The organism is Methylobacterium sp. 001424705 (genome assembly GCF_059816145.1).
In genome coordinates, this window is sequence record NZ_JCBANU010000017.1 from 55,978 (window position 1) to 112,350 (window position 56,373).

Sequence of the window (56,373 nt, forward strand, 5' to 3'; positions counted from 1 at the left end):
GACGCGGGGCTCTCGCATGACATACGTGTGGAACCGGATCGTGCCGTCCGGATCGACGTCGCGGAACACGCCCTGGATCTCGGCCTCGAAGCCCGGGAACAGGTTCGCGGAGCGCTCGAACATCTTGAAATAGTCCAGCATGGGTTTGGCCCGCTCGTCCAATCGCTCGCCCGGCAGCACCGTGCCGATGCCCGGCGGGTAGACCAGAAGCAAGGTCGTCGCCACGCGGCCCTCGGCTTCGGCGATCGGCACGTAATCGACGTTGTTGCGGGTGAGCTGCTGGACCGCCTCCTTCGGCGTCATCACCATCTCGGGCAGGTGCCCCGGCTCGAACTGCTTGCGCTGGAGCGTGCTGGTGCCGTGCTCGCGATGGAAGGCGTGGAAGTCGGCGCACAGGTCGCGCAGGCGCACGCCCTTGTAGCGGTTGGGCCGGCGCCGGACGAATTCGGGCATCGCCTCCTCCAACGGCACGTTGTCGTCGTGCAGGCGCTTGAAGGCGACCAGCCCCGAGATCAGCGTGCCGGCCTTCGAGGATTCGACGCCCGGCGTCAGTAGGAAGAGCAGCGAGTTGAGGTCGTTCTTCTCCGGCACGATGCGGTTTTCCCGCAGGTACTGCGCCACGATCGGCGCCGGCACCCCGTGCGCGGCATATTCCCCGGTGTGCCGGTTGAAACCCGGGGTCAGCACGGTGAGCTTGTTGGGGTCGGTCATGGCGTAGTCGGGCGCCACATGGGTGAAGCCGTGCCAGTCGGCGCCGGGTGTCAGTTCCCAGTACTTCACGTTGCCGGCGAGTTCGTCCGTCGACAGGCTTTCCCACGGCACCTTGCCGTCCGGTGCCTCGACCGTGTCCGGCACGAAGGGATCGAAGAACCAGCGCTTGAGCGGATCGCCCTCCTTCTCCTCGAACTCGCGGCGGATGGCGCGGACCTTCTTGCGCCACTCGATGCCGAGGCGGATCGTGTCGTCCCACAGGACGACGCCGGAGCGCCCCTTCATCATCTGCGCGCCGACGTCGAGGGAGGCGAACAGGGGGTAGAACGGCGAGGTCGAGGCGTGGACCAGGAAGGTCTCGTTGAAGCGCCGGTGCTCGATGCGCCGGGTCTGGCCGCGGATATGGCTGTCCTTGGTGTGGATCTGCGAGGCCTGCGAGAAGCTCGCCAATTGCTTGTGGGTCGATTGCGTGGCGATGATGCCCGGCGAGGTCTCGTCGAGGCCCTTCAAGCCCATCGCGAAGCGGCCGGCGAAGAGCGGGTGGAACTTCATGAAGCCCGCCCAGGCCTCGTCGAAGAGGATGTAGTCGCAGAGATGCCCGATCTTATCGAGGATCATCTGTGCGTTGTAGATCGTGCCGTCATAGGTGCACTGCTCGACCACCGCGACGCGGAACGGCCGCTCGCGCCGCCAGGCCTCCGTGTCGGTGATCAGCGGGTTGGTGCGGATCTTCTCGCGGATGCGCGTCTCGTCCAGGGCCTCGTGGTACATCGGGCCGATCAGGCCGTAGGCGTTGCGGTCGGTCTCCAGGAAGACCGGGATCGCACCGCCGAGGAACAGCGCGCCGTGATGCGCGGCCTTGTGGTTGTTGCGGTCGAACAGCACGAGGTCGCCCTCGGCGACCAGGGCCGAGAGCACGATCTTGTTGGAGGCCGAGGTGCCATTGAGGACGAAGTAGGTCTTCTCCGCCCCGAAGATGACGGCCGCCTCCTTCTGCGCCTTCAGGGCCGGGCCCTCGTGGACGAGGAGATCGCCGAGATCGAGCACCGAGTTGTCGAGGTCGTCGCGGAACACCGCCTCGCCGAGATGCTCGACGAAGATGCGTCCGATCGGGGAGCGGTTGTAGAAGATGCCGCCGTTGTGGCCCGGGCAGGTCCAGAGCTGGTTGCCCTGCTCGGCGTAATCCACCAGCGCGCCGAAGAACGGCGTCTTCAGGGTCTCGGCATACTGCTTCACGCGGCTCACCAGGCCGCGGGCGATGTAGTCCGGGGTTTCTTCCGCCAGGAAGATATAGCCGTCGATGAAGTCCAGCACCTCGACGGGGATGTCCTCCAGGCGCTTGCGGCGGACCATGATGACGATGGGCATCTCCAGCCCGCGCTTGCGCATCAGGTTGATGAGGGCCGCCGCCTTGCCGTCGAGGCCGCGCTTGCCCCAGTCCACCACCATGCAGCCGATGGCCGAATCGGTCTGGACCGCGATGGCCGCATCCTCGACGCGGCGGGCCCGCACCACCTCGAAGCCGAGCTTCTCCACGGAGCCGATGATCTGCTGGACGCGCACGCCCTCGAGATCGTCCGGGTCGAAGTTCGGCGCACACATCAGGACGGTGAAGCGGCGAAAGAAGTCCATGCGGAAAAGGCTCCCAGGGGCGTTTGGCGCACCGTTCGCGACGGGACGTGACGCTTCGATGACGATCTTGCGGCGGTCGCGGTGTTTTCAGGCGCCGCGCGGCGCGACAGGGAGCCGGCTTACGATCCGCCGCGCCGTTTGACGAGCCCGAGCCGGTGGATCACGCCGTGGATCGCCGGCGCCGCGAGGCCGCAGATCGCGAGGGCGCGGAGCAAGCCGTTCTCGATTTCGCCGATGAACAGCCCCTCGATGGTCAGGCCGAACTTGCCGGTGCCCCGGGTCGGCGGCAGCACCCGCGCGGTGCGGATCGACAGGGTGACGAGCGGGCGCTTGGTCTCGGCGGCGTTTCACCCGGCGATCTCGTCCCGCGGCAGGCGCGAGCGCCCGGAGAGGACCGGCCGGGCGCGGCGGAGGGAGTGGAGGCGCGGAACCACGCGGGCGGCCCTGTCTCCGGCAATCCTTCCCCGCCGGCGCCGGGAGACAGCGCCATTTCACCCGCGACAAACGCCCCGGCATCGGGCTTGCTCCGCGCAAGGCAGAACAGCGGGGCGGCATGGTCGAGAAGCTTTTTCACGCAGGGATGAGCCTCGCCCTGCTGCTGGCCGTGGCCGTGCTGTTCTCCACCAACCGGCGGGCGATCTCGCCCCGCGTGGTCCTCTCGGCCCTGGCGCTGCAGGTGGCGGTGGGGGCCCTGGTGCTGTTCATCCCGGCGGGCCGGACGGGCCTCGCGGCGGCGGCGGGCTTCGTCCAGACCGTGCTGAACTACGGCGACCGGGGCACCGCGTTCCTGTTCGGCGGCCTCGTCGAGCCGCGGATGGTCGAGCTGTTCGGCGGCAGCGGCTTCATCCTGGCCCTGCGCATCCTGCCGCAGATCCTCTACGTCTCGGCGCTGATCGCGGTGCTCTACCATTTCGGGGTGATGCAGGCGGCCGCGCGCGGCATCGGCGCGGCGCTGCAGCGGGTGATCGGCACCTCGCGGATCGAGACCTTCTCGGCGGTGATCACCATCGCCATCGGCCAGAGCGAGATCGCCATCGCGCTGCGGCCATTCCTGCTGGCGCTGACCTCGGCCGAACTGTTCGCCGTGATGTCGAGCGGGGCCGCCTCCACAGCGGGCACGATTCTGGCCGGCTACGCGGCTTTGGGCGTTCCGATGGAGTATCTGCTCGCGGCGAGCGTCATGGCGGTGCCGGGCGGGCTGCTCTACGCCAAGATCCTGGTGCCGACGACGGAGCCGAGCCGGGTCACCTCCACGCGGGTCACCTTCGCGGAGACGCGGGCGGTCAACGTGATCGAGGCGGCGGCCGACGGCACCCAGAAGGGGCTCGCCGTGGCGGTCTCGGTGGGGGCGATGCTGATCGCGTTCACGGGGCTGATCGCCCTGCTGAACGGGTTCATGGGCTGGGCCGGTGGCCTCGCGGGCTATCCCGCCCTGAGCCTGGAGGGCCTCCTCGGCGCGGTGTTCGCGCCGCTGGCCTGGCTGATGGGCGTGCCCTGGGACCAGGCCGGCCTCGTCGGCGGGGCGCTCGGTCAGAAGATCGCCTTCAACGAGTTCCTGGCCTACGCGCAGCTCTCGCCGGTCCTGAAGGCGGGCAGCCTCGATCCGCGCACGGCCGCGATCCTGTGCTTCGCGCTCTGCGGCTTCGCCAACCTGACCTCGGTGGCGATCCAGCTCGCGAGCCTCGCCAGCCTCGCGCCCGAGCGCAGGGCGGAGATCGCCCGCTTCGGCCTGCGCGCGATCCTGGCCGGCACCCTGTCCAACCTGACGAGCGCGACGCTCGCCGGGTTGTTCATCGGGGCCTGACGGCTGTGCCGGCCGGGATGCTTGCGCGGAGGGTCATGCGGCGGCGAGTTTCGCCGCCTTGACCTTTGCGGGGCCGGCCTTGGCGACGGCCGTGAGCGGCAGCTCGATATCGATGTCGAGGGTCGACATGTCCTGGCCGCGGTCGAGGCGGATCTGGACCTTGTCGCTGTTGACCTCGACGTGCTTGGCGATGACCGCGAGGATCTCCTCACGCAGCACCATCACGAGATCGGAGCCGCCGACCCCCGCCCGTTCATGGGCGAGGATGAGTTGCAGGCGGTCGCGGGCGACCGGCGCCGAACCGCGCCGGTTGAACATGTTGAGGAGGCTCATGCTGCCCTCCGGGTGAAGAGTTTGTCGAGGAAGGACTTCTTGTCGGTGGGGACCGACATCGGGACCGCATCGCCGTTGAGGCGGCGTACGGCGTCGGTGTAGGCGCGGGCCGGGGCGCAGAGCGGGTTGTTCAGGGTCACCGGGCAACCGACGTTGGAGGCGCGCAGGACTTCCATGCTCTCCGGAATGATGGCGAGCAGCGGGATCGAGAGGATCTCGAGCACGTCCTCGATCTTGAGCATGTCGCCGCGATCGGCCCGGGCAGGGTCGTAGCGGGTGAGGATCAGGTGCTTCTCCATGGTCTCGCCGCGCTCGGCCTTGAGGGTCTTGGAGTCGAGCAGGCCGATGATCCGGTCGGAGTCGCGCACCGAGGAGACCTCGGGGTTGGTGACCACCACCGCCACATCCGCGTGGCGCATGGCCAGCGTGGCGCCGCGCTCGATGCCGGCCGGGGAGTCGCAGATCACCCAGTCGAACTTCTCGCGCAGCTCGTCCATGACGCGGGCGACGCCCTCGTCGGTGAGCGCATCCTTGTCGCGGGTCTGCGAGGCGGGCAGCAGGTGGAGCTTGTCCAGGCGCTTGTCGCGGATGAGGGCCTGGTTGAGCTTGGCGTCGCCGTTGACCACGTTGATGAGGTCGTAGACGACGCGCCGCTCGGCGCCCATCACGAGGTCGAGGTTGCGCAGGCCGACATCGAAGTCGACCACCGCCACGCTCTTGCCGGCCTGCGCGAGCGCCGCGCCGAGGGCCGCCGTCGTCGTCGTCTTGCCGACGCCGCCCTTGCCTGATGTCACGACCAGAATTTTGGCCATATGAGCTGTCTCCTCAATCCAAGGATGCGAATTTGATGGCGCCGCCATCGAGCCAGATTTGCACGGCCTTGCCGCGCAAGTGGTTGCCCATCTCCTCGGCCGTACGGACGAGGCGGTCGATGCCGAGAAGCTCGGGCTCGAACTTGCGGCAGCAGATGCGGGCGCGGGGGTTGCGGGCGGCGCCGGCGATGGCCCGGCCGCGCAGCGCGCCGTAGACGTGGATGGAGCCGCCGGCGAGGATCTCCGCGCCGGAGGAGACCGACCCCATGACGGTGACGTCGCCGGTGGGGTGGACGATGGATTGCCCGGACCGGACCGAGCCCTCGATGGTGAGGGACGTCGTGGCCGGCTCGGGCGGTGCCGGCGGCATCGCGGGCTCCGGCTCCGGCTGGGCCGGAATCTCGATCGTGTTCGAGGGCCGTCCCTGGACGAGGAGCGGCGGGCGCCCCGGTCCGAGGAGAGACACGTCCGTACCCTCGATGCCGAGGATGCGGATCTGCCGGCTGCCGAGTTCGGCGAGCAGGCTGTCGAGGTCCGGCGCGGCGGGCGCCAGCGCCGCCACGTCGAGGATCAGGGCGCGCCCGTCGAACAGGGTCGGCGAGCGCTGGAGCGCCTCGTCCAGATCGGCGAACCAATCGGGAAGCGGTGTCTCCGGGGCCAGCACCAAGGACTTGAAGGCGCGGCCACGAAGCTGAACGGGTCTGCGGGGAGGGCTTGTGTCAGTCACGGGCTCTCGCGATTCCTTACCAGACCATTGATGCCCGGTATGGTTACCGCTTCGTTAACAACCCGTGTTCAAAGGATTAAGGGCGCGCATTTTCCTCTGATCCGATGATCCAGGGATGGGGCACGCGAACAAGCATCGGCCCCGGACGGCGCGCGCGACGGCCTGGGGCCTGTCGCACGCCCCCTCCGGGGCCGGGTCCGTATGTGAGGGTCATCGCCCGAGCGACGCCCGCCGTCACCGCGTGGTGGGCAGCAGCCAGTTCGGCAGCCACATGGCGATGCCGGGGACGAGGCAGAGGATCAGGATCGCCACCGCCATCAGGATGACGAAGGGCAGCGTGCCCCAGATGATGTCCTTCAGCGGGATGTCGGGGGCGATGTTCTTGATGACGAAGATGTTCAGGCCCACGGGCGGGTGGATCAGGCCCATCTCCATGGTGATGGTCATCACGACGCCGAACCAGACGAGGTCGAACCCGGCCGCCTTCAGGGGCGGCAGGATGATCGGCGCCGTCATCAGGATGATCGAGACCGGGGGCAGGAAGAAGCCGAGCAGGATCACGAGGCCGAGGATCGTCACCAGCAGCACCCAGGGGGAGAGCTGCATCGCCACGATCGCGGCCGCAGCCGACTGCGAGATGTGCAGGTAGCTCATCACGTAGGCGTAGAGGAGCGACATGCCGATGATCAGCATGAGCATGGTCGATTCCCGCAGGGTCGCGGTGAGGATCGGGCTGACGTCGCGCGGGCGCCAGACGCCGTAGATGACGGCGATCAGGCCCAGCGCCAGGAGGCCGCCGAGGCCCGCCGTCTCGGACGGGGTGGCGTAGCCGCCGTAGAGCGCCACCATCACGCCCGTGAGCAGGATCACGAAGGGCAGCACCCGCGGCAGCGTCGAGAAGCGCTGACGCATGCTGTAGGTGTCCTCCGCGAGGATCGCCGAAGCGGTGCCGTTCCGTTCGTAGGCGACCTTCGCGGCGGCGTATTCCGCGCGGAACCGGTAGACCGACCAGGCCGCGAACAGGCCGACCAGGAGCAGGCCCGGTCCGATGCCGGCGAGGAACAGGCGTCCCAGCGACTGCTCGGCCGCCACCGCGTAGAGGATCATGGTGATCGAGGGCGGCAGCAGGATGCCGAGGGTACCGCCCGCCGCGATGATGCCGGCAGCGAAGCCCGGCGAGTAGCCGCGCTTGCGCATCTCCGGGATGCCGGCCGAGCCGATGGCCGAGCAGGTGGCCGGGCTCGACCCCGCCATGGCGGCGAAGAGCGCACAGGCGAACACATTGGCGATGCCGAGGCCGCCGGGGATGCGGTGCATCCAGGCGTGCATGGCCGAATAGAGGTCCTGGCCGGCCTTGGACCGCCCGATCGCCGCGCCCTTCAGAATAAAGAGCGGGATCGACAGCAGGGTGATCGAGGCCATCTCCTCGTAGACGTTCTGCGCCACCGTATCGAGGGAGGCGCCCGGCATGAAGACATACATGAAGGCCAGGGCGACGAAGCCCAGGGCGAAGGCGATGGGGATGCCGGCGAGCATCGCGCTCAGGGTGGCCCCCGCATAGAGGAAGCCGATGGCCGCGACGCTCATGGATGCCTCCCGGTGACCTTCGTGTCCGGCACGGTGTTGGCGAGGGGATCGCCGAGGGGCCGCGTGCCCGTCGGTGTGGCGCCGGACTGCCCCGCTGCATCGCGGTTGAGATCGGCCCCAAGGCCGATCTTGGGGTTCGCCCAGCCCGCCTTCTCGGCGCCGTAGAGGATCTCCTCGGCGATCTGCAGGGCGAACTGGAGGCCCAGCAGGGTCATGCCGATCGCCATCAGGATGTAGGGGATCCAGAGCGGCGGCCCCCAGCTCGACTGCGACACCTGCCCGTCGACCCAGGCCTCATGAAGCAGGGTCCAGCTTTTCCAGGCGAAGAACGTCACGAAGACGAAGCTGATCACGTCCGCCACCAGGAGGCGGGCGCGGTTGACCCGCGGCGAGAGCAGGCCGGTCAGCGCCTCGATGGCCACGTGGCCGCGCTTGGCCTGCACGGCGGCGGCCGAGAAGAAGGTGGCGCCAACGATGAGGAACACCGCCATCTCGTCCTGCCAGTCGGTGGGCTCATGCAGGACGTAGCGGATGACGACGCTGTAGCTGAGGACCAGGCAGGCGCAGACGAGCGCGATGCCGCCCAGCAGCATGATGACGTGATTGACGCCCTTCAGGGCCCGGTCGATGGTGCCGAGGAGCCCCGGAACCCGGGGCTCTGCCGTCGTGTGCGTCGCGGCGGCGGCCGAGGCCGCGTCGAAGGCGTGGCTCACGACACCTGCTCCGCCAGCTTGAGGAGCTCGGCGCAGCCGGCCGACTTACCGGCGAAGTCCTTCCAGGCGGTATCCCGGGCGATGTCACGCCACTGGCCCAGGGTCTTCTCGTCGAGGTTCTGGACCTTCGCGCCGGCCTTGGCGAAGATCTCCTCGACCTTGGTGTCGTCCGCCTTGGCCCCGGCCTGCCCGAACGGCTCGAGCTCGGCGCCGATGGTCATGATCAGGTCTTGCTGGTCCTTGGGCAGGCGCTCGAAGGCGAGCTTCGACATCATCAGCGGCTCCAGCATGAACCAGTAGGAGCGCTCGCGGCCCGAGGTCAGGGCCTTGCCCAACTCTTCCAGGCGGAACGAGATCAGGCTGGTGGACGAGGTGATGACCGCGTCGCAGGCGCCCGTCTGCATGGCGGCGTAGGACTCGCTCGAAGGAATGGAGAGCGTGGCGGCGCCGGCCTGCTTCATCATCAGGTCCATCTCGCGCGACCCGCCCCGGACCTTGAGGCCCTTGGCGTCGGCCGGCGCGTAGAGGGGACGCTCCCGGCTGGCGACGCCGCCCGCCTGCCAGACCCAGGAAACGAGGATAATGCCCTTCGCGTCGAGGATCTCGGTGAGCTTGCGGCCCACCGGCGCCTTCTTCCAGGCGATGGCCTGCTCGTAGGAGCTCACCAGCGCCGGCATCAGCCCGATGTTCAGCTCCGGCACCTCGCCGCCCGCGTAGGGCGAGGGGTAGAGCGAGAGGTCGAGGGCGCCCTTCCGCATGGCCGCGAACTGGGCGTTCGTCTTCATCAGCGACGAACCCGGATAGACCTGCACCTCAAGGGCGCCCTTCGAGCGCTCGGCCAGGGCCATCGCGAACTTGCGGCACATGCGATCGCGGAAGTCGCCCTCGTCGATGGTGCCGCCGGGGAACTGGTGGGAGAGCTTCAGGGTGGTGGCAGCCTGGGCCCGCGAGCCCAGGGACAGGATGGCTGGGGCGGCGAGGCCGCCGGCAACGAGGGCACGGCGTGTCAGCATCATGGCGTGTCTCTCCCTAGGCCGGACCCCGGCCGCTCGTTTTTGCAGCGCAGCATTTATACTGCACCGCGTCTTCGTTATACATGAAACGACGCCTTGTATATTTTGTCAACGCGATTGAATAATAGTGGACGCCTGATTTTTGCGAGTCGGCGGGATTAGGACGGGCCGGGATCTCAGCGCATGAACCAATCGCGCCGCCTCAGGCAGACCATCGAGACCGAGATCGTGGACGGTCGCCTCGCCATCGGCGCGCGCCTGGACGAGACGGAACTCGCGGAGCGATTCGGGGTCTCGCGCACGCCGATCCGCGAGGCGCTGCTGCAACTGGCGATGACGGGCCTCGTGGAGATCAAGCCCCGGCGCGGGGCCATCGTCAGCGCCCCCGACCCGCAGCTCCTGATCGCGATGTTCGAGACCATGGCGGAGATCGAGGCCTCCTGCGGGCGGCTGGCGGCGCGCCGGCTCATCCCCGACGACGAGGCCGCCCTCAAGGCGGCCCTGGCGGCCTGCGCCGCCTCGGCCGCGGCCGGCGACCCCGAGACCTATTACGCGGAGAACTACATCTTCCACACGGTGGTGTACCGGGCCTGCCGGAACGGGTTCCTGGAGGAGCAGGCGCGCCAGCTGCACCGGCGTCTGGCGCCGTTCCGACGACTCCAGCTTCGCGCCCGCAACCGCCTCGGCCAGTCCCTGGCCGAGCACGACGCCATCGTGGCCGCCATCGTGTCGGGCGACGAGACCGCGGCTTCCGACCGGCTGCGGGCGCACGTCATCGTCCAGGGCGACCGCTTCTCGGATCTCGTGGCGGGTCTGCGCTCGATCAACGCCGCGGCCTGACCCTTCGCGGAGGGCCTCGCGCGGATCGCCGCCCGGGGCGACGACACAACCGATGGATGTCGTCGGGCGAAGGGCAAGTCAATCTTAAGGGAGGCCCGCTAATCGAGGAACGCTCTTTCTCGCCAAGCGGTCACCGGCTTTCCCCATGCGCCTCTCTCTCAAGTCGACGCTGATCGGCCTTTTCGGTCTACTGGCGCTCATCACCACCGGGCAGGGCCTCGTCTCGTTGGCGAAGATGGATGCCATCGGCGACCGCATCACGGTCCTGTCCGACAACGCCCTCCCCTCCGTCGATGCCGCCCATGCCATGAACGCCCTGGTGATGCGGATCCGGCTCTGGCAGTTCCGCTACGTCATCGCCGACACCGCCGAGGAGCGCACCAACAGCGTCGCGCAGGCCGCGACCCTGGCCACGGACCTGGAGACCCGGCGCGCGGCCTACGGGACCCTGGTGAGTTCCCGCGCCGAGGGCGCCCTCTACGACGAGGTCAGCGCCAAGCTCGCCCAGATGGGCCAGGACTGGACCCAGCTCCGGGCCATCGACCCCGCCCGGCGCGACGAGGTCCTGACCCTGTTCCGGGGGCCGATGAACGCCAACTACCTCGCCACCAGCGCCAGCATGCGCAAGCTCGTGACGCTCAACGGCGAGGCCGGCGAGGCCGCCAAGGCGGCGGCGCGGGCGGAACAGGCGAGCGCCGTGCGAACCACTCAGGTCACGCTCGGGCTCTCCGTCCTCATGGCACTGGCCGCCATGGCCCACACGATCCGCGGTATCACACGGCCGCTGGGCGCGATGACGGCGGCCATGCGGCGCGTGGCGGACGGCGAGGCCGAGACCGAGATCCCGAGCGTCGGCCGCCAGGACGAGATCGGCGCCATGGCCGACACCCTCGAGACCTTCCGGGCCAACCTCCTGCGCAGCCGCGTCCTCGAGGAGGAGACCCGCCTCGCCCGCGCCGGCGCCGAGGCGCAGCGCAAGGCCGCGATGCGCGAGATGGCCGACGGGTTCGAAGGCGCCGTCGGCGGGATCCTCGACCGGGTGACCGCGGCGGCGGGCCAGTTGCGCGGCACGGCCCAGAGCATGGCGACCACCGCCTCCGAGACCGCCCAGCAATCCGGCACGGTCGCGGCGGCGGCGGATCAGGCGGCCTCCAATGTCGGCATGGTGGCGGCCGCCGCCGAGGAACTCGGGGCCTCGGTCCAGGAAATCGGGCGCCAGGTCGACGGCTCCACGGAACTCGCCCAGCGGGCGGTGGACGAGGCCGCCCGGACCGCGTCGCAGGTCCAGGAACTCAGCGCCGCCGCCGCGCGGATCGGCGACGTCGTCGCCATGATCTCGACCATCGCGGGCCAGACCAACCTGCTGGCCCTCAACGCCACCATCGAGGCGGCGCGGGCCGGCGAGGCCGGTCGCGGCTTCGCCGTGGTGGCGGCCGAGGTGAAGGAACTCGCCAACCAGACGGCGCGGGCCACCGAGGAGATCAGCGGCCAGATCGGCCGCATCCAGGGGTCCACCGGCCAGGCCGTGACCGCGATCGAGGGCATCAGCGGGCGGATCCGCGAGATCAGCCACGTGGCGACCTCGATCGCGGCGGCGGTGGAGGAGCAGGGCGCGGCCACCCAGGAGATCGTGCGCAACGTCGGCGAGGCCGCCACCGGCACCGGCGAGGTCACGACCAACATCGCCGGGGTCGCCGGAGCGGCCGAGGCGACCGGCGCCGCCGCGTCCCAGGTCCTGGCCTCGGCCTCCGAGCTCTCGCACGAAGCGGAGCACCTCGCCCAGGAACTGGCACGCTTCCTCGGCACGGTTCGCGCGGCTTAATCAAATAGAATGTCCCCGCGGGCAATCACTCCAGATCCTCGCGCGGACTCTTTACTTTCCTCGGTTTCGATCGTCCAATAACCCTTGCGGGGCGTACGGAAACGGTCTTGCGAGGGAGGGAACGATGATGACCCGACATCTTCTCGGTGCGGCTCTGGCCGCGTGCCTCGTCCTGCCGGTGGCGGCCCGCGCCGACACCGCCGCCACGGCCGGGCGCAGCGCCGCCGAAACCTGGGACAAGACCTACAACAGCGGCGACATGGACGCCCTGGGCACGCTCTACGCCCCGGACGCGCTGGTGATCCCGAAGGGCGCGGCGATCTCGGGACCGAGCGAGATCAAGACGTTCTTCTCGGGGCTGAAGGCAAAGGGCTTCGACGATCACCGGATCACCGTCCAGTCCGCGCGGGAGACAGGCGACGTCCTGGTGCTGTCCGGGCGCTGGGAGATGAACGGCCCCGGCGAGGGCGGAGCCCGAAAGAAGTTCGAGGGCAACTGGATCAACGTGATGGAGCGCCGCCCCGACGGCTGGCGCACCGTGCTGCACACCTGGAACTAGCGCTCGGAGCGGCGCCGCCCGCGCCCCCCGGCGGATGGCCGGCCGGGACGGGCTGGCGCGAGGACGGATGGCGGCTCAGGCCGCCGACCCGGCCGCCTCGCGGCTGGCGGCGCCGAAATTCTCGGCGATCACCGGGGTCCGGGCCCGGATGTGGGCGCGCATGAGCAGGGCGAGCGCTTCGCCGTCGCGGGCGCGCAGCAGCGTGATCATCCGCTCGTGCTCGGCCACCGACTGCGCCCACTGCTCCGGCGTCTGATGCACGGCGTAGCGCGAGCGCTGGATGCGACCCGAGAGGCTGTCGTAGATGCCCCCGAGGGTGGCGTTGCGGCTGGCCCGCATGATGGCCTCGTGGATCTCCCGGTTGAGGGCGAAGTAGACCCCCTCCTCGCCGGCGCGCCAGGCGGCCACCATGGCCTCGTGGTCGCGGGAGATGCCGTCGATCTCCGCATCGGTGATGATGCGGCAGGCGAGATCGGCGGCGGTGGCCTCCAGGCCGGCAATGACCTCGATCATCTCCTCGATCTCGGACTGCGACAGGCTGGCGACGCGGGCGCCGCGATTGGGCAGCAACTCGAGAAGCCCCTCGGTGGCGAGGATCTTGATCGCCTCGCGCAGGGGCGTGCGGGAGATGCCGAAGCGTTCGGTCAATTCGCTTTCGTTGATCCGCGCCCGCGGCTCCAGCTCACCCGAGCGGATCAGGTCGCGCATTCGGTCGACGACCTCATCGTGCAGATAGCGCCGGTTGATGCCGAGGCCCGGTTCGATCTTGTTCATGGGTCCACGACGTCTGGAAGAGGAATGAAAAATACTCCCTCTGGTAATGCGTCGACTGAGACCTGTCGAGGGAGTGCGGAACTATAGCCCGGTTCCGCGCACAGGCCTCCGGCGAAAGCCAGGCGACCCCACCGGGATGACGGATCCGCGGGTCTTCGAGCCGCCTGCGGCCTCACCCGACACCACCCCGCCCTGATCCGGCGGGGGCGTCTCTCAGCGAAGCTCCTCGTGCCAGGTTCGGCCGTCGCGCTCGATCAACGCGATGGCGGCGGTGGGACCCCAGCTTCCGGCGGGATAGGGGCGCGGCGGCTCGGGCCGGTCGGCCCAGGCCTTCAGGAGGGAATCGGCCCAGGCCCAGGCGACCTCGACCTCGTCGCGGCGCATGAACAGCGTGGCGTTGCCGCGCACCACGTCCATGAGCAGGCGCTCGTAGGCATCGGGGTAGCGCTGCTTGAAGGTCTCCTCGAAGGAGATGTCGAGGTTGGTCGGCCGCAGCCGCATCCCGCCCGGACCCGGATCCTTAGTCATGACTTCGAGCTTGATCCCCTCTTCCGGCTGGAGCCGGATGACGAGGCGGTTGGGCTCGCGTCCGAAGGATTCCGCCGGGAAGATCGAGAACGGCGAGGCGCGGAACTGCACCACGATCTCGGACAGCTTCCGGGGCAGGCGCTTGCCGGTGCGCAGGTAGAACGGCACGCCGGCCCAGCGCCAGGACTGAACCTCGAGTTTCAGGGCGACGAAGGTCTCGGTCCGGCTGTCGACGTCTCCGCCGAGATCGGTGCGGTAGCCGTCCACCGGCTGGCTGCCGACGGCGCCGGCCGAGTACTGGCCGCGCACCGTCACGCTCTGCACGTCGTGCGGCGTGATGGGCTTCAGGGCCCGCAGGACCTTCAGCTTCTCGTCGCGCACCGAATTGGCGTCGAGGGAGAGCGGACTCTCCATCGCCATCAGGCAGAGGAGCTGCAGCATATGGTTCTGGACCATGTCGCGCAGCGCGCCCGAGGTGTCGTAGTACCCCGCGCGGCCCTCGACTCCGACGGTCTCGCCCACCGTGATCTGGACGTGGTCGATGACGTCGGCCGTCCAGAGCCGCTCGAAGATGGTGTTGGCAAAGCGCAGGGCCAGCAGGTTCTGCACCGTCTCCTTGCCGAGATAGTGGTCGATGCGGAAGATCTGCTCCTCGGGAAACACCGTGCCGACCGCATCGTTGATGGCGCGGGCCGACTTCAGGTCCTTGCCGATGGGCTTCTCCAGCACGACGCGGGACTTCTCGCCGATCAGGCCGTGCTTGGCGAGATTCTGGCAGATCGAGCCGTAGAGGTCGGGTGAGGTGGCGAGGTAGTAGGGCCGCACCTGGTCCGGGCGCTCGGCGAGCTTGGCGGCCAGATCCTCCCAGCCCTCGTCGCCGGCTCCATCGACCGCGACGTAATCGAGGTGGTCCAGGAAGGCGGCGAGCTTGTCCTCGCCGATGTCGCCGGCCGGAACGAAGCGCTTGATGGCGTCGCGGGCGCGCTCGCGGAAGGCCTCGGTGGTCATCTCCGAACGCGAGGCGCCGATGATCCGGCTCGTCTCCGGAATCTGTCCGTCCATGAAGCGGTAGAACAGGGCCGGCAGCAGCTTGCGCGTGGTCAGGTCGCCGGTGGCGCCAAAGACGACACAATCGAAGGAGGCGACGGGGATAATGGTGGCCAAGTGCGGCTCCCGTTCGGTTTGCAAGTCAGGCGGTTCGCGGGTCGGCAAGTCGGCTGGCGAGTCGATTTGCAGGTCGGTTTGCGGGTCGCGACGAATCGCCCCCGGTGTGTCGGCTTCCCCGCGACGCTATGCAAGGCACCCGCCACCCGAGGGGCGTGCGGGAGGGCACCCCTCCCCGCGCCCGGTCACGATCCGGCGAAACGCGTGAACGCCGCTCCATGGTTCGGATGCCAGCGGGACAGCGCCGGCCGGTTCTCGATGATGTCCCCGGCCGCCCAGGCGATCCGCTTCTCGTCCTGTGCCCGGGTGGTCTCGTTGTCCGGACACAGGATGTAGAAGTCGCCCCGGGCCAGTCCGGCCATCAGGGCATCCACGGTCTCGTCCGGCGTCCAGGCGCCGGCGGGCTTCTCGCTGACCCCGCGGGCCCGCGTCAGCCCGGTATAGACGAATCCCGGGATGAGCAGGTGCGCGCTGACGCGGACGCCCTCGCGTTCGCGCAGGTCGTGGGCCAGGGCCTCGGTGACGACCTTCACCCCCGCCTTCGAGACATTGTAGGGCGTGTTGCCGGGCGGCGTGGTGATGCCCTGCTTCGAGCCCGTGACCACGATGGCGCCAGGCTCGGTCCCGGCGATCATCGCCGGTGCGAAGGCCTGGATGCCGTTGATGACGCCCCACAGATTGGTGTCGAGGATGCGCGCCCACGTCTCGGGGTCCGAGAACAGCCGTCCCCCGGCCTCGATCCCGGCATTCAGCATGACCACGGCCGGCGGCCCCTCCGCACAGGCCGCCGCGCCCAGGGCCGCGACGGCCTCGGGCCGGGCCACGTCCGTGGCCATCGCGTGGACGGACGCCGCCGTCCCGCCGCGCGCGACCTCGGCGCGGGCCGAGTCCAGCGCCGCGCCCGGCAGGTCGGCGAGCCAGACCCGCATGCCCGCCGCGGCGAAGCGCCGGGCGGCCGCCAGCCCGATGCCGCTCGCCGCCCCGGTGACGACGGCGGTCCGCCCCGCCTGAATTGCCGAATGGTTGGTCATGGCCGCTGCTCCTCTGCCGTTCCGGGGCGGGAGTTAGGGCGCGCGCCGGCCCCCGTCACGGCACGGCAGGAGATTGGTAACCGTCTGTGCGCATGGTCGGGGAGACATTCCACTCGAAAGGTTCGCGATGCTTTCGCGCCACAGGACCGTCGCCCTCCGCCCGCACCGCCTCCGCGCGGGCCTGTCGCCCCTGGCCCTCCTCTGGGTGCTGGGCGGCGCCGCCACGGCTCAAGTCTCCGGCGCACCGGAAGCCCCCGCGCCCGCGAAGGCTCCGAAGATCGAGAGCCTCACCACCACCGCTCCGGCGACGCCCGCCGTCCAGGCGATCGCACCGGGCGCAGCCGAGGCCACCGCCGCCCCGGCTGCCGCCCAGGCCCGGAAGTCGCGCGAGCTGCCGCCGCTGGTGGTGGCCCGGGTCTCCGCCGACCCGGTGCCGACCCTCAGTCCCGCGACGTTCCTCGACACCCTGCGGATGGCCGACCGCTATCAGGCCATGGTGGATGCCGGCGGCTGGACCGCGCTGCCCGCCGACCTCGTGGTCAAGCCCGGCGCCGGCCATCCGGCCATCCCGGCCCTGCGCAAGCATCTCGCGCTCGTGGGCGACCTGGCTGCCGATGCCCCGATGAACGACCAGCTCGACACCACCCTGGTGGCGGCCGTGAAGGCGTTCCAGGCCCGCCACGGCCTGCCCGAGACCGGGCTGATCGGCCGCCAGACGGTGGCGGCGCTCAACGTGCCGGCGGCCACCCGCCAGCGCCAGCTCGCCGCCTCCGCCGCGCGCCAGATCGGCTCGAACTTCGCCTATGGCGACCGCTACGTGGTCGTGAACATCCCCTCCGCCACGGTGGAGGCCGTGGACCACGGGGTCGTGGTGCGCCGCTACGTGGCGGTGGTCGGCAAGCCCGACAAGGCGACGCCGCGGATCGAGGCCCGCATCACCGACGTGAACCTCAATCCGACCTGGACCCTGCCGGTCTCCATCATCAAGAAGGAGATCATTCCGAAGATGCGCAAGGATCCCGGCTACCTCGCCCGGGAGCGCATCCGCATCCTCGGTCCCGGTGGCGTCGAGGTCGACCCCACCGCGATCGACTGGTCGAGCGAGAAGGCGGCCAACTACACCCTGCGGCAGGATTCCGGCCTGGACAATTCCCTGGGTCAGGTGCGCATCGACATGCCGAACAAGCAGGCGGTCTACATGCACGACACGCCGTCGAAATCGTTGTTCGCCCGCGAGGTGCGGTTCCATTCCCACGGCTGCGTGCGCGTCGCGCAGGTGAAGGAGCTCGCCGGCTGGCTGCTCGAGGGCACGCCCGGCCCCAACGGTCCCGGCTCGACCTGGGGCCCGATCGAGATCGAGACCAGCATCGCCACCAACGAGCGCCTCGACATCAAGCTGCCGAAGCAGATCCCCGTGACCTTCGTGTATCTCACCGGTTACGCCACCCCGGACGGCCGCGCCCATTTCCGGGACGACATCTACGGGATCGACAGCCCTGCGGTGCCGATGCCGGACGTGGCGGCGACGGGGACGATCGCGCCGCCGACCGCTCCCAAGTCGGCGGCCGTGCCCGCGACGCCGAAGGCGTCCAGCACCGGGTCCGCATCCGCCCGGACTCCCGGCGACAAGCCGTCCCTCGCCAGCCCGCCCCTTGCCAAGCCATCCCTTGCCAAGCCATCCCTTGCCAAGCCGGTTCAGGCTGCGCCGGTCCCACCCAAGCCCGTGCCGAAGGTGATCGCGGATAAGGGAGCCGTGCCCGGCGCGGCCCCGGCTCAGAGCCCCGGCAAGGCAGCTGCGCCCAGGCCGACGAGTACCGGCGCCGAGAAGACGGCAGGCGATTTAGTCCCCCCGGGATCGATCCCCAGCCGCGCGGCGCTTCCCCCCACGGATTGAGCCCAAGCCGGCCGTTCCCCTATCGCAAGGGCTCGCCCGGCGCGATGGGGGGCGCCTTCCTCCGGTCCGCCCCGGCCACCTGTCGTGGCCCGTCCGCTCGGACGCTCTCGGGAGTCGACGCGCGGCTGACAAGACCCGGGATCGCCATCAATTGAATGGTATCATCTTGCGAGCGCGTTCCGACGGGGGCCGTGCGAGGAGACGGATCACCCAGGGTCCGGCGGAACGCGCGGAGCAGCGTCGCAGAGCGAGGTGGTGAGCCTCCTGCCTGGCACCTGGCCATGGCGGGTCTCGTGGGTTCTGTCTCGACGTGCCAGCGGCCTTGATCGAGGGCGTATCGCGCGTGGCAAGGTGCGTCGGACGAGGCGCCTCAGAGAAGCGTGACCTTGCCGTTGCCGATGTCATAGAAGCCGCCGACGACCTTCACCTGCCCGCGAGCGACGCGGTCCGAGAGGATCGGCCCGGCCTGCTCGAGACGCCGGACGTTGTGCCGGACATTCTGGGCGATCGCCTCGGCAAGGGGATCCGGTGCCCGCGCTTTCTCGGCCAAGTCGACCGCCGGCCGGATCGCGTCGATCAGCATCGGCAGATGGCCCGGAAGCACGACGTTCGTCTTCATGACCTCGATCGTCGCCTTGACGGCACCGCAATCGGAATGGCCCAGCACGAGGATCAGCGGCGCGCCCAGCACCGCCACGCCGTATTCGAGGCTGGCGAGGCTGTCGGTGTTGACAAAATTGCCCGCGACCCGGACGACAAACAGGTCCCCGGGTCCCTGATCGAAGACGAAATCCGGTGCGACTCGGGCATCGGCGCAGCCGACCACGCAGGCGATCGGATGCTGTGCGGCGACCCTCGCCGCTCGGCCGGCGGAAAAGTCCCTGTTCGACGGCGTATTCGCTGCGTAGCGCCCGTTGCCTTCCAGCAGGCGCGCGAGAGCCGCGTCGGGCGTCATGACGTTCGACCCCGAAGCCTCCGCGGCCGCTCCGGGTGCCGCCGGCATGGCGAGCGCGCCGGCAGCGACGGCGGTCAGCAAGGTGCGGCGTGAGACATGAGATGCATGCTGATCACACACGGTCGCAATTCCTAGTCGAAAGACTTATGCCTCATCATCTCAGGGTTGTATCACGCCGGTTTTCCGTCGCCAAGTCCGAACTCCGCGGGAAGTTCGTGACGTGACAGGGCTCACGGGTCAGCGCTGACCGACCGCTCCGATAGACGGCAGGGCAGGCAGGCTGGACGATTCATGTTCGCGCGGGTTGATGGGCTCGGGTCGAGGCCCGTTCTCCGCGAGCTATGGGGATTTCCGGTGACGGAGGTGGTCAGGCGGCGCGGTGATCTGGGTTCGCTGCGACCTCGGTCCCGTCGCGGACGACGACGCCGGCCACGACCTTCGGCACCGGGTTCTCGCCCTCAGCCGAGCTGGACCCCGTCCTGAACGACCGCGAGCAGCCGCGCGTCGCCGTGATCGTCAACGGCCTGAGCGCGGTGAACATCGACGCGGATCTGGTGCGAGGCGGCCATCCGGACCGCCCTTCGACGTCCGCCCGATCGACACGGAGCCGGGGCGCCTTCGAGGCCGCCCCCTATCGCGGAAGGCCCGATCCGTTCCCGGTCCGGCAGCGGGGCGCCTGAACGGCGCCCCCGTCCGGTCGCCCGCGACGGAGCGACCGGACGGGTCGGCGATCAGGAATCGAGGCCGCCGTCCTCGTCGATGTCGACCAGGAACACGATGTCGGCATCCTCCTCGTCCTCGTCGTCCGCCTCGTCGTCGTTCGAGGCCTCGGCATGGCGGGCATCCGGCTCGTAGGGCTCGTCCTCCTCGGAATCGTCCTCGGCGAGGGCGTCCTCGAAGATCTCGATCTCCTCCTCGGTGGCCGCCCGGACCTTGAGCGGGGAGGTGCCGTTCCACAGCACCTTGCCGTCGCTCTTCATGGTCTGGATGTCGTCCTTGAAGCCATCGCAGGTGAAGAGGTCGTTGGCGACCTCCTCGGAGCCGTTGATGACCGCGATGGCCACGCCATCGATCTCGAGTGTGAACATCGCGAATCCTTGTTGTCTGCAGCCTCGGGGCCGCCGTCCGTGTAGGGGCGAACGGGGCGGAGGCCAAGGCCCGGACGGGCGGGGGTTGGTTTGCGGCGGGTGGCCGGGCCTCAGGCCCCGCCGCTCGCCCGGGCGATGGCGCGCTTGACCACGCCCTGCACGTCGGGATTGGAGAGGAACAGGTCGTGGTTGATGAGGCCGCCGCCGTAGTCGGAGGCGTCGGCCACGCGGACCCCGAGGGCTTCCAGGCGCTCGCGGTCCGCCGCGCCGGCGCGCACGATGCCCCCCGCGATGGCCCCGGAGAGCTCGAGGGCGCGGTCGTTCGTCGACGAGATCACCGTGATCTTGTGCACGTCCGGCCCCATCCGCTCCACCGCGCTGGTGAAGAGGTCGATGTCGATGTCGGGGGCGGCCAGCACCACCGCGCCGATGCGGGCCATGGCGGCCTCGCCGGCCTCGGCCCGCAGCATGCGCAGGGTCTCCAGGGTCAGCAGCGTCCCCATGGAATGCGCGACGATGTTGATGCGCCCGCCCGAGGGGGAGTTCGCCAGCGCCTTCAGCAGGTCCTCGAAGCCGTCGCGCGACCACAGGGCGCTCTCGCGGTCGTAGCCGTAATCGAAGGTGGCGGCCGCCGAGGGCCAGGTGAACAGGGCCGAGGCGCCGCGGAAACGGATGCCGTCGGAAAGCTTGGCCGCACTCAGGGCCGCCGACTGGAAGCTCTCGCGGTAGCCGTGGACGTAGATCAGCACGTCGCGCCCCAGCGCCGCCTGGGCGAAGGCGGCGGCCGCCCCCGCGCCGGTCTCGACCTGCGGCACCGCCGTCACCGCCCAGTCGCCCGTCACCACGGAGGAGACCTTGCCGATCAGCGAGCGGTCGGGCGCCGACAGCCGCACCTCGGCGAAGCTGAGGCCCCGGCCGCGCTCGGAGGTGAAGTAGGGGCTCTTCGGCGGCGAGCCGACGGGTTTGCGCGTGGTGGCCACCAGCAGCACCGGGCTGACGTCGAGGGCCGACTGGCGCTCCGGCGCGCCGCCCCCGACCGCATCGGTGACGAGGCCGTCGGCGACGCAGCCGGCCAGCCCGGGCGTCAGGCCGGCCACCCCCGAGAGGGCGGCGAAGCGCAGCAGCGCGCGACGGGTGGGAGGCTGGGATCGGATCATGGGTCGGAGCTCGGGTCGGATCATGTCGTGCAAGGCGGCCCTGAACGTGGTGGCCCCGGGACGGGCGCAGCGCGTCAGTATCCTGTCGATCAGGATCGTGACCATGGCGGGGCGGAGGCGTGGCCGTGGCGATGTGGATTGCGGGCAGAGGCAGGGCTGTGGCCCCGGACCCACAGGGCGGCACGCCCCTGGTTCACGCCGGTTTGCGGGGGAAGCGCCCGCGCGCCGGGCCGCCCCCCTCGACGAAACCGGGCCGGACCGGCAAAGAAGACAACCATGGCCGCCTCCCCCGCACCCGCCCTCGACATCGATGCCCTGCGCGAGCGGCTGCTCGCCGGAGACCGCGCCGCCCTGGCGCGGGCGATCACGCTGGCCGAATCGAAGCGGCCCGATCATCGGGCGGCGGCGCGTGGCCTCATCGACGCGGTGCTGCCGCAGACCGGCACGGCGATCCGCGTCGGCATCACCGGCGTGCCCGGCGTCGGCAAGTCGACCACCATCGACGCGCTCGGCGCCAACCTGACGGCGGCCGGCCACAAGGTGGCGGTGCTGGCCGTCGACCCCTCCTCGACGCGCACCGGCGGCTCGATCCTCGGCGACAAGACCCGGATGGCGCGCCTCGCCCTCGACCCCAACGCCTTCATCCGCCCCTCCCCCTCCTCCGGCACCCTGGGGGGCGTCGCGGCCAAGACCCGCGAGACCATGCTGCTCTGCGAGGCGGCGGGCTTCGACGTCATCCTGGTGGAGACCGTCGGCGTCGGCCAATCCGAGACGGCGGTGGCGGACCTGACCGACTTCTTCCTCGTCCTGATGTTGCCGGGAGCCGGCGACGAGCTCCAGGGCATCAAGAAGGGCATCCTCGAACTCGCCGACATGATCGCGGTGAACAAGGCCGACGACGGCGAGGGCGAGCGCCGGGCCAGCGCGGCCGCCTCGGAGTATCGCGCCGCCCTGCACATCCTCTCGGCGCCGAGTTCGACCTGGACGCCCCCGGTGGTCACGATCTCGGGCCTGAACAACAAGGGCCTCGACGGCCTGTGGGAGCGGATCGTCGACCATCGCAACAAGCTCACCGCCACGGGCGAGATCGCCGCGAAGCGCCGGGCCCAGGACGTGAAGTGGATGTGGGCCCTCGTGCACGAGCGCCTGCATCAGCGCCTCGTCGGCTCGGCCGAGGTGCGCCGCCGGACGGCGGAGGCCGAGGCTTCGGTGGGGCGCGGGGACGCCTCGCCCGCCGCCGGGGCGGAGGCCATCGCCACCCTGATCGGCCTCTGACCCGCATGACGGGACCGCTGCTGGTCACCGGCTTCGGTCCGTTTCCCGGCGTGCCGCGCAATCCGAGCGCGGCCCTGGCCCGGCGCATCGGTGCCCTCGCGCGCCCGAAGCTGGGCGGCATTCCGGTGCGCGTGCTGATCCTGCGCACCACCTACGCGGCGATCCCCGACAGGCTGGCGCCGGCCCTGGCCGAAGCGCCGGCCGCGATCCTCATGCTCGGCGTCGCGACCCGCGCCAAGCGGGTCCGGGTGGAGATGCAGGGACGCAACCGCACGAGCCGCCTCTTTCCCGATGCCTCCGGCCGGACCGCGTCGCGCCTGACCCTGGAGCGGGATGGCCCGCCCGCGCGCCGCTCGCCCGCGGCGGCCTCCGCGCTCGCGACGCTGCGCGGGCACGGGATCGCGGCGGTCCCCTCGCGGGATGCGGGGCGCTACCTCTGCAACGCCAGCTATTTTCGCGCCTTACGCGAATCACCCCCGGCGCTGTTCGTGCACATCCCGCTCCCGCCCCGGACGAGCCGGCCCGCGAAGGCACCCGTGCGGCCGCGACGCGAGGCCCCCGGGGAGCGTCTCGCCCGGGCCTGCGCGGAGGTCGCGCGCCGCCTGGTGATCCGCGGCCGGGCGCGCGGCTGAGGGGCGGGCGACAGGGCCCTTTGCCGGCGCGGGAAGATTTTCACCCCCGGCATGGGTCTCCTTCGCGCCGTCGGGCGTTCTGTGAACGTCGGATGCGGGCGCCCCGACCCGGACGGGCGGTCCGCATCATCCACGTTCAGGAGAGAGACCATGGTCGATACGGATCGCATCGTCGGCGCCGCCAAGGAGTTCGGCGGTAAGGTTCAGGGCGCCGCGGGAGACCTCGCCGGTTCCTCGCGCACCTCGGCCGAGGGTCGCTACCGCGAGGCCGAGGGCCGCGCGCAGGACATCTACGGACAGGCCAAGGACACCCTGCGCGACGTCGCGGACAACGTCTCGGATTACGCTGGCGACGCCTACGAGCGCGGCGGCACCTACCTGCGCGACGGCAGCCGGGTGGTGGGTCACCGCGTGGAGGAGAACCCGTTCATCGCCCTCGTGATCGCGGGCGCCGTCGGCTACGGCCTCGCCCTGCTGCTGCACGGGCGCCGCTGAGCCCGCCCCCCGGCCGTCCCCGCTCCGTCCGCCATCGCGGCGGAGCGGGGACGGCCATACGGGACCGCGCTACTGCGCCGTCCAGCCGCCATCCATGGCCATGTTGGCGCCGGTGATCTGGCTCGCCGCATCCGAGGCCAGGAACACGGCCAGGGCCGCCACCTGGTCGATGGTGACGAACTCCTTGGTCGGCTGCGCCTTGAGCAGCACCTCGTTGATGACCTCGTCCTCGGTCATCCCCCGCGCCTTCATGGTGTCGGGGATCTGGCTCTCGACCAGGGGCGTCCAGACATAGCCCGGCGAGATGCAGTTCACCGTGATGCCGTGCGTGGCGAGTTCGAGGGCCGCGGCCTTGGACAGGCCGACGAGGCCGTGCTTGGCCGCCACGTAGGCGGACTTGAAGGGCGAGGCGACCATGGAGTGCGCCGAGGCCGTGTTGATGATCCGGCCCCAGCCGCGCTGCTTCATGCCGGGGATCGCGGCGCGCATGGTGTAGAAGGCCGAGGACAGGTTCAGGCTGATGATCTGCTCCCACTTCTCCGGCGGGAAGTCCTCGATCGGCGAGACGTGCTGGACGCCGGCGTTGTTCACGAGCACGTCCACGGAGCCGTAGGTCTCCTCCGCCAGTCGGATCAGCCCCGCGATCTCGCCGGGCTTGGTCAGGTCGGCCGGCGAATGGGCGGCCTTCACGCCGAACTCGGATTCGATCCCGGACCGCGCCGTCTCGATGTCCTCGGGCTTGCCGAAGCCGTTGAGGACGATGTTGGCGCCCTCCTTGGCGAAGGCGCGCGCGCAGGCCAGGCCGATGCCGCTGGTGGAGCCCGTGACGACGGCGGTCTTGGATTTCAGGATCATGGAAGCCTCCTAGGGGCACTCTTCGACGCGGGGGATCCTAGCGCGTCCGACAGGCGCGCGGTCGAACAAAGCCTGAGCGCGGGGTCCGGCACGACGCGCGACATCGGGTCGATCAGGCGAGATAATCGTGCAGCACCTGCCCGTAGGGCAATGTGAAGTCCACGACCATGTGCCGGCCGCCGACGATGCGGCGCACGGGCAGGTCGGCTACCCGGCAGTTCACGTGCGGAATCAGGTGAAGGCGAGCCTCCCCCTCCCAGGCGCCGTGGACGGTGATGTCCTCCAGGCGGTAGCCGACGAGCTGCGCGACCTTCGGGCCGCCGTCGACATCCGGGAGCAGCTTGAGGTTGACGTTGAGCTTGCCCAGGCCCTGCTTCACCGCGGCGAGATCGTGCTCCAGGCTCCGGTGCTTGTAGGTCATGGTGCCCATCGCGACCCGCTCGTCGTCGTAGTGCAGCGTCCCCGTGAGGGTGTCCTTGGTGAGCCTGAGGCGGGGCACGCCCCACTTCTTCGGGAAGCCCCAGATCTCGCGCCCGGCCGTGATCGGCGGCTCGTCGTCGAGGTACATCTGGATCGAGAAGGTGCAGGGCTCGCCGTCGAAGGTGGCGAGAGCGCCCGAGCCGCTCTCCTCGTAATCGCCGAACCCGGAGGAATCCGGCATCTTCATCCACTCGTAATAGACGCGATTGTCCGGATGCGGCTCCAGGGGCTCGGGCAGCGCCCGGCGCAGGGCGTCCGCATCGGTCTCGTAGGTCACGATCAGGTATTCGCGCCGGAGGAAGCGAAACGGCCCGCGCGGATAGCTCGGGCTGAAGGCGGGCATCGAGGGCGTCTCGAGGATCTCGTCGCGGGTCACGGGCTCGTCTCCCTGGGGGTGAAGGGCGTTCAGTCCTGCGCGTCGCGGGTCAGGTCGAGCACGCAGATTCCGCTCGCGTCGGGCCGGCGGTCGCGCCAGGCCGGCGCGCGCAGGGACCGGCGCAGGTCGCCGAGCCCCGCGGCCCAGTGCTCCAGCATGGTCGCGCGCGAGAACTCGTAATCCTTCGAATTCCCCTCGTAGGCCTTGCGACGATAGATCAGCTGCAGGATCGTCACGACGTTGTCGTGACGATCCGTCGCAGAAACGCGGCATCGGGGTCGTCGCGCCATTCGGGCGGCAGCTTGCCCAGGAGGCTGCGCGTGGCGGCCTTGGCCCTGCGGATCTCCAGGCTCATGTCGGTGTTGAGCCGAGTCCGGCTGGAGAAGCGGATATCCTTCTCGCGCTCGGCCGCGTCGATCAGGGTCCGGGGCATCGCTCCGCGCGCGGAGAACAGGTCCACCTGGAACACCACGAGGTCGCGCCGGCGCTCCTCGTCGAGGACGTATTGCAGCGGCGTGTTCGAGACGATGCCGCCGTCCCAGTAGGGCTCGCCCGCGATGGTGACCGGCGGGAAGCCCGGGGGCAGGGCACCGGAGGCCATGATGTGCTCGGGCGTGATGCGGTCGCACCGGGTGTCGAAGTAGGCGAAGTTTCCGGTGCGTACGTTGACGGCACCGACGCTGAGGCGGGTCGCCCCCCTGTTGATCAGGTCGAAATCCACGAAGCGCTCGAGGGACGCCCGGAGCGGGGTCGTCTCGTAGTAGCTCAGCGCCTCCGGCGCGCCGGCCGGATAGAAGCTGGCGGGAGGAAAGCGGGGATTGAAGAAGCCGGGCACCCCGAAGGCGGCGACCCAGCCGGCACTGGCCTCGTTGAAGGCCACCCGCGCCCGCTCCCCGGGAAACCAGGGAACCCCGGTCACCCCCGAGGAGACCAGCTCCCAGAAGGCTCTCATCCGCTCCACGCGACGCTCCGGCGGGTTTCCGGCGATCAGCGCCGCGTTGATGGCTCCGATGGAGATGCCCGCGACCCAATCCACCGCGTGGCCCTGGGCGGCCAGCGCTTCGTAGATGCCGGCCTGGTAGGCGCCGAGCGCCCCGCCGCCCTGGAGCACGAGAACTTTCGTTTCGCCGCTGGGACATGCCGTCACGACCGGCCCTCACCTATCCGGACCACACCCCGCCTCGGGGGATCCCGGGAGGCGTCCCGCCCACGGCTCGCCCAAACCCAATCCACGGTTGCCGTAAGCGTGCGGTACCACCATGACGCAAGGCCGGGGCGACCACCATCCCTCGGGTGGGACGAAGCGGCCCGGTTGTCAGGCCCTCGGCCTGCGCGCTCGGGCGCCCGGGTGCGGCGGCCGGCGGTGACGACCCGGCACGATTCGCATCCGAGCCTCTCGGCTCGACCGACGGACTCCCGGCCGAAACGCGCCGGCGGGACACGCGGTCGAGCCTCGCCCCGGTCCCGTGGACGGTTGACAGGCGCAGTTCCTTCGCCAACACCCCCCGCCCAGTCGCGGCTTTTCCCGCACGCCCTCCGCCGCAATCGTCCCTGACCCGGCCGCCCCGCGCGCGATGGCGACGAACAAGGATCCCTGACCCATGTCGGTGACGCGCTCCTATCTCGACTTCGAGAAGCCGGTGGCCGAGCTCGAATCCAAGCTGGAGGAGCTGAAGACCATGGCCGCCCGCGACGGCGCGGTCTCGATCAGCGAAGAGGTCGGGCGCCTGGAGGCCAAGGCCGCCGCCGCCCTCTCGGACATCTATGCCGGCCTGACGCCCTGGCAGAAGACCCAGGTCGCCCGCCACCCGCAGCGGCCCCACTTCATCGATTACTGCGCCGGCCTGATCTCGGATTTCAGCCCGCTCGCCGGGGACCGCGCCTTCGGCGAGGACCAGGCCATCGTCGGCGGCTTCGGACGCTTCCGCGGCCGTCCGGTCTGCGTGCTGGGCCAGGAGAAGGGCTCCACCACCGAGACCCGCCTGCGGCACAATTTCGGCATGGCCAAGCCCGAGGGTTACCGCAAGGCCGTACGCCTGATGGAGCTCGCCGACCGCTTCGGCCTGCCCGTGCTGGCCTTCGTCGACACCGCAGGCGCCTTTCCGGGCATCGAGGCGGAGGAGCGTGGACAGGCCGAGGCCATCGCCCGCTCGACGGAGGCCTGCCTCGCCCTCGGTGTGCCGAATGTCGCGGTGGTCATCGGCGAGGGCGGCTCGGGGGGCGCCATCGCGCTCGCCACCGCCAACCGGGTGCTCATGCTGGAGCACGCCATCTACGGCGTGATCTCGCCGGAAGGCGCGGCCTCGATCCTGTGGCGCGACCAGGGGCGCGCGGCGGACGCCGCCACCGCCATGAAGATCACCGCGCAGGACCTGCTGCGCCTCGGCATCATCGACGGCATCGTGCCCGAAGCGACCGGCGGGGCCCATCGCGGGCGCGACGCCGCGATCGCGGCGACGGGGGCCGCCATCGAGGCCGCCCTGGTGGAGTTCCAGGGCCTCGGCCCGGACGAGATCCGGGACCGGCGCGCGGCGAAGTTCCTGGAGATCGGTCGCAAGCTCTGAGAGTGCGACACTGCGCCGCGGATGCGTGCGGGAACCAAACCTCCCGATGCGTCCGTTGCGCCCGCCAAGGTTTCGCCACACCGACGCCTGGCGGATCGGCGGCGAAAAACCTGTGAAATCAATCCTCTTTCCGTCGGCACGCTCCGCGCTGCATCAAATGCGGCGAGATGGGGTCGACGGGCCGACGATGTCCGCAATCCACATCCCGCCCGGGCCACGAAGGCGGTCTCCTTGCGGTAACAACCGGGTAAGTTTAACGACGCTAAGGGGTTGGGGAGTGGCATGCCACGGGCGCGAGCCCGGGGCTGCGTGACTGAGGATAGGTTCCCCATGGCTATGCGCCCGCTCGTGGCCGCCGGTTTCGCTCTGCTCGCCCTGTCGCTCGGCGCCTGCCAGGACGGTTCGATGGGCGGTGGCGTTCCGCTGCGGGCCCTGGCCCCGGTGCCGCCGAAGACCCTCGCGCTGATGGCCCAGAAGGGCATGTCGCAGAGCGATCCCATCCTGATCCGCGCCTACAAGCGGGAAGCGGAGATGGAGGTGTGGAAGCGCGGCACCAACGGCCAGTACGCCCTCCTCAAGACCTTCCCGATCTGCCGCTGGTCGGGCCAGCTCGGCCCGAAGACCAAGCAGGGCGACCGCCAGGCGCCCGAGGGCTTCTACACCGTGACGCCGGGCCAGATGAACCCGAACTCGTCCTACTACCTCTCGTTCGACACCGGCTATCCGAACGCCTACGACCGGGCGAACGGGCGCACCGGCAACTACATCATGGTGCACGGCACCTGCTCGTCATCGGGCTGCTTTGCCATGACCGACGAGTCGATGGGCGAGATCTACGCCCTGGCGCGGGATTCCTTCGCGGGCGGCCAGCGCGCGTTCCAGTTCCAATCGTACCCGTTCCGGATGACGGCGGCCAACATCGCCAAGTTCCGCAACGACCCCAACGCGCCGTTCTGGAAGAACCTCAAGGAAGGCTCGGACTACTTCGAGGCCCTGCGCGACGAGCCGCGGGTCGGCCTGTGCGGAACGAAGTACGTCTTCGGCGGCGCCGACGCGGCGGCCGGCTCCTGCACGCCGCGGGTCGAGCCCCAGGTGGCGGAGAAGCGCGAGCGCGACAATCGCGAGATCGCCGACCTGATCGCCAAGGGCACGCCCGCCACCCGCCTCGTCTACGACGACGGCAGCCAGAACCCGGTGTTCCGCGGTCAGCAGACGCCCGCCAATACCCTGACCTTCGCGAGCCTGGGCAAGGCGCCCCCCGAGCCCGAACTGCCGTACGACCCGAAGGATTATGCCCAGCACAAGCTCGGCGACGTCAGCCGTCCCGAGAGCCTGGCCGCCGGCGAGCGCGAGATCGAGGTCGACGCCAAGGGCCGCCCGGTGATGATGGCCGCGGCCGCCCCGATCCCCACCAAGGCGGCCGCCGCGAACCTCGCCCGGAAGGGCACCGCCCCGGCGGCCAAGCCCGAGCCCGTGGTGGCCGAGCCGGCCAAGCCCGCCCGCGTGATGGTGGCCGACGCCGAGGGCGATCCGGCCGCCTACAAGAAGCTCTTCGGCAACGTGTTCAGCAACGGCGCGCCCGCGACACCGGCCACCGACGCCGCCACCGTCCCGGCCGTGGCCGCGGCGGTGCCGGAGCCCATCGCCGCCAAACCTGCGCCCAAGCACGCCCCCGCGAAGGCGGCACACGCCGCGCCCGCCCCGGCCAAGGGCGGCAAGCCGGACGAGGAGAAGGCGGCGAAGCCGGTCCACAAGACCGCATCGGCCGCCGCGACCGCCTCGCCGAAGACCACCGGCTCCACCACGCCCAAGAGCTCCCCTACGCCCAAGGATTGAGGCGAGGAACCGAGGCGGGCCGGGCCGCCCCGCCTCAGCGCGTGCCGAGGAGCATGGCGCCGAAGCCGAGGAAGATCCCGCCGGTGATCCGGTCGAAGGCCCGCCGGAGCGCCGGGCGGGTCAGGGATACGGCGAGCCGGCGGCCGCCGAGGGCGTAGACCCCGTACCAGAACAGCTCCGCCCCCGCGAAGGTGACGACCAGGATCGCGAATTGCGGGGCCTGCGGCCGTGCCGGCTCGACGAATTGCGGCAGGAAGGCGCTGGCGAACAGGAGGAGCTTGGGGTTGCTCAGGCCGATCAGCAGCCCGTCGCGGTAGAGACGCCCCAGCCCGACCGGCGCAGGGCTCCCCGTGTGCCCGGGGACGTCCAGCGCCCCGTCCCGCCCGCGCCAGGCCCGGATGCCGAGCCCCACGAGATAGGCGACGCCGGCATAGCGCAGGCCATCGAACAGGACCGGCGACGCCAGGAGGACGGCGCTCAGTCCCGCCGCGGAGGCCACCAGCACAAGGACCACGGCGCTCAGGCACCCGGCCATGGCGGCGAGGCTGCGACGCAGGCCGACGCGGACGCTGCGCGCCAGGATGTGCAGCATGTTCGGCCCCGGCGTGCCGGACAGGAGGAAGACGGCGCCGAAGAACAGCCACCAGGTCTGGAAGGTCACGGCCGGGCTCCCGGATCAAACGCGCACGCCCTGGTGCGCTCCGGCAGCCTCTTAGCAGACCGCGTCCGGGGCCGCGCCCGGCCGAGAGGCGGGGCAGCCCGGCGCGCAACGAAAAAGGGCCCCGCGAGGGACCCTTCTCCAGATCAGTCAGATCGGTCGACCGATCACATCCGGCGCATCATGCGACGGTGCATCATCCGGCGCTCCATGTGACGGCGCATCATGCGGCGCTCCATGCGACGGTGCATCATGCGACGCTCCATCCGGCGCTCCATGCGCATCTGCACGGTGGACACGGTCTCGGGGGCGGTCACGCCCAGCGGGGCACCCGGTGCGGCCGAGGCGGAGGTGGCGAGGCTGGCACCGCCGAGCGAGGCGAGCACGGCGAAGGCAAGGGTCAGTTTCCTCACGTGAAGACTCCCATTCTCATTTGTCCGAGCGCGGCACCCGGTTTGTTCTCTCGCACCCGAGGCCGAGAAACTCGTGTCGCGCACCGGAGTGAGCGGCAGGCCCCGTTCCGGCCCGCCGCTGACAACACCTGAGTCAGAGATTCGTTTCCTCGAAAGCCCGCACCCACTCAGCACAAATTCCGGAGCGGACGATATCGTCGAGGGTAAATTCTACCACCGGGATCGGCATCATCCGACTCTTGATCAGGTGGATCACCGTGCGCAGGCCAGACGTCTCGCGTAAGTCCGTCTGGGACACGTCGCCGTTGATGATCACCTGGCAATCGTCACCGATGCGGGTGAGGAACATCTTGATCTCGGCGGTGGTGGTATTCTGGGCCTCGTCGAGGATCACGAGGCAGTTCTTGAAGGTGCGCCCACGCATGACCTCGAAGGGCACCACCTCGATGTCGCCGGTCTTCACCGCGATCTCGAAGGCGGCCTCGCCCATGCGCTCCTTCATGGTCTCCGTAAGGGGAGCGACCCAGGGGGCGATCTTCTCTTCCAACGTTCCGGGAAAGAAGCCGAGGGAGCGGCCGGAGGGCACGTTCGGCCGGGTGATGATCACCTTGGCGATGCGGCGCTGGCGGAGCTGGTCGGCGGCGCGGGTCCCGGCGATGAAGGTCTTGCCGGTGCCGGCGGGGCCGAGGACGATCACCTGCTTGTGAAGGGCAAGGGCGTCGAGGTACTGCGCCTGCCGGTCGGTGAGGGGCTGGATCGGACTTAGGTTGCGTTCTTCGTCGAAGCGGGTCTTGTGCAGCCGGACCGGACGGTCCTCAACGAGTTCAAGTCGTGCGCGGCGTCTCTTCATCGATCAACACTCCAACCGGACTTGCCAACCTGGATTTAATCTGAGCCTGACTTGCTGAACTTGCTTCGCATCACTTTCGATTGATCCCGTTTCGGCGATCCTTTCGACTTCGCCCGCTTCACAGCCAATCCGGAGACCGCCCTCAGGTTCCGGACGGGTCCCTCAAGGCTGTGGATTCCCGATACGGTCCCGATGACCGCAGGACTGTGCGTTGCACGCACCATGCCGCGCCGGGCGCGACAGGGGCGTGACATCCACTATTCTTCGGAATGATGTAAAAAGTCTGCGTCGATGCTGCGCTGCGGGAGCCGATCCGCCGCGGCGGTCGATTGCCCTGGGCTGTGCCGCAGAAGACGCAGTCCGCATCCGCCCGACGTCCTCCGCAGCCCCCGCGTCCCGCGATCAGGCCGCCTGGATGAAGCTGTCGAGGACCATCTTCCGGCCGGCCTTGTCGAAATCAACGGTCAGCTTGTTGCCGTCCACACCCGCGACGGTGCCGGGGCCGAACTTGGTGTGAAACACCCGCATGTCGACGCTGAAAGCGGAAGGCGCGCCCGTCGATTTGGCGATGAGCTCGCCCTCGATCTGGCGCGGGCCGCCCCGACTGGCCGGCGAACGGTTGCCGACCCCGTAGCCGTTGGCGTTTCCGGACTGCGCCGTATTGGCCTGGGCCCGCTGCCAGCCGGGCGTGCCGTAGGACGAGCCGAAGGGCGCCGGGTTCCGGTCGAAGCGCGAGGCCCCGGCCGCGAAGTGGGCGGGGGCATCGATCACGTCGACGCTGTCCTCGGGCAACTCGTCGATGAAGCGGCTCGGCACCGTGGAGGACCACAGGCCGTGGATGCGCCGGTTGACGGCGAAGGACAGCTTGGCGCGCTTGCGGGCCCGGGTCAGGCCGACATGGGCGAGGCGGCGCTCCTCCTCCAGCCCGGCGCGGCCGCTCTCGTCGAGCGCCCGCTGGTTCGGAAACAGGCCATCCTCCCAGCCCGGCAGGAAGACGGTGTCGAATTCCAGGCCTTTGGCGGCGTGGAGGGTCATCAGCGAGACCCGGTCGGCCCCCTCCTGCTCGCTGGCCTCCATGACCAGCGAGACGTGCTCGAGGAAGGCGGCGAGGTCCGGGAACTCCTCCATGGAGCGGACGAACTCCTTGAGGTTCTCCAGGCGTCCGGCGGCGTCGGCCGACTTCTCCTTCTGCCACATCTCGGTGTAGCCGGATTCCTCCAGGATGGTCTGCGCCACCTCCGAATGCGGCTGGGTTCCCACCAGCCGGGCCCAGCGTGAGAAGCTCTCGACCAGGGCGCGGACGCCGGACCGGGCGCGGGGCTTCAGCTCGTCGGTCTCCACGACGAGGCGGGCCGCCTGGAGCAGCGGCACCCGCTCGGCCCGGGCATAGGCGTGCAGCGCCTGCAGGGTGGCGTCGCCGAGGCCTCGCTTGGGCGTGTTGAAGATGCGCTCGAAGGCGAGGTCGTCGGAGGGGTTGGCGGTGATGCGCAGATAGGCGAGCGCGTCGCGGATCTCGGCCCGCTCGTAGAAGCGCGGGCCGCCGATGACCCGGTAGGGCAGGCCGAGCTGGACGAACCGGTCCTCGATCTCGCGCATCTGGGCCGAGATGCGCACCAGCACGGCGATCTCCGAGAGGGGATGCTGCTGGGCCTGGAGACTCTCGATGGCTTCCGCCACCTGGCGGGCCTCCTCCTCCGAATCCCAGGCGCCCGACACCGTCACCTTCTCGCCGGCGACGTCCTCGGTGCGCAGGGTCTTGCCGAGGCGGCCCTCGTTCTTGGCGATGAGGCCGGAGGCGGCGGCGAGGATATGGCCGGTGGAGCGGTAGTTGCGCTCCAGGCGGACCACCACGGCGCCTGGAAAGTCGTGCTCGAAGCGCAGGATGTTGTCGACCTCGGCGCCACGCCAGCCGTAGATCGACTGGTCGTCGTCGCCCACGCAGGCGACGTTGCGGTGGCCCTGCGCCAGCAGGCGCAGCCAGAGGTACTGGGCGACGTTGGTGTCCTGGTACTCGTCCACGAGGATGTAGCGGAAGCGCTGCTGGTAGTTTTCCAGCACGTCCGGGTTCTCGCGCCAGAGCTTGAGGCAGAGCAGCAGCAGGTCGCCGAAATCGGCGGCGTTGAGGGTCAGGAGCCGGGCCTGATAGGCGGCATAGAGCGCCCCGCCCTTGCCGAAGGCGAAGGCCTGGGCCTCGCCGGGCGGCACCTGCTCGGGCAGGAGGCCGCGGTTCTTCCAGCCGTCGATGGCCGAGGACAGGGCGCGCGCGGGCCAGCGCTTCTCGTCGATGTTCTGATCGACGATGACCTGCTTCATCAGCCGCAGCTGGTCGTCCATCCCGAGAATCGTGAAGTCGGAGCGCAGGCCCACCAGTTCGGCGTGCCGGCGCAGGATCTTGGTGCCGATGGAGTGGAAGGTGCCGAGCCAGGGCATGCCCTCGCCGGCCGGCCCGATGAGCCCGCCGATGCGGTGCTTCATCTCGCGCGCGGCCTTGTTGGTGAAGGTCACCGAGAGGATGTCGAAGGGCCGCGCCCTGGCCGTCGCAATCAGGTGGGCGATGCGCGTCGTCAGCACCCGTGTCTTGCCGGTGCCGGCCCCGGCCAGCACGAGCACCGGCCCGTCCGTCGCCTCGACGGCGCGGCGCTGCTCGGCGTTCAGCCCTTCGAGGTAGGGCGAGCCCTGCGGCCGGAGGGAGGCCATGGCACGGGCGGCGATGGAGGTCGGGGCGGCGTCGGAGGCGGATGCGCCGGCCGCGTCGAAGCGTTGAGTCATCGCGCATCCCTGGACCAAAACGCGAACGGCGTCGAGGGTCGCGCGCGTTTCCGGAGTGGCCCGGCCTCCGCCTGGACGGTCTCCGAGGCTCCATCTCGGACGCACCTCATATCCCGGAGAGTGTCGGATCGGCGATTAAATTCATCCGAAAATCGGATGAGGAATTTCCGCCAGCCCGGGCCAGGACTATGTCTCGACGGGATGGGTGAGGCGCGGCGATGGGCGAGCTCTATCAGTCGGGGAGCATCATCATTCGGTTCTATGCCAACGATCATCTGCCGCCGCATTTCCACATCCTGACACCGGATGACGAGGCTCTCGTGGAGATTGCCACCCTCCGACTGTTGGCCGGCGCCCTGCCGGGCAAGATCGAGCGCGAGGCCCTGGCCTGGGCCGCCGAGAACCGCGCCGCCGTCGCGGCCGAATGGAATCGGACCAACGCCCGCTTCCCGATTGCCTAAGGAGGTTGCCGTGAACGATCCCCTGCCCCGCATCTCAACCGTCATCGCCACGGGTCCCACCGGCCTCGGCGTGATGTGGCGCGACGACCGGTCCGACCGCGTGGACCTCGCCGGATGGATTGCCACCGGCGGTGAGATCCTGTCGCCTCTGAACGATCCGGCCCTGTTCGCGACGGTCCGGCTCGGAGATCACGGGACCTCCGTGGAATGGGGCAGCGAGGATGGGGACCTCGCCATCGATGCGCATCATCTCAGGCTGATCGCGGACGAACAGCGGCGGTTCGGCCGCGCGGAGGTGACTGCGTGGCAGACAGCCGCCGGACTGTCGAACCAGAAATCCGCGGATTTCCTCGGCCTCTCGCTGAGCACGTGGAACGCCTACAAGGCGGGCATCAGCGCGGTGCCGACTCCCATTGCGATGGCGTGTCGGGCGGCCCTGCGCGACCCGATCCTGCTCCACGCCCATTACCGGCCGCGCAAGCGGGGCCGCCCGCGCCGCGTGGGCGCACCCAGCGCGGCGTAGGGTGGCGCGGTCCGCCAGGCAGAGACCGCGACACACTGAGACTCCGGCGGCCAAGGACGGAAGAGGACTGAAACCCGCAACCTCCCATCGCTGCCGACGATCGATGCGGCAGTCTCACGCAGCGTCGCAGAACCTTCGAAGATCGGAACCCGCCTTCCCACCGGCAGGTCGTCTCACCAGATCACGACATCACAGTGCACCTGACAAGGACGCCGCCATGCGTAGCTCCCCCGCCCTTCTCGCCGGCCTCGCGCTCCTCGCCGCCGGTCCGGCCCTCGCCCAGGTCTCGTCGCGGGGCGTCGACAGCCTGAATGCCACCAACGAGCGCCTGTCCAACCGCAGCGAACTCCGGGGCATCGAGCAGCGCCAGCAATTCGACACCAACCAGACGCGCCTGCAGATCCAGCGCGGCGACCTGTTCCGGCCGAGCGCGCCCCCCGCCCCGATCGTCGTTCCGGGCCGTCGCTGAGCCGCGGCCCCGGGGCGCCGGACGCGGCGCGCCGGCCCTGGCGCGCGCGGGCGTTCCCTGTGCTATGTCCGCCGACGGAGCGGGGCCCGACCCGGGTGACGAGGCGGAACAGAGACGGTGCGTGACATCCTGACCGCGCTGGCGGGCGCCGTCATCCTGCTCCTCGTCGCGGCGCTCGCCGTCCCGCCCTTCGTGGCCTGGGAGGGCTATCGTGGCACGATCGACCGGACGATCGCGCGCTCCCTCGGGGTCGCGGCTCAGACCGAGGGCCGTATCGGTGTCCGGCTCCTGCCCTCGCCGCGCCTCAAGCTCGATCGCCTGCGGCTGGGGTCCGGGGCCGGCGCCGCGCAGAAGCCCGCCCTCGACCAGCCCCAGCTCGACCTGCAGTGGATCAAGGCCGAGATCGCCCTGGCGCCCCTGCTGAAGGGCGAGATCCTGTTCACCGAGACGCGGGTCGGCCGGGCGGAGGTCAAGCTCCCCGTCACCGATGGCGAGGCGATGCTCCTGCCCACGCGCGGGCTGTCGGCGGCCCTACGGCGCGACCTCGCCATCGAGGACCTGTCGATCCGGCAGTTCGTGCTGACGACCCAGGTGCTCGCGACGGGCCGGACCGAGCAGTTCTACGCCGAGGCCCTTCAGGTCTCCGCGCCCGCCCTCGTCGGCCCCTGGCGGGCCGAAGGCACGAGCCGGGGCGTCCCCTTCCGGGTCTCGACCGGTGAGCTCGGGCCCGACGGCGTCAACGTGAAGATCGCGGGCGGCGGCGACACGCAGCCCCGCTTCGAGGCCGATGCCCGCATCGGCCTCGCACCCGCCGGCACGGCGACGGGCGGACGGCGCCTGACCTCGGCGGTGGCCGAAGGCAGCGCCCGGATCGTCGTCGGGCCGCCGGTCCAGGCGGCGGGCGCCTATCTGCCCTTCTCCCTTGCCGGCAAATTCAAGGGGCGCGGCCTGACGGCTCGGTTCACCGACGTCGCCCTGGAGATCGATCCCGGCGGCCAGGCCCTGCGCCTGGGCGGCTCGGGTCAGCTCGACCTGAAGCAGTGGCGCGGCGCCCTGGCGCTCTCCGCCCGTCGCCTCGACCTCGACGCCTTCCTGACCTCGGCGGCCGGACAGGCGCTGATCGCCCGCGGCCTGCCGAACACCGGCGGCCGCAACGGCCTCGGACTGCCGATCATGGTGGACCTGGACCTCGCGGCGGAGAGCCTGGCCCTCGGCCTCGACGAGTGGACGGGGCTGGCCGCCAGCGGCACCCTCGACCGCACCGGCGGCGTGGTGCTGCGCCGCCTCGACGTCACCGCGCCGGGCGCCACGGCCCTGGGCGCCAGCGGTGAGATCGACACCGAGACCGGCCTGCGCTTCACCGGGCGCCTGTCCCTCGACACGCCGGCCTCCGACGGGTTCGGCCGCTACCTGCGGCGCCTCGGGCTCGAAGGCCCGGCCGTGGCGGTGATGGACGGTCGTCCGGTGCAGGTGAATACCGACCTCTCGGTGGCCGCCGGCACGGTGTCCCTGCGCAACCTGCGCCTCGGGCTCGGCGAGGCCCGCATCACCGGCAATGCCCGCTACACGGCGGCCGAGGGACCGGCGCGCGGCCGCTTCGATGCACAGCTCGCCGCGCAGGGCATCGACATCGCCGCCCTGCCGGTGCTGAGCGGCACCCTCGCGGACCTGCGGGGCCACGATGTCGGGATCACGCTCCAGGCCCGGGACGTGCGCTACGGTCCCGCCGGCGCTCATTCGGGCAACGGCACCATCGCGGCGAGCATCCAGTCGGACGGCCCGAGCCTCGTGGTCGACAGCCTCGCCATCACCGACCTGGCCGGCGCCAATGCCAAGCTCTCCGGCCGGATCAGCCCGGACGGCACGGGCCGGATCGCCGGGCAGGTCTCGGCGGCGGTGGCCGCCCCCCTGTTCGCGCTCCTCGACCGGGTCTGGGTGGCGGAGGCCCGCCGGGTCCCGGCCTTCCTGCGAAACGGGGCCCTCGACCTCGCGGTCAACCTCGAGCGGGATGCGGGCGCGGCCGACACCCTGCGGGTCGGCGCCAAGGGCGACGCGGCGGGCGGCACCCTCGACCTCGACCTCCTGAGCCGGGCGGGCCGCATCGACACCCTCGACCTCACCATCGCGACGGCGAACGCGGCCCCCTGGTTCGGGCGCACCGATGTCCCGGCCCTGCGCCGGCCCGGATACCTGCGCATCGCCGGCGTACCCGCCCCGTCCGACGGCACCGCGTCTCCCGGGGGCCTCGCCCTGCGCCTGAGCGGGACGGTCGCCGACATCACCGTCGCGACGGTGCAGCCGATCCTCCTCGACGCCGCCGAGCCCCTGCCGCGAGCCGGCGCGCTTCAGTTCGCCCTGCCCGATCTCGCGCCGCTCCTCACCCTGGCGGGCAGCGCCGTGCCGATCCCCGGGCCGCTGCCGGCCGATCTCGGTCTGCGCCTGTCGCGGGCCGGCCCGGACCTGCGCCTGGGCGTCGTCGGCCGGATCGCCGGCCAGCCCGTCTCGGCCGACCTCACCCGCACGGCCGAGGGCGCGATCGGCGGCAGCGCGTCCCTGACCCGCCTCGCCCTGCCGCTTCTGGCCAGTGCCACGATCCTGCCGACCGAGGCCCCGCGCGGACCCGGCCAGAGCCCCGCGAGCGCGCGGTTCGCGCCGGTTCCGGCCGGCCGGCCGGCGGTCTCCCTCGGCCTCCGGGTCGACAGCCTCGACCTCGGGCGCGGGCTCACGGCGACCGGCGCGACTCTCGGCGTCACCCTGGACGGCGAGACCCTGACCCTGCGTGACCTCGACGCGACCCTCGCCGGTGGACGCATCGCGGGACGCGCGACCTCGACACGTCAGGGCGGCGCCGCCGCGCTCTCCGGCGAGGGCCAGATCACCGATGCGGCAATCCCCGACTTGGTCGGCCCGGGGCCGGTGGACGGTCGGGTCTCCGCCCAGCTCCGCTTCGGCAGTTCGGGCGAGAGCCTGACCGGATTGATGAACAACCTCGGCGGGAGCGGCACCCTCACGCTCACCGGCCTCAGCCTGCCGGGGGCCGATCCGGCCGGTCTCGATCGGGCGCTGACACGGGCGCTCGCGGAGGACGATCCCCTGCGGGAAGGCCGCCTGCAGGCCCTCGCGGCCGAGGAGCTCGGCGCGGGCCCGCTCACCGTGAAGGGGCCGGTCTCGAGCCCGGCGAGCCTCGTCGGCGGTACCTTGCGGGCCGGCCCGCTGACCTTGCCCCTCGGATCCGCGCGCTGGAGCGGGACTCTCGGCGTCGACCTGCGGGACGCGCGCATCGATGCGCGCGGGTCTCTCCTCGCCGGCCAGGCGCCCAAGGGCTGGAGCGGGGCGAACCCCTCGATCCAGCTCGGCTTCAGCGGCCCGATCCGAAACCCTGAGCGCAGCATCGACGCCGGACCGGTGACCAACGGGCTCGCCGCCCTGGTGCTCCAGCGCGAACTCGAGAAAATCGAGCTGTTCGAAGCCGACCAGAGCGAGCGCCAGCGCCGCCGCGCCCGCATCGAGATGGACAGGGCCCGCGCCCTCGCCATCAAGGCCGCGGCGGACAAGCTGGCGGCCGAGAAAGCGGCCTCCGAGGACGCCGCCCGCCAGGCGCGTCTGCGGGCACAGCAAGCGGCTCAGCAGGAGGCTGAAAGGGCGGCCGAAGAGGCGGCGCGCCGCCAGCGCAGCGAGCCGGAGCCGCCCCGGGACCGGGAGGGTCCGCCCCCGGGCCCCTAGCGGAAGGGGCAGGCGGTGCCGTTCTACATGAAGATCAGCTCGTTGATCTGACCGGCCAGGTCGGCATCGTAGGACCAGTTCGACTTCCCTACTAGATCGCTGGTGCGGAGCACATCGCGGGGAACGCCCCCTGGACCCTCGGCCATCAGGGTGTCGTTCTTGAACAGGCGCATGTAGCCCCCGTCGTCCACACTGGCCTGCCATCGGGCCGTTTCGCCTTCCACGATCGCATCGTAGGCGGTGATCCGGTAGGTTTCCGACCCCGCGATGATCTCGAAGGCCATGTCGTCACTCGTCCAGGCTTGACCGAGCCAGACGTTGTCCTCCCAGGCCCCGTTGCCGGTGTCGAAGATGCGCTGGTAACTGCCACCGGCCAGATCGTCGAAGCGGGCTTCGGCGAACACCTTGAAGGCGCCCTCGATCTCTGGGATCCCTTTGTACGCGGTGACCTCCAGGTCGCTGACCTTGCCCGCCAGTGGGGCATCGATGGACCAGGGGGATTTGCCGACGAACTCATTGGTCCGTTCGATGTCCTTCGGCACGACGCCCTGCCCCTCGGCCAGGATCGTACCGTCCTTGAACAAGCGCATCCAGCCCGCCTCGTTGACGCTGGTCGTCCAGGACGCCTCCTGTCCCTCCACGATCGCATTCCTGGCAATCAGGGTTCCCTCCCTGCTCCCGTTCTGGATCGTGAACTGCATGTCATTCGACGTCCCGATCTGGCCGAGGAAGACGTTGTCGCCACTCGTTCCGTTGCCCAGGTCGTAGACCCGCTGCCAGGGACCCGCATCGAGATCGTCGAACCGGACCTTGGCGGTGGCCGAGAAGGCGCCGTGAAGATCGGCGACTCCGTCCGCCTTGAAGCTCAGGTCGTAGACGGTGCCCATGAGGTCCGTGTCGTATGACCAGTTGGACTTGCCCACGAGGTCGCTCGTACGGACGATGTCGCGGGGGACCTCACCCTGCCCCTGCGCCAGGAGGACCCCGTCCTTGGACAGGCTCATGCGCCCGTTGGGGTCCACGGCAGCCGTCCAGCGCGCCTCGACCCCCTGCACGATCGCATCCTTGGCCACGATGCGATGCACGCCGGAGCCGGCATAGATCTCGAAGCCCATGTCGCGGCTGCTGCCGACCTGGCCGAGCCAGATGTTATCGCTCCACGCTCCGTTTCCGGTGTCGAAGACGCGCTGATGGCTGCCGCCGGCGAGGTTATCGAAGCGCACCAGGGCGCTCGCCACGAAGCCGCCGTCGATCTCCGGGATGTCGGCCACGAAGGCTTCGTCGGAGGTGTCCGTCAACAGCATCTCGAACCGGCTCTTGGAGTCGGTCCCGATGGGGCCGAAGCGTGCCCGGAGGTGAGCCAACAAACCCTTCACATCAAGTTCGACGTCGCCGATGCGCAGGGATTCGATCCCCGTGAGGATGTCGACCTCGCCGCTGGCGATGTTCTTGATCCTGAGGGCGCCGCCCCTGCTGGTGGCATCGTAGATGACGGCAAAGTCGGCGGGGTTACCGGAATACGTCGCCCGGTCGCGGCCCTCGCCGCCATCGAGGGTGTCGTACCCCCACCCCCCATCCAGGATATCGTCGCCCGCACCACCGATCAGCATATCGTTGCCGCCGCTGCCGAACAGGCTGTCGTCGCCGGTCCCCCCGTCGATCCGATCGTCGCCCCACCCGCCATCGACCCAGTCGTCCCCACCAAAGGCAAAGAATTCCTCGTTCGGGTAGTCGAGCCCGATCCGGTCAGCCCGCTCGGTGGCGATCGGCATGCCCATATCCTGGAAGATCGCGAGATCGAGATCCGTGATCGCCGCACGGCTGCCCATAGAAGACCAGGGATCCATCAGATCCTCTCGACCGGCGACATGGGAGCGGGAGTCGTCGAGCGGGATCGAGCGGCCGTTCGAAGCCTGAACGTTGGGCCCAGAGAACTCGTTGTTCCCGTTGGACCATGTGGCCGGAAGGTCGACGAATCCCAGGGCATGCCCGAATTCATGCTGGAACAGCGAATAGGCATCGATTTTATCCCACGGAACAGAGGCCGCACCCGTCGGATCGTAGAACAAGCTGTCGAGCCGGTGCTCGCCCAAGGTCACCTTCCCGTCCGGAGCGCCTCCATTTCCGTCCCAACCCAAGCGCGCCTTGTGAATGGCTGCCGAGAAGCGTCCGTCCCAGGTTCCGTTCGGACCCCCGTTCGCGAGATAATTCCCACCTCCGACGTTGCCGATTGCGACGGTGAGGTCGATCGTGCCGTTGCCCTGGATATACTTGCCCCAACCATCGGCGGCAGCTTGCGCAGTGGCTAGGATGAGGTCCGCTCGCCCGCCGGCTTGGCTCCGGGACCAATCGTCGGCCCATGTCACTGAAATTCTCGTCATGCACACCCCCTCGGGACACAACCAAAAGTTGCCTCACGGAGAATGCCGACCAGGGATGCGGCGGATCTTACAAGGATCAATAAAGTTGCGCGGTTCGAAGCAATTCGGGGCGGGATTTCGTCCCGCCCCTCGATCTGGCTCGACCCTTCGCCCGCGTACGCCTCTCAGGCCCTGCCGACGGCCAGCAGGGCGAAGGCCTGGATCAGGCCGACCTCCTCCAGGCGATCGAAGCGCCCGGCGGCGCCCCCATGCCCCGCCTCCATGTTGATGCGCAGGAGGATCGGGCCACCGCCCGTCATGGTCGCCCGCAGGCGCGCGACCCACTTCGCCGGCTCCCAGTAGGTCACGCGCGGGTCGGTCAGGCCACCGAGCGCCAGGATCGCCGGATAGGCCTTGGCCGCCACGTTGTCATAGGGCGAGTAGGCCAGGATCGTCTCGAAGGCCGCGAGGCTCTCGCGCGGGTTTCCCCATTCCGGCCATTCGGGCGGCGTCAGCGGCAGTTCACCATCGAGCATGGTGTTCAGCACGTCGACGAAGGGCACGTCGGCCACGATGCCGGCAAACAGCTCCGGCGCGAGGTTGGCGACCGCCCCCATCAGCATGCCGCCGGCCGAGCCGCCATGGGCCACGATGCGGCCCTGGGCGGTATAGTCGGCTTCGATCAGAGCGCGGGCACAGGCAACGAAATCCGAGAAGGTGTTGGGCTTCTTCTCGCGCTTGCCATCGAGGTACCAGCGCCAGCCCTTCTCGGTCCCGCCACGCACGTGGGCGATGGCGTAGACGAAGCCGCGGTCGACCAGCGACAGCATGTTGGTGCGGAAGGCGGCCGGCATCAGCGTCCCGTAGGAGCCGTAGCCGTAGAGCAGCAGCGGGGCGGTACCGTCGAGCGGGCGATCGCGCCGGTGTAGCAGCGAGATCGGCACGGTCTCGCCGTCCGCCGCCGTGGCGAACAGGCGCCGGGTGACGTAGTCCGCCGGGTTGTGGCCGCTGGGCACGGTCTGACGCTTGCGCAACTGCCGGGCCCGGGTGACGCAGTCGTAATCGTAGGTCTCCGCCGGCGTCGTCATCGACGAGTAGGTGAAGCGGATCACCGCCGTCTCGAACTCGTGCCCCGGCTGCAGGCCGAGGGAATAGGCCTCCTCGGCGAAGGCCACCACGTGCTCGTTGCCCTTGGTGTCGCGCACGACGATGCGCGGGCGTGCATTCTCGATCTCGAGGCGCACGAGATGATCGGCGATCACGTGCTGGTGACGAATCATCACGCCGGGACGGTGGGCGATGACGTCGGTCCAGTTCTCGCGACCGGGAGCCTCCACCCGGGCGGTGACGATCTTGAAGTCCTCGGCTCCGTCGGCATTCGTGAGGATGAAGAGGTGGTTGGCCCAATTCTCGACCGAGTAGATCAGCAGCGGCTCGCGCGGCTGCACCACGGTGAGCGTACCCTCCCCCGTCCGACGGTCGAGGAGATGAACCTCGGACGTTTCGTGGTCGCTGGCCGTCACCACCACGTAGTCGCCCGATTGCGTCTCGTCGATATGGACGAAGAAGCCGGAATCGGCCTCCTCGTAGACGAGGGTATCGGCGTCCTGCGCGGTGCCGAGGCGATGGCGCATCACTCGCGCGGGCCGGTGGTTGTCGTCGACGGCGACGTAGAAGAAGGCTTGGGAATCGGCGGTCCAGACCACCTCCCCGGTGGTCGCCTCGACGCGGTCCGTCAGCTCGGAGCCAGTCTCCAGATCACGCACCCGGATGCTGTGCAGTTCCGAGCCCTTGGTGTCGGCGCTCCAGGCGAGCAACCGGTGGTCATCGGAATGGACCGCTGCGGCGATCTCGAAGAAGGTCAGCCCTTCACCTTCGCGATCACCATCGATGAGGATGACCTCCCCCTCTTCCGGCCCCCCATCGGCCGCTGTCTCGGCGCCCTGCCCGGGGATCACCACGACGGTGCGCGGTCGCCGACACACCAGCGGATACTGTCCGCCCTCACGATGGCGGGTGTAGTAGGCATAGGGGCCGTCAGGCTCGGGCACGCTGCTGTCGTCCTCCCGGATCCGAGCACGCATCTCGGCGACGAGGGTTTTGCGCAGTGCAGTGGTGTCCGCGAGCGCGGCGTCCGAATAAGCGTTCTCGCTTGCCAGATGATCCCGGATATCGGCGGGCAGGGCCGCCGGATCCTTAAGGACATCCCGCCAGTTTTTAGCCTTCAGCCAAGCATAGTCGTCGCGGATCACACGGCCGTGCACTTCGTAAGTGTGCGGGCGCACTTCCGCGACCGGAGCGGTGGCTGAAACCGAAAGGCTTGTTGATTGGGAGGCCATCGCAAAAAATCCTGGCGCAGGGTCGAGACACGGAGACGCGTCGCTCCATATTGCCGTGCCATGTGGCGCGAGCGTGAGCTGCAAGCAAGCGCGTGGGGAGTGCGGGACGTGGAACGAGAGATGCTGCCGCTGCTGCGGCAATCTGTCCGACGGTCTCTCGGGGGCTCATGCTCGGACGCCTGGATGAAGATCCCGAGAATTCGGCAAGGTTGAAATATTGTTCGCAACAGTTGCTTGACGTTATCGAACTGCGCACGCCCGTCTTGCGATGTCATTGAGAATAGCATATCAAGAAATCGTAGCGGGCGAAGTTGCTGCGCATTCTATAGCGCATGCAGGACAGACGGTGACGCCGCGGGTTCGATCCGCGGAACGAGCGAGCATCGGCGCGAAGGCGGTCGAGTTGCTTGCGTACCCTATTCACTGCATCGCGTCAGGAGAGCTCTTCCGATTATGACCGACATCGAACACTCCGCGGATTATGTCGAACTGACCGTCGACATCGTTTCGGCTTACGTGAGCAACAACCCGGTGCCTCCCGGCGAACTGGCTCAGTTGATCACGCGCATTCATGGGGCGCTGACCCAGATTGCCAGCGGCCAGATCGAGGCCAAGACGCCTGCTGCGCCGCTTCAGCCCGCAATCTCCGTGAAGAAGTCGGTGACGGCCGATCACATCATTTGTCTCGAAGACGGACGGACCTTCAAGTCGTTGAAGCGCCACCTGCGCGCCAAGTACGACATGAGCCCCGAGCAATACCGCGCCAAGTGGGGCCTGCCGCCCGACTACCCGATGGTTGCTCCGAACTACGCCAAGGCGCGTTCGGACCTCGCGAAGGCGATCGGTCTCGGACAGACCCGCAGCGGGAACTACGACGAAGCGGCTTGAGGCTGCGACCACTCCGGAGCACCCGTGGTCTCCGGAGCCCGTCTCCATTGGCGAAAAGGCCTCGATCGCGTCGCGACCGGCCCCAACCACCCCGAACCGGGACGGGCTGACGAGCGGTCGGCAAAATGGCCGTCAAGACTTGAACTAGGATATTTTTCCCGTACTGTCGGCGTTCTGGCGCGTGCCGCCGCTGTCCTGAGTATTGGAACAAACCATGAACATTGATCGGACTGCCCCGTCGATCGCTGCCGTGCGTCCGGCCCGGGAGTATGGCGCCCGCCCTCTGCACGCCCGTTGCGGGAACGAGGTGTTGAGCCCCAATGCCCGGCGTCTTCTCAACGCCCTCGCGCAGGAAGGCGCTTACGCGCTGCCCGATCCCACCGAGACCGAGGAATGGATCGTCCGGGAGGGCGGCACCGGCATCTCCGTCGGCGGCGGTCGCTTCGGGCGAAGCGCGGGCGCCGAATTGCTGGCCCGGGATCTCGCGGAATGCGGCTCGGGACGCCGGGCCCGCCTGACGATCAGCCCGGCCGGACGGGCGCGGTTGCGCCGGGAAGCGGCCGGCCCGCAGACACCCTATCTCGCCCAGCATCTCGACCTCGTGAGCAGCCTCGTCGCGCCGGACCGGCCGGTCCGCGATGCTTCCGAGAGCCCCCTGGCCTGGATGGCGCGGCGGCGGGATCGCGACGGCACGCCTCTCATCGACGCAGCCTGCTTCGAGGCGGGGGAACGCCTGCGCCGGGACCTGACCGGAGCCGCGCTGATGCCGCGGATGGGTCAGGATTGGAGCGGCGTAAAGGTCGATGGATCAGGTCCGCGGGATCCGGCCGCCGGCTCCGACGCGATGCTGGCCGCACGCCAGCGGGTCCGGGCGGCCCTCGATGCCGTCGGCAGCGACCTGTCCGGCCTGCTGATCGACCTGTGCGGCTTCCTCAAGGGCCTGGAGCGGATCGAGGCGGAGCGACGCTGGCCGGCCCGCTCGGCGAAGGTGGTGGCGCGGATCGCCCTGGCGCGCCTGGCCGAACATTATGGGCTGGAGCGCGCGGCGGTCGGGCCGGACCGTGCCCGGCTGCGCCTGTGGCGGGAAGCCTCGGTGCAAGCGGCGCGGCGGGGCTGATCGGTTCTTGGCGGGGACCGTTCAGGCGGCTGTCAGGCGGATCGCATCCCGGTGGATGCGCTCCGCCATGGCCCGGACGCCGTTGGAACGCTTCGAGGTCAGATGGGCCCCGAGCCCGATCTCCTTGAAGGTCTGGAAGACGTCGACCTTGGCGATGTCCTCCGGCGCCTTGCCGTCATGAAGGGCCATGACGAGGGCGATCAAACCCTTGGTGATCACCGAATCGCTGGTCCCCCGCAGGTGCAGGCGGGCCGGGGTCTCGGCGCGATCGATATGGGCGTCGACCCAGACTTGGCTCTCGCAGCCATGGACCCGGTTCTCCTCGGTCAGCAACTCCTCCGGGAACGGCGGCAGGGCACGCCCGAGTTCGATCAGATACTCGTAGCGGTCCGGGCCCTCATCGAGGATGCCGAAATTGTCGATGATCGTCGCAATATCTGGAAGCATGGGTGGGGGAACGGCTCCTGTGCGGCGGCACCCCTGCGCATATAGTCCATGCCGGCGCCAATGCGATCCTCAGGACGGCTGCGCCAGGACCTCGGGGAGTTGCAGCGCCAGGGGTTCGGCGGCCGTACCGATGCCCCGAACGGCGATCTCGGCCTGCGAAGCATAGGCGGCGATCAGGCGAGGGCCGAGATTCGGCACCTCGAGCTTGCCGGGGGCGGCGCCCTCTCCCGCTCCGGAGACGATGCTGAGGCGCACGGGACCGCCCGCCGCCGCGTCGATCTGGATCGCGATGGTGCAGGCGACCGTCTCGGCGGTGGTGTCGAGGCATTCCGACACAACCTCGGCGACGATCATCCCGAGGGCGTTGGCGGTGCGCGGCTCGACGAGGCTGGTGCCATGGCCGCCGACGGTGACGCCGATGCGCCCCGCCCGGCGCAACTGGCCAAGGCCGGAGGCGAGCCGGTGCAGGTAGTCGCGCAGGTCGATGGAGGCGATGTGGGGTGCCTCGTGAAGGTGCTGCTGCACGAGGGCGATGGCGCGGACCCGTTGACCGAGCGCCTCGAAGCTGCCTCGGCAGGGGGCCGGCGCGGCACGGCCGTAGAGACCGATCAGGCTGACCATCACCTGGAGGTTGTTGCGCACCCGATGGTAGACCTCGGCGAGGAGCGCCTCCTTCTCCACCAGCGCGCGCTCGGAATGCTCCTCGGCATGCTTGCGGTCGGTGATGTCGAAGCAGGTGCCGAGAAATCCGACGAAATCGTCGTTCTCGCGCAAGGGCTTGGCGGTATCGAGCAGCCACCGGTAGGCGCCGTCGTGCCGACGCAGGCGGAACTCGGACGTGAATGGTTCCTGCGCGGCGAACGCCTTGGCTACGATGGCGGCGTGGCGCTCGAGGTCGTCGGGATGAAGGCCGCGACGCCAGCCGTGGCCGAGTTCCTCCTCGACCGAGCGGCCCGTGAAGGCGAGCCAGGATTCGTTGTGATGGACGGCAGCCCCCTGGGGATCGGCACGCCACATCATCAGGGGCACGAAATCGGCGAAACGCCGGAACTCGCCGCACCCCATAACACTCACCGATGCCGCCTCGGTCGACGGTGTGTCCGCGGCCATGATGTCTCGATCCACCCGTTCCAAACACCGGCCCCGTCCGAGCCAGCGCCGGTCAACGTGCCGGGCATGGGCCCGTTCCGATCCTACGTTGTGATGGGGGGCCGCCATCCGCTGCCGGCATGGATGCCGCGGGACGGCGGCGGCGTCAGAGCATGCTGGGCAGGATCCGGTCGGGCGGCCGATGCCCGTCCATGAAGGTCTTGATGTTGATGATGACCTTCTCGCCCATGTCGACGCGGCTCTCGTGGGTGGCCGAGCCCATGTGGGGTAGGAGCACGACCTTCCCGGCGCGGGCGAGCTTGACGAGGCGGGGGCTCACCGCCGGCTCCTGCTCGAACACGTCGAGGCCGGCGCCGGAGATGTCGCCGGCCTCGATCAGGCGGGCGAGGGCGGTCTCGTCGATGACCTCGCCGCGGGCGGTGTTCACCACTACGGCCTCGGGCTTGAGGAGCTTGAGGCGGCGGGCCGAGAGCAGGTGGTAGGTGGCCGGCGTGTGCGGACAGTTCACCGACACGATGTCGACGCGGGCCAGCATCTGGTCGAGGGATTCCCAGTAGGTCGCGTCGAGGTCGCGCTCGATCTGCGCGGGAACGCGCCGTCGGTTGTGATAGTGGATCTGCAGGCCGAAGGCCTTGGCCCGGCGGGCCAGGGCCTGGCCGATCCGGCCCATTCCGACGATGCCGAGGCGCTTGCCGGTGATTCGGCGGCCGAGCATCCAGGTCGGCGACCAGCCGGTGGTCCAGGCGTCGTCCGGGATGATCCGGGCGCCCTCGGTGACCCGGCGGGCCACGGCGAGGATCAGCGCCATGGTCATGTCGGCGGTGTCCTCGGTGAGGACGCCGGGGGTATTGGTGACGGTGATGCCGCGCTCCAGGGCCGCGGCGACGTCGATGTGGTCGACGCCGTTGCCGAAGTTGGCGATCAGCCGCAGGTTCGGGCCGGCCTGGGCGAGGAGTCCCGAATCGATCTCGTCGGTCACCGTCGGGACCAGGACGTCGGCCTCGCGCACGGCCGCCATCAGGGCGTCGGGCGCCATCGGGGCATCGTCGGTGTTGAGTCGGATCTCGAAGAGCTCGCGCATGCGCGCCTCCACGACCTCGGGCAGACGCCGCGTGACGACCACGAGCGGCTTGCGCTTCAACGACGACATGCACCCTCCCCGCGAACGGTGTCGGCCAGCCCCGATCCGACCCGGCCGGTCTCCGGCGCGATCTCCGATGCGGGGGCGACACCGCCGGCTTACCGCGCGTTAACCACGCACCGGTCAAGACATTCGAGACGACCGGGCCGACAGCCGGAAGGCCACGACCCCAGGGTCCCCTCGACCCTAGGGCCTCTCTACCAGAGAGGCCGCGGAACACAATGCACGCCGGGGCCGGCCGCCTCCCTTCGGCTCGCACCGGACAGCGTGAAGGATCACCGGACGATGCGCGCGCCTGCCCTGCTCCTCACCCTCGCGACCCTGCTGTCGGCCGGCGCCGCCGCGGCCGCCCCGGCGTCGGGGGCCGGCCCCGACGTCGCCCTCGGGCCGGTGACGAAGCTGCCCCTGCCGCGCTACGCCAGCCTGAAGACCGACCGGGTCAACCTGCGCGAGGGCCCCTCGAAGGACCACCGCACCCTCTGGGTGTTCCAGCGGGCCGGCCTGCCCGTCGAGATCGTGGCCGAGTTCGAGACCTGGCGCCGCATCCGCGATTCGGAGGGCACCGAGGGCTGGGTGCTGCACTCGCTGCTCTCGGGCCGGCGCACCTCCATCGTCACCGCCGGCAAGGGGGGCGACAAGGCCCCGGTGCCGCTCTACGCCAAGGCCGAGGAGGCCTCCGGCGAGGAGGCCCGCCTCCAGGCCGGCGTCATCGGCAGCGTCAAGACCTGCACCGGCGCCTGGTGCCGGATCATCGTGGCGCTGCCCCAGCGGCGCGGCGACGTGGACGGCTACATCCGCCAGGACCGGCTCTGGGGCGTCTATCCCAACGAGAAGGTCGAGTAGGCCGCCCCCGTCGGCGACGGGCGCCCCTCACGATTGGCGCATGAAGGTGTCGGGCGTCCCCGTGCCGTCGGTGACGAAGCGGATGTCGCGCGGCTCGCGCCGGGGCGTGTCGACGGAGAGGAACACCATCGGCTGCTCGAGGATCTCGGGGACCGCGTGCACCACCCCGCGCTTGAAGAACACCAGCTTGCCGGGGCCGACCTCCACCGGCGCCTCGTCGCCGAATGTCATCAGGCAGCGCCCGGACAGCACGTAGAGGTACTCGTCGCAGGAGGCGTGGCTGTGCGGCGGCGTCGGATGGTAGACCCGGAACACCCGGGCGCTGGCCGCCGGATCGTCGGTGAAGCGGTGATCCGCCACCATGGTGTCGGAGGTCTCGGGCAGGCGCGCGGCCTGCTCCGCCACGTCGAAGACGCCGTGCGCCGTCAGGCTGTCCGTACTCATCGCATGCGTATCCTTGATTTTGCCGGTTGTCTCGCAGCCCCGGCAGAGTAGCGGGAAACGCTGCCGCCGGGGAGCCGGTCCAGGGCGGCCCCCTCGGGTCCGGAAACCGCGCGCGGCGCGGCTCAGCCCGCCCACCGGATCGTGTTGCGGCCGGCCTCCTTGGCCTCGTACAGGGCGCGATCGGCCCGCCGCGCCAGGTCCTCGTAGCTCTCGCCCGACCGGGCGGCGGCGATTCCCATGCTGAGGCTGAGGGACGCCACCGGCTGGCCGCCCAAGGCCAGCGGTGCGTTCTCCACGGCCGCCCGGACGCGCTCGCCGACGCCCCTGGCGAGGTCGAGATCGCTGTGGGGCAGGAGGATCATGAACTCGTCGCCGCCGAGCCGGCCGACCCGGTCCCCGGCGCGGACATGCGACGACACCAGGGCGGCGAAGTGCCGGAGCGCCTGGTCGCCGGCCTGGTGGCCCCAGCGGTCGTTGATCTGCTTGAAATGATCGAAATCCACGGCGATCAGGCTCAGGGAACCCGGCGCCTCCGCGCGCAGCCAGCGCCGGGCCTCGGCCTCGAAGCCCCGGCGATTGAGGGTCCCGGTCAGGGCGTCGGTGATCGCCGAGGCGGTCATCTCCTGGCCGTGCGCGGCCAGGGCCGCGGTGAGGCGGGCCCGGGCGGTCACCTCGGCGGCGACCGGCAGGCAGGTCACGAGCGTCACGGCCAGGAAGGCCTGGAAAGCCTGGGCCTGCGTCGCCGCGTCGGCGGCGATCAGGATCATCGGCCCGCGCCCCTGCATCGTGGCGATCCCCCCGATGACCGCGACCAGCATCACGGCAGCCTCCACGCCGAGGCGTCCGACCCGGAACGTGACGAGCATCAGCGGAGGAAAGATCGCGAAGAGCAGGGGCCGCGTCGCCAGGAAGAAGACGCCGTAGGCGACGAGGCCCACCAGGACCAGCAGCGCGGCCGAAAGGCCTCGTTCGCGCCAGGTCTTCCGGGCGAAGCCGTCCACGAAGTCGCCCCGGACGACCGTGGAGAGGAAGGGTGTGAAGACCAGGAGGCCGAGGCCGTCGCTGGCGACCCAGGTGGCGAAAGCCTTGGGCAAGGGTTCGCCGTACAGGGCGAAGGCCGTCAGGCTGCCGGGAACGGCGCTCACCGCGGGCGCCACCAGGCCCGCCACCAGGATGAAGCGCAGGACGGCGCCCGTCGTGTGCAGGATGCCCTCCCGCTCGCCCGATCGCCGCAGGAGGGAGACGGCCAAGCCGACCTCGATGAGATTGGCGAGGCCGTAGAGGATCGCTCCCGCAGAGGCCCCCCGGGTGATCAGGTTGGCGGCGACGCCGGCCACGAAGCCCGCGCTCAGCACCGCGCCCCAGCGCGGCCGCTCCTGCGCGAGCAGGAGGGCCACGAGGATCGCGTTGGCCGGCCAGATGGTGGCGATGTCGCGTCCGTTGCTCGTCAGATGGATCGTCAAAGCGGCGGCTGCGAAGTACGAGATCGCCGCGAGGAACCAGATCCCCACGATCGGATGCCCAATCAGTCTGACTAAATCTCTGATGATCATGCCTAAATCTAAGTCTTGTCAGATTGATTATTAGTTAAATCCGATAAAACTCGACTAAAGGCTGAATCCATGACTGTAGTTGCATCTTGGATCTGCGTATCAACCCGGATCATCCCGGAGCGTCGCGGTTTGCCGGCGAGGCCGGCGGTCGCGGCTCTGCGGGCCGCCACGGCCGATCACCCGGCCTTTTAGACCCTGCGCAAGCCGCCCCGATCGCGTGCGCGAATCCGGATCGGCGCGTCCACCGCCCGGTGCAGGGTCGGCCTGCGCCGGTGCTTCATGCACGCCCCCTCTCCGGGAGATGGGCTTGTCCGGGCACGACGCAGGCGGGCGCGCATGATGTCCTGTTCCCTCCGATGCGTCGTCGCGCATCGCTGTCCACTCGGAAGTCTTCCGATCATCTTGTTGGGCGAGCAGGATGATTCGTCTTAACAAAGGACTGATGACGAAATTGTGATTTCGTCTTGGATGATGCCATTCAGGTCTTTTCGGGGGGCCTCGAAACGTCGGCGTCCCACCAATGCCCTCCTTTCGATCATGTCCGTTTGCCGGCACGGATCGCTCGCCGGACGCCGCGGTGACGTCCGCGCGTCTCGATGTCCGGGCGGCGACGAAGCTCAGGATCGAACCAATCCGGCCGCTTCAACGCCTGATCCTGAGGGAACATCCGGTCGTTGCCGGCCGAGACCGGAATGAAGCGTGGGACGTCCCGCCGCGCGATGCCCGGGACCGGGGAGCGCCGGGCGGTTCCATCGACCCGGGATCGGGTCGTCATCGGGTGTCTGCCCTCTTCGCGCCCGGCAGAATCCCACCATCGCGCGACGATGAATAAAGTCCATGAATGGGATTTTATGTTTGACAGCGCGACGCTCCTGGGGTATCAACAGGGCACGCTCAGGAAGTGTGAGTGGCACGGGAGACGGCGATGGCGAAGCTCGTGCCGATCGTCGCCTCGATCCGGGGGGCCGTCGAGGCGGCCATGCGGGACACCACGCGCCCCGTCACCGCCATCGCGGCGGAGACCGGGGTGCGGGTCACCACCATCCGGACCTGGAACAAGCGCTTCGGCTGGCGCCCCGCGGCGGCGACGGCCTCCACGGCCTTCACCCCCGCGCGCTGGAAGCCGGCGCGGCGGGCGGCGGTGGCCCGGCTCTACCGCGAGGACTGGATCGATATCGGCGACCTCGCCCAGGCCCTGGGCGTCGCCCGGCACCGGGCCGAGGCCCTGTTCGCCCAGTGCGGCCTGGAGGGGCGCCGGCCCGGCGAGGTCGGGCGCGCCCTGGGGCTGGACGCCGATCCCCGCCGGATGCGGGCGGCGCTCCGGGCGCAGATCGCCCGGCAGATCCTGCATTTCGACGCGGCCCTGAACGGGGCGGCGGGCGCTCCGGCCTTCGACAGCGCCCGGGTCCTGCGGGATCTCGGCGGCCTGAAGCGCCTTCTCGACGAGACGACCGACGACGGGGCGGGGGGAAGCGATGGGGCAGGCTCCGGCGACCACGACGCGACCGCCCGCGACGGGGCGGGTGACGACCTGCCCGCCCTGCGCGCGGAGATCGCGCGGCGCGCTGCGGCACTCGGCGGCGAGCGGGCGGATGCCGGCCCTGCTGGCGAGCCTGCCGCCGCCCCTGATCCGGGCCCTGGCGACTGACTGGCTGCTGGCGGCGCGGGACGACCAGCTTCCGCCCTGCCCGGCCCTGCCGGACTGGACCACCTGGGCGGTGATCGGCGGGCGCGGGGCGGGCAAGACCCGCACCGGGGCCGAGTGGGTCCGCGCCCTGGCCCTGGGCGACCCGGCCTTCACCGCCCGGCCGGTGGGGCGGATCGCCCTCGTGGGCGAGACCTTCGCGGACGTGCGCGACGTCATGGTGGAGGGGCCCTCCGGCCTCCTCGGCCTGGCCGGGCAACGGCCGCGCTGGTCGCCCTCCCGCCGGCGCCTCGACTGGGACAACGGCGCGGTCGGCCTCGCCTTCTCGGCCGAGGAGCCGGATTCCCTGCGCGGGCCCCAGTTCGGCGCGGCCTGGTCGGACGAGATCGCCAAGTGGCGCTACGCCGAGGCCGCCTGGGACATGATCCAGTTCGGCCTGCGCCTGGGGCACCGCCCGCGGGGCCTCGTCACCACCACGCCCCGGCCGATCCCGCTGCTGCGGCGGATCCTCACCGACCCGCGCACCGTGGTCAGCCGGGCGCGCACCGCCGACAATGCGGCGAACCTCGCGCCGGCCTTCCTCGAGGCGGTGGTGGGCCGCTACGCCGGCACCCGGCTGGGGCGCCAGGAGCTCGACGGCGAGCTGATCGCGGACCGGGCCGACGCCCTCTGGAGCCGCGACCGCCTGGAGGCGGCCCGCGTCCCGGCGGCGCCGGAGGCCCTGCGCCGCATCGTCGTGGCGGTGGACCCGCCGGCCTCCTCCAAGGCCGGGGCGGATGCCTGCGGGATCGTCGCCGCCGGCCTCGACGCCGCCGGCCACGCCTACGTGCTGGCCGACGCCACCTTGGGCCGGGCCGCCCCCGAGGCCTGGGCCGCGACAGCGCTGGCGCTCTACCACCGTCTCGCGGCCGATAGCCTCGTGGTCGAGGTCAACCAGGGGGGCGAGATGGCCACCGCCGTCCTGCACCAGGTCGACGCCGCCGTGCCGGTGACCCCCGTGCGGGCGACGCGCGGCAAGTACCTGCGGGCCGAGCCGGTCTCGATGCTCTACGCACAGGGCCGCGTCCACCATGTCGGCGCCCTGCCGGCGCTGGAGGACGAGCTCTGCGACTTCGGGCCGGACGGCCTCTCCTCCGGCGCCTCGCCGGACCGCCTCGACGCCCTGGTCTGGGCCCTGACGCATCTCCTCCTGCGCAGCGGCCCCGAGCCGCGCATCCGGCGGCTCTGACGCCCCGTCCACACCGACGCTTCCGCGAGGCCCCGATGGCGAACCTCCTCTCCCGGCTCGTGCGCCGCGCCGCGCCCGCGGCCCCCGACAGCAAGGCGGCGCCCCTCGCGGGCCTCGGCGTCGCCTTCTACGGCGAGGGCCCGGCCTCCTGGACGCCGCGGGACATCGGGGCGCTGGCCCGCGCGGGCTTCCAGAGGAACGCCATCGTGCACCGGGCCGTGCGGCTGGTGGCCGAGGCCGCCGCCGCCCTGCCCCTCGGGCTGGCGGGGACGTCCGCCGCCGGGCCGCACCCTCTGGCGGCGCTGCTGGCCCGGCCGAACCCGCGCCAGGGCGGCGCGGCCCTGCTCGAATCGCTCTACGGGCACCTGATGGTCTCCGGCAACGCCTACCTCCAGGCCACGGGCCTCGACGGCGTGCCCCGCGAGCTCCACGCCCTGCGGCCCGACCGGATGCGGGTGGTGCCCGGCCCCGACGGCTGGCCGGCGGCCTACGACTACGCGGTGGGCGGCCGCACCCTGCGCTTCGACCAGGGCGCGGACGGCGTGGCCCCGATCCTCCACCTCACCCTGTTCCACCCGACCGACGACCATTACGGCCTCTCCCCGATGGAGGCGGCGGCGGTGGCCCTCGACATCCACAACGCGGCGGGGGCCTGGAACAAGGCGCTCCTCGACAACGCCGCCCGGCCCTCCGGCGCCCTGGTCTTCGCCACCGCCGCCGGCTCCACCTTGAGCGACGCGCAGTTCACCCGGCTCAAGGGCGAGCTCGAGGCGAACTACCAGGGCGCCGGCAATGCCGGGCGGCCCCTGCTGCTGGAGGGCGGGCTCGACTGGAAGCCCCTGGCGCTCTCGCCCAAAGACATGGATTTCGTCGAGGCCAAGAGCGGGGCCGCCCGCGAGATCGCCCTCGCCTTCGGGGTGCCGCCCCTGCTGCTGGGCCTGCCCGGCGACAACACCCACGCCAACTACGCCGAGGCCAACCGCGCCTTCTACCGCCAGACCGTGATCCCCCTGGTGCGCCGCACCGCCGAGGCCCTGGCCCACTGGCTGGAACCGGCCTTCGGCCCCGCCCGCCTGGAGCCCGACCTCGACGCCATCGAGGCCCTGGCCCCCGAGCGCGAGAGCCTGTGGCGCCGGGTCCAGGCCGCCGACTTCCTCACCGAGGCGGAGAAGCGCGAGGCGGTGGGCTACGGGCCGCGCTGAGGTCGGACGGTCCGCCGGCCCAAACCCGCCGGCCCAAGCCCGCCGGCCCAAGCCGCAGATCCCGTGTCTCAGGTCCCGTCCAAAGCCGGAGGGTTCGTCTCGGACTGGCCGGCCGGCCGCACCTGCGCCGACCCGGAACAGCGGACGAACGCCACGGGATAAGCCGGAACGTGCCGATCCTCGGAGACGAAGACGGCGCCCTCGGCGTTTGCCTGGGCGATGAGCAGGTGATCCCACGGATCCCCGTGGTGGCGCGGAAGGTCACCGAGGGCCAGCAGATGCGCCGGGGCGATCCCGATGATGTCGAAGCCCTGGTCCCGCACCGCGTCGAGGATCCTGTCGAGGTCTGCCTTCACCTTTCCGACCCGCACCTTCACCTGGATCTCCCAGAGGGACGCGACCGAGACAAGCACGTCGTTGGCGGGGTCCGCGATCATGTCCTGGGCGGCCTGGCCGAGTCTCGGGTCCGCGAGCAGCCACCAGAGCAGGGCGTGCGTATCGAGAAGAAGCCTCATTCCCCCCGGCTTTCCGAA

Annotated in this window: 49 protein-coding genes and 1 pseudogene (2 of these 50 cut by a window edge); 20 read left to right on the forward strand and 30 right to left on the reverse strand. The window is 70.1% G+C overall.

The annotated features are described in order from the left end of the window. Positions 1–2,343, reverse strand: partial view of an Orn/Lys/Arg family decarboxylase gene (locus tag AC6EUL_RS14025; protein ID WP_499870765.1) — the 5' portion only. The gene continues 18 nt to the left of window position 1, outside the view; the window shows 2,343 of its 2,361 coding nt (coding positions 1–2,343); its start codon is at positions 2,341–2,343; its stop codon lies beyond the left edge, outside the window. Between the two features lie 119 nt (positions 2,344–2,462). Then, complete coding sequence (locus tag AC6EUL_RS14030; RefSeq protein ID WP_499870767.1) at positions 2,463–2,636, reverse strand: hypothetical protein; 174 nt, start codon at positions 2,634–2,636, stop codon at positions 2,463–2,465. A 260-nt stretch (positions 2,637–2,896) separates the two neighbouring features. Between AC6EUL_RS14030 and AC6EUL_RS14035 the strand changes: the two genes are divergently transcribed. Beyond that, positions 2,897–4,147 (forward strand): NupC/NupG family nucleoside CNT transporter, encoded by a 1,251-nt coding sequence (locus AC6EUL_RS14035; protein ID WP_499870769.1) that lies wholly within the window; start codon positions 2,897–2,899, stop codon positions 4,145–4,147. Positions 4,148–4,180: 33 nt separating this feature from the next. Here the strand turns inward: AC6EUL_RS14035 and minE are convergent, their stop codons facing one another. The 6 genes from minE to dctP all read right to left on the reverse strand — a co-directional run bounded on the left by minE (position 4,181) and on the right by dctP (position 9,335). Beyond that, entirely contained in the window at positions 4,181–4,480 is a 300-nt protein-coding gene (gene minE / locus AC6EUL_RS14040) for a cell division topological specificity factor MinE (RefSeq protein ID WP_056212040.1), read from the reverse strand. Next, the gene (gene minD, locus AC6EUL_RS14045) at positions 4,477–5,292 is read right to left on the reverse strand and encodes a septum site-determining protein MinD (RefSeq protein WP_056212038.1); all 816 of its coding nucleotides are present in this window, start codon (positions 5,290–5,292) and stop codon (positions 4,477–4,479) included. Before minD ends, minE begins: the two co-directional genes overlap by 4 nt. 13 nt (positions 5,293–5,305) lie before the next feature. Continuing rightward, on the reverse strand, positions 5,306–6,019 hold the full coding sequence (minC, locus tag AC6EUL_RS14050) for a septum site-determining protein MinC (protein ID WP_499870772.1): 714 nt from the start codon (positions 6,017–6,019) through the stop codon (positions 5,306–5,308). Between the two features lie 234 nt (positions 6,020–6,253). After that, a complete protein-coding gene (locus tag AC6EUL_RS14055; protein ID WP_056212034.1) occupies positions 6,254–7,606 on the reverse strand; it encodes a TRAP transporter large permease in 1,353 nt (450 codons plus the stop codon). Continuing rightward, positions 7,603–8,319 carry a TRAP transporter small permease gene (locus tag AC6EUL_RS14060; protein ID WP_056212032.1) on the reverse strand — a complete coding sequence of 239 codons (717 nt, stop codon included), beginning with the start codon at positions 8,317–8,319 and terminating at the stop codon, positions 7,603–7,605. Before AC6EUL_RS14060 ends, AC6EUL_RS14055 begins: the two co-directional genes overlap by 4 nt. After that, positions 8,316–9,335 carry a TRAP transporter substrate-binding protein DctP gene (gene dctP / locus AC6EUL_RS14065; RefSeq protein ID WP_056212030.1) on the reverse strand — a complete coding sequence of 340 codons (1,020 nt, stop codon included), beginning with the start codon at positions 9,333–9,335 and terminating at the stop codon, positions 8,316–8,318. Before dctP ends, AC6EUL_RS14060 begins: the two co-directional genes overlap by 4 nt. 180 nt (positions 9,336–9,515) lie before the next feature. Between dctP and AC6EUL_RS14070 the strand changes: the two genes are divergently transcribed. The 3 genes from AC6EUL_RS14070 (at position 9,516) to AC6EUL_RS14080 (ending at position 12,553) form a co-directional block, all read left to right on the forward strand. Then, positions 9,516–10,172 (forward strand): GntR family transcriptional regulator, encoded by a 657-nt coding sequence (locus AC6EUL_RS14070; protein ID WP_056212028.1) that lies wholly within the window; start codon positions 9,516–9,518, stop codon positions 10,170–10,172. 145 nt (positions 10,173–10,317) lie between these two features. Beyond that, the gene (locus AC6EUL_RS14075; RefSeq protein ID WP_056212025.1) at positions 10,318–11,994 is read left to right on the forward strand and encodes a methyl-accepting chemotaxis protein; all 1,677 of its coding nucleotides are present in this window, start codon (positions 10,318–10,320) and stop codon (positions 11,992–11,994) included. Between the two features lie 124 nt (positions 11,995–12,118). Next, complete coding sequence (locus tag AC6EUL_RS14080; RefSeq protein WP_056277485.1) at positions 12,119–12,553, forward strand: YybH family protein; 435 nt, start codon at positions 12,119–12,121, stop codon at positions 12,551–12,553. Between the two features lie 75 nt (positions 12,554–12,628). On the opposite strand, the gene AC6EUL_RS14085 is transcribed toward AC6EUL_RS14080, so the two are convergent. From AC6EUL_RS14085 to AC6EUL_RS14095, 3 genes are all read right to left on the reverse strand, one after another. Then, entirely contained in the window at positions 12,629–13,327 is a 699-nt protein-coding gene (locus AC6EUL_RS14085) for a GntR family transcriptional regulator (RefSeq protein WP_056212020.1), read from the reverse strand. Positions 13,328–13,540: 213 nt separating this feature from the next. After that, a complete protein-coding gene (zwf, locus tag AC6EUL_RS14090; RefSeq protein ID WP_056277483.1) occupies positions 13,541–15,019 on the reverse strand; it encodes a glucose-6-phosphate dehydrogenase in 1,479 nt (492 codons plus the stop codon). A 185-nt stretch (positions 15,020–15,204) separates the two neighbouring features. Next, positions 15,205–16,050 carry an SDR family NAD(P)-dependent oxidoreductase gene (locus tag AC6EUL_RS14095; protein ID WP_499870778.1) on the reverse strand — a complete coding sequence of 282 codons (846 nt, stop codon included), beginning with the start codon at positions 16,048–16,050 and terminating at the stop codon, positions 15,205–15,207. Between the two features lie 127 nt (positions 16,051–16,177). Here AC6EUL_RS14095 and AC6EUL_RS14100 point away from each other — a divergent pair, with 127 nt between their 5' ends. Further along, positions 16,178–17,944: a L,D-transpeptidase family protein gene (locus AC6EUL_RS14100; protein WP_499870780.1), complete on the forward strand. Its 1,767-nt coding sequence runs from the start codon at positions 16,178–16,180 to the stop codon at positions 17,942–17,944. A 370-nt stretch (positions 17,945–18,314) separates the two neighbouring features. Here the strand turns inward: AC6EUL_RS14100 and AC6EUL_RS14105 are convergent, their stop codons facing one another. The 3 genes from AC6EUL_RS14105 to AC6EUL_RS14115 all read right to left on the reverse strand — a co-directional run bounded on the left by AC6EUL_RS14105 (position 18,315) and on the right by AC6EUL_RS14115 (position 21,144). Next, positions 18,315–19,019, reverse strand: a complete 705-nt coding sequence (locus AC6EUL_RS14105) for a carbonic anhydrase (protein ID WP_499870782.1) — start codon at positions 19,017–19,019, stop codon at positions 18,315–18,317. A gap of 611 nt (positions 19,020–19,630) precedes the next feature. Then, the gene (locus AC6EUL_RS14110; protein WP_056212012.1) at positions 19,631–19,987 is read right to left on the reverse strand and encodes a hypothetical protein; all 357 of its coding nucleotides are present in this window, start codon (positions 19,985–19,987) and stop codon (positions 19,631–19,633) included. A gap of 110 nt (positions 19,988–20,097) precedes the next feature. Next, positions 20,098–21,144, reverse strand: coding sequence for an alpha/beta hydrolase (locus AC6EUL_RS14115; RefSeq protein ID WP_056212010.1), 1,047 nt, complete (start codon positions 21,142–21,144; stop codon positions 20,098–20,100). 276 nt (positions 21,145–21,420) lie between these two features. Here AC6EUL_RS14115 and meaB point away from each other — a divergent pair, with 276 nt between their 5' ends. The 3 genes from meaB to AC6EUL_RS14130 all read left to right on the forward strand — a co-directional run bounded on the left by meaB (position 21,421) and on the right by AC6EUL_RS14130 (position 23,546). Continuing rightward, positions 21,421–22,419 carry a methylmalonyl Co-A mutase-associated GTPase MeaB gene (meaB, locus tag AC6EUL_RS14120; RefSeq protein WP_056212008.1) on the forward strand — a complete coding sequence of 333 codons (999 nt, stop codon included), beginning with the start codon at positions 21,421–21,423 and terminating at the stop codon, positions 22,417–22,419. 5 nt (positions 22,420–22,424) lie between these two features. Further along, a complete protein-coding gene (locus tag AC6EUL_RS14125; protein ID WP_499870785.1) occupies positions 22,425–23,051 on the forward strand; it encodes a pyroglutamyl-peptidase I family protein in 627 nt (208 codons plus the stop codon). 150 nt (positions 23,052–23,201) lie between these two features. After that, positions 23,202–23,546, forward strand: a complete 345-nt coding sequence (locus tag AC6EUL_RS14130) for a CsbD family protein (protein ID WP_056277469.1) — start codon at positions 23,202–23,204, stop codon at positions 23,544–23,546. Between the two features lie 69 nt (positions 23,547–23,615). Here AC6EUL_RS14130 and AC6EUL_RS14135 read toward each other — a convergent pair whose 3' ends face one another. The 3 genes and pseudogenes from AC6EUL_RS14135 to AC6EUL_RS14145 form a co-directional block, all read right to left on the reverse strand. Beyond that, positions 23,616–24,401 carry a 3-hydroxybutyrate dehydrogenase gene (locus tag AC6EUL_RS14135; protein WP_499870787.1) on the reverse strand — a complete coding sequence of 262 codons (786 nt, stop codon included), beginning with the start codon at positions 24,399–24,401 and terminating at the stop codon, positions 23,616–23,618. 112 nt (positions 24,402–24,513) lie between these two features. Continuing rightward, on the reverse strand, positions 24,514–25,257 hold the full coding sequence (locus tag AC6EUL_RS14140) for an acetoacetate decarboxylase (protein ID WP_056350895.1): 744 nt from the start codon (positions 25,255–25,257) through the stop codon (positions 24,514–24,516). A 29-nt stretch (positions 25,258–25,286) separates the two neighbouring features. After that, a pseudogene (locus AC6EUL_RS14145) lies at positions 25,287–26,404 on the reverse strand (patatin-like phospholipase family protein). A gap of 454 nt (positions 26,405–26,858) precedes the next feature. On the opposite strand from AC6EUL_RS14145, the gene AC6EUL_RS14150 reads away from it, so the two are divergent. Further along, positions 26,859–27,821 (forward strand): acetyl-CoA carboxylase carboxyltransferase subunit alpha, encoded by a 963-nt coding sequence (locus AC6EUL_RS14150; RefSeq protein WP_056211996.1) that lies wholly within the window; start codon positions 26,859–26,861, stop codon positions 27,819–27,821. Between the two features lie 330 nt (positions 27,822–28,151). Next, on the forward strand, positions 28,152–29,657 hold the full coding sequence (locus AC6EUL_RS14155; RefSeq protein ID WP_499870790.1) for a L,D-transpeptidase family protein: 1,506 nt from the start codon (positions 28,152–28,154) through the stop codon (positions 29,655–29,657). A gap of 34 nt (positions 29,658–29,691) precedes the next feature. Here the strand turns inward: AC6EUL_RS14155 and AC6EUL_RS14160 are convergent, their stop codons facing one another. From AC6EUL_RS14160 to AC6EUL_RS14175, 4 genes are all read right to left on the reverse strand, one after another. Continuing rightward, complete coding sequence (locus AC6EUL_RS14160) at positions 29,692–30,318, reverse strand: LysE family translocator (RefSeq protein ID WP_499870792.1); 627 nt, start codon at positions 30,316–30,318, stop codon at positions 29,692–29,694. A 164-nt stretch (positions 30,319–30,482) separates the two neighbouring features. Beyond that, positions 30,483–30,728 carry a hypothetical protein gene (locus AC6EUL_RS14165; protein ID WP_056211991.1) on the reverse strand — a complete coding sequence of 82 codons (246 nt, stop codon included), beginning with the start codon at positions 30,726–30,728 and terminating at the stop codon, positions 30,483–30,485. A gap of 133 nt (positions 30,729–30,861) precedes the next feature. Next, a complete protein-coding gene (locus AC6EUL_RS14170; protein ID WP_055945921.1) occupies positions 30,862–31,578 on the reverse strand; it encodes a PhoH family protein in 717 nt (238 codons plus the stop codon). Positions 31,579–31,980: 402 nt separating this feature from the next. Continuing rightward, positions 31,981–34,347 (reverse strand): ATP-dependent helicase, encoded by a 2,367-nt coding sequence (locus AC6EUL_RS14175; RefSeq protein WP_499870795.1) that lies wholly within the window; start codon positions 34,345–34,347, stop codon positions 31,981–31,983. A gap of 218 nt (positions 34,348–34,565) precedes the next feature. Between AC6EUL_RS14175 and AC6EUL_RS14180 the strand changes: the two genes are divergently transcribed. From AC6EUL_RS14180 to AC6EUL_RS14195, 4 genes are all read left to right on the forward strand, one after another. After that, on the forward strand, positions 34,566–34,808 hold the full coding sequence (locus AC6EUL_RS14180; protein WP_056211987.1) for a DUF4160 domain-containing protein: 243 nt from the start codon (positions 34,566–34,568) through the stop codon (positions 34,806–34,808). A 10-nt stretch (positions 34,809–34,818) separates the two neighbouring features. Continuing rightward, positions 34,819–35,331, forward strand: coding sequence for a hypothetical protein (locus tag AC6EUL_RS14185; RefSeq protein WP_499870797.1), 513 nt, complete (start codon positions 34,819–34,821; stop codon positions 35,329–35,331). A 217-nt stretch (positions 35,332–35,548) separates the two neighbouring features. Further along, positions 35,549–35,800, forward strand: a complete 252-nt coding sequence (locus tag AC6EUL_RS14190) for a hypothetical protein (protein ID WP_056211983.1) — start codon at positions 35,549–35,551, stop codon at positions 35,798–35,800. Positions 35,801–35,917: 117 nt separating this feature from the next. Next, the gene (locus tag AC6EUL_RS14195; protein ID WP_499870800.1) at positions 35,918–39,523 is read left to right on the forward strand and encodes an AsmA family protein; all 3,606 of its coding nucleotides are present in this window, start codon (positions 35,918–35,920) and stop codon (positions 39,521–39,523) included. A 23-nt stretch (positions 39,524–39,546) separates the two neighbouring features. On the opposite strand, the gene AC6EUL_RS14200 is transcribed toward AC6EUL_RS14195, so the two are convergent. Then, positions 39,547–41,904 (reverse strand): calcium-binding protein, encoded by a 2,358-nt coding sequence (locus AC6EUL_RS14200; protein WP_056277444.1) that lies wholly within the window; start codon positions 41,902–41,904, stop codon positions 39,547–39,549. A 164-nt stretch (positions 41,905–42,068) separates the two neighbouring features. Continuing rightward, a complete protein-coding gene (locus AC6EUL_RS14205; RefSeq protein WP_499870802.1) occupies positions 42,069–44,222 on the reverse strand; it encodes a S9 family peptidase in 2,154 nt (717 codons plus the stop codon). A gap of 453 nt (positions 44,223–44,675) precedes the next feature. Here AC6EUL_RS14205 and AC6EUL_RS14210 point away from each other — a divergent pair, with 453 nt between their 5' ends. Next, positions 44,676–45,110 carry a Ros/MucR family transcriptional regulator gene (locus AC6EUL_RS14210; RefSeq protein ID WP_056211977.1) on the forward strand — a complete coding sequence of 145 codons (435 nt, stop codon included), beginning with the start codon at positions 44,676–44,678 and terminating at the stop codon, positions 45,108–45,110. A gap of 310 nt (positions 45,111–45,420) precedes the next feature. Beyond that, positions 45,421–46,227 carry a DUF6456 domain-containing protein gene (locus tag AC6EUL_RS14215; RefSeq protein ID WP_244476512.1) on the forward strand — a complete coding sequence of 269 codons (807 nt, stop codon included), beginning with the start codon at positions 45,421–45,423 and terminating at the stop codon, positions 46,225–46,227. A gap of 21 nt (positions 46,228–46,248) precedes the next feature. On the opposite strand, the gene AC6EUL_RS14220 is transcribed toward AC6EUL_RS14215, so the two are convergent. The 3 genes from AC6EUL_RS14220 to AC6EUL_RS14230 form a co-directional block, all read right to left on the reverse strand. Next, positions 46,249–46,674 carry a SufE family protein gene (locus tag AC6EUL_RS14220; RefSeq protein ID WP_499870805.1) on the reverse strand — a complete coding sequence of 142 codons (426 nt, stop codon included), beginning with the start codon at positions 46,672–46,674 and terminating at the stop codon, positions 46,249–46,251. Positions 46,675–46,743: 69 nt separating this feature from the next. After that, positions 46,744–47,784, reverse strand: coding sequence for a sensor histidine kinase (locus tag AC6EUL_RS14225; protein ID WP_499870807.1), 1,041 nt, complete (start codon positions 47,782–47,784; stop codon positions 46,744–46,746). Positions 47,785–47,929: 145 nt separating this feature from the next. Further along, positions 47,930–48,934 carry a 2-hydroxyacid dehydrogenase gene (locus tag AC6EUL_RS14230; protein ID WP_056211971.1) on the reverse strand — a complete coding sequence of 335 codons (1,005 nt, stop codon included), beginning with the start codon at positions 48,932–48,934 and terminating at the stop codon, positions 47,930–47,932. Positions 48,935–49,210: 276 nt separating this feature from the next. On the opposite strand from AC6EUL_RS14230, the gene AC6EUL_RS14235 reads away from it, so the two are divergent. Then, positions 49,211–49,768: an SH3 domain-containing protein gene (locus AC6EUL_RS14235; protein WP_056211969.1), complete on the forward strand. Its 558-nt coding sequence runs from the start codon at positions 49,211–49,213 to the stop codon at positions 49,766–49,768. Positions 49,769–49,795: 27 nt separating this feature from the next. Here the strand turns inward: AC6EUL_RS14235 and AC6EUL_RS14240 are convergent, their stop codons facing one another. Further along, on the reverse strand, positions 49,796–50,212 hold the full coding sequence (locus AC6EUL_RS14240; RefSeq protein WP_056211967.1) for a cupin domain-containing protein: 417 nt from the start codon (positions 50,210–50,212) through the stop codon (positions 49,796–49,798). Between the two features lie 122 nt (positions 50,213–50,334). Beyond that, complete coding sequence (locus AC6EUL_RS14245) at positions 50,335–51,723, reverse strand: GGDEF domain-containing protein (protein ID WP_200927250.1); 1,389 nt, start codon at positions 51,721–51,723, stop codon at positions 50,335–50,337. Between the two features lie 949 nt (positions 51,724–52,672). On the opposite strand from AC6EUL_RS14245, the gene AC6EUL_RS14250 reads away from it, so the two are divergent. Genes AC6EUL_RS14250 through AC6EUL_RS14260 form a run of 3 tightly spaced genes read left to right on the forward strand, consistent with a single transcriptional unit; the run spans position 52,673 to position 55,840 of the window. Further along, positions 52,673–53,413 (forward strand): hypothetical protein, encoded by a 741-nt coding sequence (locus AC6EUL_RS14250; protein ID WP_499870811.1) that lies wholly within the window; start codon positions 52,673–52,675, stop codon positions 53,411–53,413. Beyond that, entirely contained in the window at positions 53,358–54,638 is a 1,281-nt protein-coding gene (locus AC6EUL_RS14255; protein ID WP_499870813.1) for a DNA-packaging protein, read from the forward strand. The genes AC6EUL_RS14250 and AC6EUL_RS14255 overlap by 56 nt, the downstream gene beginning before the upstream one ends. Positions 54,639–54,673: 35 nt before the next feature. After that, the gene (locus AC6EUL_RS14260; protein WP_056211958.1) at positions 54,674–55,840 is read left to right on the forward strand and encodes a phage portal protein; all 1,167 of its coding nucleotides are present in this window, start codon (positions 54,674–54,676) and stop codon (positions 55,838–55,840) included. A 68-nt stretch (positions 55,841–55,908) separates the two neighbouring features. Here AC6EUL_RS14260 and AC6EUL_RS14265 read toward each other — a convergent pair whose 3' ends face one another. Both AC6EUL_RS14265 and AC6EUL_RS14270 read right to left on the reverse strand, forming a co-directional pair. Beyond that, the gene (locus tag AC6EUL_RS14265) at positions 55,909–56,355 is read right to left on the reverse strand and encodes a type II toxin-antitoxin system VapC family toxin (RefSeq protein WP_499870816.1); all 447 of its coding nucleotides are present in this window, start codon (positions 56,353–56,355) and stop codon (positions 55,909–55,911) included. Continuing rightward, a protein-coding gene (locus tag AC6EUL_RS14270) for an antitoxin of toxin-antitoxin stability system (protein ID WP_499870818.1) crosses the window boundary here: on the reverse strand, positions 56,352–56,373 show its final stretch. It continues 323 nt past the right edge of the window; only the last 22 of its 345 coding nucleotides appear in the window; the start codon falls outside the window, past its right edge; its stop codon occupies positions 56,352–56,354. Before AC6EUL_RS14270 ends, AC6EUL_RS14265 begins: the two co-directional genes overlap by 4 nt.

What these genes read in the sequence shown, in the direction of transcription:
- AC6EUL_RS14035 (WP_499870769.1), top strand. Translation starts at nt 2,897, where the DNA reads ATGGTCGAGAAGCTTTTTCACGCAGGGATGAGCCTCGCCCTGCTGCTG.
- minE (WP_056212040.1), bottom strand. Translation starts at nt 4,480, where the DNA reads ATGAGCCTCCTCAACATGTTCAACCGGCGCGGTTCGGCGCCGGTCGCC.
- minD (WP_056212038.1), bottom strand. Translation starts at nt 5,292, where the DNA reads ATGGCCAAAATTCTGGTCGTGACATCAGGCAAGGGCGGCGTCGGCAAG.
- AC6EUL_RS14055 (WP_056212034.1), bottom strand. Translation starts at nt 7,606, where the DNA reads ATGAGCGTCGCGGCCATCGGCTTCCTCTATGCGGGGGCCACCCTGAGC.
- dctP (WP_056212030.1), bottom strand. Translation starts at nt 9,335, where the DNA reads ATGATGCTGACACGCCGTGCCCTCGTTGCCGGCGGCCTCGCCGCCCCA.
- AC6EUL_RS14070 (WP_056212028.1), top strand. Translation starts at nt 9,516, where the DNA reads ATGAACCAATCGCGCCGCCTCAGGCAGACCATCGAGACCGAGATCGTG.
- AC6EUL_RS14075 (WP_056212025.1), top strand. Translation starts at nt 10,318, where the DNA reads ATGCGCCTCTCTCTCAAGTCGACGCTGATCGGCCTTTTCGGTCTACTG.
- AC6EUL_RS14080 (WP_056277485.1), top strand. Translation starts at nt 12,119, where the DNA reads ATGATGACCCGACATCTTCTCGGTGCGGCTCTGGCCGCGTGCCTCGTC.
- AC6EUL_RS14085 (WP_056212020.1), bottom strand. Translation starts at nt 13,327, where the DNA reads ATGAACAAGATCGAACCGGGCCTCGGCATCAACCGGCGCTATCTGCAC.
- AC6EUL_RS14095 (WP_499870778.1), bottom strand. Translation starts at nt 16,050, where the DNA reads ATGACCAACCATTCGGCAATTCAGGCGGGGCGGACCGCCGTCGTCACC.
- AC6EUL_RS14100 (WP_499870780.1), top strand. Translation starts at nt 16,178, where the DNA reads ATGCTTTCGCGCCACAGGACCGTCGCCCTCCGCCCGCACCGCCTCCGC.
- AC6EUL_RS14110 (WP_056212012.1), bottom strand. Translation starts at nt 19,987, where the DNA reads ATGTTCACACTCGAGATCGATGGCGTGGCCATCGCGGTCATCAACGGC.
- AC6EUL_RS14115 (WP_056212010.1), bottom strand. Translation starts at nt 21,144, where the DNA reads ATGATCCGATCCCAGCCTCCCACCCGTCGCGCGCTGCTGCGCTTCGCC.
- meaB (WP_056212008.1), top strand. Translation starts at nt 21,421, where the DNA reads ATGGCCGCCTCCCCCGCACCCGCCCTCGACATCGATGCCCTGCGCGAG.
- AC6EUL_RS14125 (WP_499870785.1), top strand. Translation starts at nt 22,425, where the DNA reads ATGACGGGACCGCTGCTGGTCACCGGCTTCGGTCCGTTTCCCGGCGTG.
- AC6EUL_RS14130 (WP_056277469.1), top strand. Translation starts at nt 23,202, where the DNA reads ATGGTCGATACGGATCGCATCGTCGGCGCCGCCAAGGAGTTCGGCGGT.
- AC6EUL_RS14135 (WP_499870787.1), bottom strand. Translation starts at nt 24,401, where the DNA reads ATGATCCTGAAATCCAAGACCGCCGTCGTCACGGGCTCCACCAGCGGC.
- AC6EUL_RS14150 (WP_056211996.1), top strand. Translation starts at nt 26,859, where the DNA reads ATGTCGGTGACGCGCTCCTATCTCGACTTCGAGAAGCCGGTGGCCGAG.
- AC6EUL_RS14155 (WP_499870790.1), top strand. Translation starts at nt 28,152, where the DNA reads ATGGCTATGCGCCCGCTCGTGGCCGCCGGTTTCGCTCTGCTCGCCCTG.
- AC6EUL_RS14170 (WP_055945921.1), bottom strand. Translation starts at nt 31,578, where the DNA reads ATGAAGAGACGCCGCGCACGACTTGAACTCGTTGAGGACCGTCCGGTC.
- AC6EUL_RS14175 (WP_499870795.1), bottom strand. Translation starts at nt 34,347, where the DNA reads ATGACTCAACGCTTCGACGCGGCCGGCGCATCCGCCTCCGACGCCGCC.
- AC6EUL_RS14180 (WP_056211987.1), top strand. Translation starts at nt 34,566, where the DNA reads ATGGGCGAGCTCTATCAGTCGGGGAGCATCATCATTCGGTTCTATGCC.
- AC6EUL_RS14190 (WP_056211983.1), top strand. Translation starts at nt 35,549, where the DNA reads ATGCGTAGCTCCCCCGCCCTTCTCGCCGGCCTCGCGCTCCTCGCCGCC.
- AC6EUL_RS14200 (WP_056277444.1), bottom strand. Translation starts at nt 41,904, where the DNA reads ATGACGAGAATTTCAGTGACATGGGCCGACGATTGGTCCCGGAGCCAA.
- AC6EUL_RS14205 (WP_499870802.1), bottom strand. Translation starts at nt 44,222, where the DNA reads ATGGCCTCCCAATCAACAAGCCTTTCGGTTTCAGCCACCGCTCCGGTC.
- AC6EUL_RS14210 (WP_056211977.1), top strand. Translation starts at nt 44,676, where the DNA reads ATGACCGACATCGAACACTCCGCGGATTATGTCGAACTGACCGTCGAC.
- AC6EUL_RS14220 (WP_499870805.1), bottom strand. Translation starts at nt 46,674, where the DNA reads ATGCTTCCAGATATTGCGACGATCATCGACAATTTCGGCATCCTCGAT.
- AC6EUL_RS14225 (WP_499870807.1), bottom strand. Translation starts at nt 47,784, where the DNA reads ATGGCCGCGGACACACCGTCGACCGAGGCGGCATCGGTGAGTGTTATG.
- AC6EUL_RS14230 (WP_056211971.1), bottom strand. Translation starts at nt 48,934, where the DNA reads ATGTCGTCGTTGAAGCGCAAGCCGCTCGTGGTCGTCACGCGGCGTCTG.
- AC6EUL_RS14235 (WP_056211969.1), top strand. Translation starts at nt 49,211, where the DNA reads ATGCGCGCGCCTGCCCTGCTCCTCACCCTCGCGACCCTGCTGTCGGCC.
- AC6EUL_RS14240 (WP_056211967.1), bottom strand. Translation starts at nt 50,212, where the DNA reads ATGAGTACGGACAGCCTGACGGCGCACGGCGTCTTCGACGTGGCGGAG.
- AC6EUL_RS14255 (WP_499870813.1), top strand. Translation starts at nt 53,358, where the DNA reads ATGCCGGCCCTGCTGGCGAGCCTGCCGCCGCCCCTGATCCGGGCCCTG.
- AC6EUL_RS14260 (WP_056211958.1), top strand. Translation starts at nt 54,674, where the DNA reads ATGGCGAACCTCCTCTCCCGGCTCGTGCGCCGCGCCGCGCCCGCGGCC.
- AC6EUL_RS14265 (WP_499870816.1), bottom strand. Translation starts at nt 56,355, where the DNA reads ATGAGGCTTCTTCTCGATACGCACGCCCTGCTCTGGTGGCTGCTCGCG.